The following is a 57,671-nucleotide window of genomic DNA, read 5'->3' as shown; positions in this document are numbered from 1 at the left end:
TCCTGTCATTAGGTTGAATACGGATCTCGTCTATTTCAAATTTCAGAGTTTTAGCAAGTCCTCCAAGTAAACTTCCTTTCGGCTTTGAGAATATAAATTCATCAGTTTCTCTTCTTTGGATAATTAAAGATAAGTGCCCTGCATTTGAGTGGATCATTGACTTTGCATCCGGTCGGATATAAAAATACGATATTGTTATAAAATTCCCACCAAGTTTATCTTTTAAAGAATAAAATATTCTATTTAGCATTTCCACCGGGTCTTTGATATGGTCTCTTGCAGAACTGAACGCAACTTTTAGCATTGCACTAATCAGTGCAGCGGGAACTCCATGACCTGAAACATCAGCCACAATTACACCAAGTCCACCTTCTTCGCTTAAAGAAAAATCAAAAAAATCCCCCCCGACAGACTGCATGGGTTGGTATTTAGACACAACAGCCCATCTCTCATTTTTTGGCATTTTTGTCGGCAGAATGGACTTCTGAATATTTTTTGCAATCTTTAACTCTTGTCCTATCATTACAGCAAAACTCTGAGAAGCTACTGCATTTTTCATAGTGAGTAGAGTGTCAACCCTAGCTAATAGCTCCTTTTTATCGAAGGGTTTCATTAGATAGTCATTTGCACCTGAATTAAACCCTTCTATAATATCGCTCACTTGATTTTTGGCTGTAAGCATAAGCACTGGAAGTTCATATAATGAGTATCTTTTTCTAATCACCTTACACACTTCATAACCGGAGGCTTTTGGCATCATTACGTCGAGAAGCATAATGTCTGGAATATATCCATCCTTAATCATTTTTACAGCTTCAATTCCGTTTAACGCCTTTGTAATCTCAAAGTCTTTTGAGTGAAAATGGTTTTGAATTACTTGTAAATTAATCGGCTCATCGTCAACTGCAAGAATTTTATACGCTACATTCTTTTTACTCGTATTCTTTTTATCGATAGGTAGTAAGTCTTTAGCTTCTTCTTTCTCGAATTCTGAAAAAATATCATAGGAAGCATTCACTACTTCGATTCCCTCATTAAATACAATTTCATCCCTATCCATTGGGTTTTGGACTTTTAAAAGCGAATCAAGGGTTACCTTATCAAGTGAGTCTTGTAGTGGGAGCGTGAAATGAAAACGAGACCCCCTCCCCGATTCAGACTCAACCCACAATTGTCCACCATGTAGCTCTACCAATTGCTTAGTAATGGATAGTCCAAGTCCGGTTCCACCATAATTCCGAGAGTTAGATGAATCCACCTGCTCAAAGCTCTTAAAAATATCTTCGAGTTTATCTTTTGGGATACCGATTCCTGTGTCAGAAACTATGACCTCAGCCATGTTTTTAGCTCTATCCGAGTGAATTATCGCAGAAATTTTTATAAATCCTTTCTCCGTAAACTTGAAAGAATTTCCAATCAAGTTGAAAAAAATTTGCTGAATACGATTTTCATCCCCCAATACCAAGGGAAACCCTTCCGGGATTTCACTTAGTATCTCAAGTGATTTTCCAGATTTCTGGTGTTGGAAAGTTTTCATTACAATTTTAGAAACAATATCTAAATCCACTGGTTTTTTCTGAATTTCAAGCTGATGATTTTTCAATTTTGAGAAATCGAGAATATCATTTACAAGACTCCCCAGCCTTTTCGCCGAAAATACGATAAACATAAGATTGGACATTGCCTTTACAGGAATATCCCCCGCAGAACCGTCTGCCATAGATTCAGCAAGACCGATGATTCCATTCAGTGGAGTCCGAAGCTCATGCGAAGTGTTTGCTAAAAATTCGTCTTTCATTTTGTCGAGAGACTCAAGGTCTTTATTTTTTTTCTCTAACTCAAGATTCAGATGATCTGTCTCTTTGTAAACATTTGCAAATCGAAGAGACATCGCAGACGCCATGCTGACGATTAATAAGAAAAAGCCAACTTCAGTTAATTGGTTGTCAGGTATAAGCCCCAAAAATGAAAGAGTAAAAAATATATTTATTGCAGTCCATCCGAGATTGCCAAAAAATAAAATTCTATATCCGAATAATTTTTCTTTTCTCGCCCTAAGCGTAATCAGAGTAGATTGAATATTTGTGGAGATGATGCAAAGTAAAATAATAGGAATACCATTTATCCAAAAAAATGAATATGCCGATTTCCATAATTCGGGATTTATCAATAACCCGGCAAAAACTATTGTCATCCAGACAAATAAAATTGAAGTAACCGCATAGAGAGTGAAACTAAATTTTCCCTCCTTAAAAGAAAAAAATTCATGGTTGAATCTTGAAATCAGAAACGGAAGAAAGAGCAGACCTGTGCCATTAAAATACAAATTGATCCAGGTATTATCAAAAAACCACAATCCAAGCGATTTTACCCCAACCATGTGGATAAAGGTAGCAATCGAAAGTAATCCGAAATAGAAATAACTCTTTTCTTTTTTTCTGGAAAGATAAAGTGTTATATGGTAAAGTCCTACAAAGAAAAAGATTGATATAAAAAACAGAATCCTCATCAGGAATGTTTCGTAATTGTTCCTTACAATTTTTTCATCTCCGATATAAAATTCGGGAAACGCAAAACCGCCTAATTTTCCAAAGCTCGCAATTCTAAAAGATAAAAGATTTTCAGAGTTTAAAATTTCCTTCGGTATGACAAAATAATCATATCTGTTGCTTAGCTTTAATAGCTTTCCATCTGGAGCAATTTCTCCGGTTGAATGAACTTTTACTCCATTAACATAAGCCTCATAAGCATGGTCAACATAGGGAGTCATCACTCCAAGATTTCCCTGAATTGCTTCTTTGTTATAAGAAAAATGAATTCGATTCCAAGCGATTCCGTCATGATTTATGCCACGCATGTGCCATGCCCCCGGAACGCGAACTCTTTTCCAATTTCTGTCATCATAATCTGGATTAGAAAATTCTTTTGAATCTTCAATGGAAAACGGAAAGTTGCCGAATATTTTAACAATTTTTTTATCTGATGGAATCTGGATTTTTTTCTCGGACTCGACTCCCCCGACCACATGAAAATCAGGGACAGAGCAAGCAGAAAAGAATCCAATACAAATCAGCCAGACAAAAAGTCGCATATCTACCCACAATCCAACTTTAAAGAATAAAATGATTTCTGGAATTCGGATTGAACATCTCTCCATGTGTCAATCTTTTTCCCTTCCTTATTTATAAACTCGCTACCATTGTAATATACAATAGCCCAGAATGAATTTTTCTTACAGGAAAAATATCTGGTAACGACTTCGCCTTTTAAAACAAACGGATACCATGGCTCAACATATTTATAAACAGATTCGTCCGGCAGTCCGATATATGCTCGGATTGAAGTTGTATAGTGCATATCGGTCTTTTTTGTATCTGTCAAAGCTGAATTTGTTTCAAATTCTCCATAAATCTTTTTCCACTTTCTTAGCTTCAAATCCGAAATATCAGCCTCCTGAAATTCTCCTTTTTGTTTAAAAATAAAATCTTTCTGAAAAACCTCCCAAGGGTAATCTTTCTGATTTTCATGACTCGACCAGGTGATCAGTTTTTGATCCAGCATCGGAACTGTCTGAATTGATTCAATCTTCAAATTGTCCAAAGCATCCTTTTGACCTTTTGGATTTTTCAATATAAAATTCGCGCCTTTCCCTGCCGGATCGTCATAAATCAGATAAATTCCCCACCATGAATTTACAAACTTGCAGTTTGGGCTTATCATGTGTGAATATTTAATCGTCAATGGGCAACCCTTGACGTTTTCATAGTTCCCAACGGTGTAAGTATTTACTGCATCAATGTCAATTTTACCGTCGGACATTTCCATCAGGTAATCATGAAATGGAATAATGAATGGTTTCGCATACATCCCCTTTGGAATATTTTTATATTCAAGAATGGTTCCTCTTTCTTCTTTCAAATCGATGTTCTTTTCGACCCGCATTAATCTTGGCATGACCAGAGTACACCCTACTTGAGTCAAGATAGCTGAAAAAAATACCAACAATATGAAATTTGTAAATTTTTGAGTCATAATAAGTCCTTTATCTATTTTTTTTTATTTCAAGCATTCGACACTTTCACTATTCATCAAATTTTGATTATTTTATAATGATTCGAATTTTGGAACGTTTTGGCAAGAAGGATTTTCCCATGAAATTAAATATTATTATCAATCAGAAAAGGTGAAATATTCCATATGATCAGTGCCGGAGTATAGAATGACCATGTTAGATTTTTTCTGTCCACATCATACAGAATATCATAACCGACAAGCATATCTGTAATAAAAAAGCAAACTGAGCCAAACGCTATTAGAGCATTTTTTAATGAAAGCGATGAAATTAACCTCGTAAATGAAACTCCAAGTGAAAAAGAGATAACCATACTATATATCAAAAATATTGCTTTCATTGCAAATGGCAAATCAGGTTTATATCCCAAAACCAGAAAAATTCCATAAGAAACAATAAAAGCCAAAGCGCTAAACAATAAAAGGAAACGAAAATCAAAACTTGTGTCCCATATTCCAAAAGAATACAAGAAGTGAGCCAAAAAAAAACAGACTACTGCCGGAACAAGTAATTCGAAATAATTTGAAATAAAAATATCACCAAGAAGAATTAACATAAAAGCCAAAGATATCCAAAGATTCACTGGTATGTAAAAAATTGAGTTTACAGATAATAATAAAACAAAAATTAGAAGATAAGGATGCCTGAATCTTTTCTTGCGAATGCCCATCACGATCAGAACAAAAACTGATAAAGACAAAAAAATTAAATTTTCAACAGTCATTAAGAACGTAAAAAAATCCTGTTTAACTTTTTAGCAAGAATGCTCATTTCATCATTTTTTCTAAGATGTAATTTAGTGTATTCCCTACCCTGAATAACTTCATCCAGCACTTTATAAATCTTGACTAAGGGACCTGCAAATGAATGGGAATGTAAAATTCCAAAAACAATAAATAGCAAAATATTGAATATCGTCACAAGAATAGAAAAAATACTTACTAGGACAATACCATTTTCTCGTGTGTTAAGTGGCAAAGAATCCCATCTCAAAGAAACCCAAGAAATACATAAAACACAAATTCCGATTTGAAATAAAATCGGAATGAACAATTTCCATAAATATCTGATCTGAAAATCTGGAAGAATTAAATACTTCCATCGCAATTTTTGATTTTCCTTTTTCAAAAACATTCTCCATTTAACAAATATTTGATACGAAAATAAAGAAATCGCAATAAATTCTGGTTTTTCTGAGACCTCCAATCTCGGATTCTAATTAAATCTGATTGCATTTTTCCAGAATTCATATATCTCTTGGATAATTTTTATATACACGCAATGATTTGGCAAGGATTTTCCCTTAAAATGACAAATAATATCATTTTTTTGGCTATAATTTGATTGCGACATTTTTGTAGATTTTAGTATTTTTCCAATGGCTTAGAAATTTTTTTTATTACTTTTCCGCCAAGGAAATAGTTCAGCGTGGTTTTTTTTGTATTGGTATCAATAGCAACAAACATTTTCCGGGTAAGACAATCGCCTGAATTGATGTACTTTCCATTTCCGAAAGAAACAATTTTTTCAACATGAGTGTGCCCCATCACTACGAGATTGAATTTTTCTTCTACAATATATTTTTTCGCCGCGAGGGTATACTGGATTCCTCCATTTTCCACATTGTTTTTGTGATCGACTTTATAGCCGTAATCATACAAAAACGGAAAGCCCATTTTTTTCAGCCTGTAGCCTGCCCACATGAAAAGCTCCACAAATTTGACAGTAAAATAATTCCTATAAACTGTATCCAATTCATGCCCGTGGGTAAATAAAATTTTCATTCCATCAATTTCTTTGGAATATCGATAAGGAATTTTCCATTTGCGATAGGCGATATTGTCATGATTTCCGGAAAGAAATATATAGGGATTTTCCGAAAACCGTTTCGTAATCCGATTATATTTTTCTAAATTTCTTTTGTAAATCTTTGCGGTCTGCCAGGGAAAAACGCACCAGTAGGTTTCGATGATGTCTCCGAGTAAAACTATCTCATCGAAATTACGCTCGAGATAGTCTAAAAATTCTTCAAAGCCCGAAAGATTCTTCTCGAATTTTTCATCCCCGATGTGTATGTCTGAAATCACTGCGATCTTCATTCTATACCAATATTATTTTATAAAATAAAACCTAGTGACGTTTTGGTTGACACAATTTATACAATTTTCTCAAATTCATAAGAAATTTTAAACCCCAAAAACGAATGGGCTCTTTATCTATTATAAAAAATTTCGATATGCTCAAAAAGCATTTACTTTTCTTCCTCATACACACTTCTTGCTTTTATTCGAAAATAAAGGTATCAATTTTTACGCAACTATAATAAAAATTTCTAAATTCGTCCATGTTTTTCTTTATTGATTTTGCTTTTTGCCCAATCTTATTCAAATCTTATGGTATATTATTTATACCTTTATTATATAAATCCATCAAACATTTTTTTCTTGTTTTGATCTTATCTATCAATTTCAGGCACTAAATCCATTCTTCAGCTGAATTTTTGTACAGAGTTGGAAATCTTTTTTCAATAGATTTTTCTTTTCGTTATAGGTTTTGATTTTTCGAATTATTTTTAGTATTTCGCTTTTAGTGCAAAATCTGCACTTTTTGTGCAAAAATGTGGGAACTCCAACTATTTCTGTGAATTATGCTTTTAGTGCAAAATCTGCACTTTTGTGCAAAATGTAGGAACTCCAACTACTCCGGCAAAACGCTTTTAGTGCAAAATCTGCACTTTTTGTGCAAAATGTGGGAACTCCAACTATTTCGGCGAATTACGCTTTTAGTGCAAAATCTGCACTTTTTGTGTAAAAATGTGGGAACTCCAACTATTTCGGCGAATTTCGCTATTAGTGCAAAATCTGTAAACTTAGGTACTGTCTAAGGATCTGCCACGCAACGAACGTAATAGGGATTTGTTTTCATAAAGTTTTGACTATTTCCATTAGAATACGTTAAATGCATTGCAGTATTGGTAGTAGTTTGTAAAGTAATAGAGCTCCAATATGGCATTGGTAGTGAATTTGAAAATGTAGAGGAGTGGGCTTGCACTGTTCTCAATGGAGGATAGCTGAAAACCCCTCTTAATATTTCGCTATCTTTTGAACCTGATTTAATTGCGATGGCTTGAATTGACTTTCCGGCGATACTCCATATAGGGATTGGAGAAGTGTACAAATTTGACTCTTTTGTTGGAGTTCTACCATCAGTTGTAAAATAGATTGAAGCGCCCTGCGTAGTTGTAGTTATTGTGATATTTTTTGGAGAAGAGTAATGCCCTGCACTTGGACTAAATACCGGCTTGGCTACAGTATGTACTGAATTTAGAATTGAAGACATTAATGCGAGTATTTCTGCTTCTCGACTAATTTTCGGGAGTTTGAAGATTTGACAATCCTGAAAGAAAAACAGTAAAATAATAAAAAATATTTTTTTACGGAACGATACATGCAGTTTTGAATTTTTTCTAAATTTCTTCAAGACTCTATTTCACTTTTCCGAGGGACTATATATTTCTCAGACACCATCTTTTTTAAAAAAGTTCATTATTTGACATCATGGTTCAAATATTTACAATTGAATTTTCTGGCTCATGTATGAAATTTTTCTTCAATAGTTGGAATTTTCTTATAAAAATAAGATTTCCACATTCCCATTCGTAATCAAAATATTCTCATTCGAGGAAAACTTCTTGAATTATTCGCTACAAAAATTATTAGTTACATTTCCATAAACACTATACCTATACATAGTAGATTCTTGTGTATAGCTTTAGCTCTTAGACAGTAAGCTTTAAGCTCACAATCTAAGAGCGGAGAGAGTGGGATTATTTGTTCAAATTTTGTAATTCTTGGATTCTTTTAGTTTTCTCTTCACTTTGCCATTCTGCTTTGGAGAAACTCGAAATAGTGTAGGCTTTGGTTTTGTATTCTTCTGTATAAGGGACTACAAGCTCTCTGTCTGGCTCTGTAGTTTTTGCGGCTTGGATTTTCCGTAAACCCTCTTCTCCTTGGGTAAACCACGCAGGATCTATTGGCAAATTGACTCTATGTCCTCTGCCCGCAGTAAAAATATAAGGACCGTCGTAACCCTTGTCTCTTAACACTTTACCGAAAAATAAAAAATCAACCTCGTTTGTGCCTCCTTTCAACTGTCCGTCATAAGTGGCGTAAGCTACATAGTTTCCGCCTTCGGCTTCTTTTAGGTTAGCTTCTAAGTGGTAATTACCGGGCTTTACCACTTTAATCTCTGCCTTAATCACTAAACTACCGTCAATGACCATATCTCTAAAAAAGTTAGAAAACTGTGCAGGTTTATTTGGTGATGAATAAAAGCTCGCAGATACTTTTGCCTTTTTGCTTTCTCTACCGTAAAGGATATTTGTTTCCAAAGACATCTGCCCCCAGTCTGCCTGCATGGGTCTCCATCTAAAGGTAAAAATGTTGTCCTTGGCTACATCATCTCCATCTCTACCGTCGTCGTTTACGTCAGGGCTGTGGGTGGGGTACTGCTTTCCTTCCCATTCTTTGAACACATTATAGCTTTCTACTTGAATTTTCACGGGGGTGCTTGTAGAGTCCCTACATTCAAGAGTAATAAACATTTCTTGTCCACCGATTGCTGCCCAAGTTCTAGGTTGCATTAAACACCTGTATCCGTTTGGCTCTTTGGCAGAAGGAGAATCAAACATTATAGTCGGGGAATTATCTACTTTAAAAGGATACACTAAATCATAGTTTTCAATCGCAAGAGGTCTGGAATTTGGAGGGTATTTTGCCCATTCTTTATAATGATCCAATAAAATTTCAGGAGTGGCCCCATCGTCTTCCATTACTTCACTGTATTCAGTTCCACCTAAATTATCACTACCGGTACCTTTTTTAGTCGGATCGGAGGTTTTAGACATCATATTTTTCTTAGATTTTACCTTGCTTCCAGTAAAATCTGAATCTGAAAAAGTAAAATAAATAAGAATAAGCAGTAAAACCGCTCCAATCCCTGCAAAAATTTTCCAATTGGCTCCAAATACTGACTTTTTCGACTTCATAGCAAAATCCTCTTTTTAATATAATCAAAATAAGAAAAAAAGTCCTTTCTTATGTCAATAGGTTTACAAAAAATTATCATAGAAATTCCGGATTGATAAAAAAAATCAAATTTAAAGTATAAGAAACTTCTTTACGCATTCAGGAATTTAGAAAATATAGCATGTAAGACTTTTCTTAAACGGTAAATATGGCAAAAAGCTTCACAGACTTAAATTCAGAAATCACTGAGCATATAAATTCGAGTGATAAAATTACCGTAAAATCCTCCAAGATCAATTCCCAACTCGAAAAATATGTACTTAAAATAATTACAGACATTCTAGCCAAGTTCAACCAACAAAGATTTATCGATATGTTGTACACTATCACCAAGGAAATGGCGATAAACGGCGTAAAAGCGAACCAAAAAAGGATTTTTTTTGAGGATCAGGGCTTGGATATAACTAATGAAATAGAATACAGCAAGGGTCTCGAGCTATATAAGCAAAAATTTTCAGACGCTATGGCAAATGAGTATGGAAAAAGGTGTCTTTCTCGCGGGGTCTATGTTATGCTGAACTTTAGTTACCACAGCGAAGGGTTGTATGTAGAAGTAATAAATAACACTCCTGTATTGAAACAAGAAGAATCGAGAATGCGTGAAAAAATGCGAAAAGCAATGGGATACAACGATATTGCAGAGTTTTATATGGACAATATGGACAATACGGAAGGTGCAGGACTCGGAATCGCACTCATAATGATCTTACTAAAAAATGAAAATATTGACCCTAACCTATTTAGGATAATTACAGGTAAAGACAAAACTATCGCTAGGGTAGAAATCCCATTCTCGGAAAATTATATTTCAATAAGAAGTAAAGAGGTACAGGCACTCAATGGAAATTCAAAATAAAGTAGTAGTAGTTACAGGATCTGCCGGGGGACTTGGAAAATCTATGGCGATAAATTTTGCAAAAAAAGGCGCAAAAGTAATCATCACAGATATTCGAGAAGAAGCGGTTACTCAAACTGTCAAGGAAATTGAGGCGTTAGGCGGGACAGCTTTTGGAGTAGTTTCAAACGTTTCCAAAGAAACCGATGTAGAAAATTTAATGAAAGGTAGTGTTGACAAATTTGGCTCGCTGGATGTAGCCGTATTGAATGCAGGCATCCTAAGAGACGGCTTACTCGTCCGTGTGGACAAAGAAACAGGCAATGTAAAAGGAAAAATGTCACTCGAACAATGGCAATCTGTAATTGATGTGAATCTTACCGGGGTATTTTTAACAGGAAGAGAAGCAGCAATTCAGATGATTAACTCTAAAAAAGGTGGGGTAATTATCCCTATTTCATCTGTTGCCATGCACGGAAACCCTGGTCAAACCAATTATTCCGCAGCAAAGGCAGGTGTCGCAGTCTTAGCAAAACTTTGGGCACAAGAATTATCAAAGTACAAGATCAGAGTAGCTGCAATTGCACCCGGTTTTATTGCTACAGACATGGTTATGAAAGACATGAAACCGGAAGCCTTGGAAAAATGGAAGTCTCTAATCCCAATAGGAAGGCTGGGAGAGCCGGATGAAATTTCTAAAACTGCAGAATTTATAGTCGAAAATGATTTAATTACGGGTGTAGTAATAGAAGCCTCAGGTGGAATCAAAATTTAACTTTTAGAAAAATTTAGAGAAGTTTTTTTAAAATTTTAGTTTTTTTCTTGACTGTAAATCGCAGATTCCTTTGAATATTCTGCATATTTGTACAATTCGCGGGATGAAAATAAAAAGCTAAAATTTTTTCATTAAAATTCAGGTATTTGCGAGAATTTTTCAGGGTTTCTAAAAATTTTTCAAGAGTATTTAGTAGTTTTTCCAATTTGTCCCCAAAATTTAAGAGGTTAACTAAATGCAATCTGCATATATAATCATAGGGATGTCTGTTTTATCCCTAATCGTTGCCGTTTATTTTGCGATAAAAGTCGTAAAAATAAAAATCGAAGGCGGCTCCAAAGAGCAAAACGACAGACTCGTGGAAATTTCTTCTGCCATAGCTGACGGAGCAATGGCATTTTTAATCCGTGAATACAAGGTAATTAGTATTTTTATCGCATTTATGGCTATTCTAATCGTTTTACTTTTAGATAATCCAGCAACTCCATTCAACGAAGGTATCCACACCTCGTTAGCATTTGTTACAGGTGCTATCATATCCTGCATCTCTGGATTTATCGGAATGAAAATTGCTACCAAGGGAAATGTAAGAACGGCACAAGCAGCCAAAACCAATATCACAGGCGCATTCAGAGTTGCGTTTGACTCTGGTGCAGTTATGGGATTTGGGCTTGTAGGTCTTGCCATACTCGGATTGATTGCAGTCTTTTTGTTATTTACTGGACTACACTCTGAAGTAGAAAAACATATTTTAATGGAAGCGCTTGCAGGATTTGGACTCGGTGGTTCTTCAGTTGCTCTTTTTGGTAGAGTGGGAGGGGGAATTTACACCAAGGCAGCCGATGTTGGTGCTGACCTTGTAGGCAAGGTTGAAAAAGGAATCCCTGAAGACGATCCGAGAAACCCTGCAACGATTGCAGATAATGTAGGAGATAACGTAGGAGACATTGCGGGAATGGGTGCAGACCTTTTCGGCTCTTGTGCAGAGGCGACCTGTGCAGCACTTGTAATTGGAGCAACAGCTACTGCACTTAGCGGAAACATGAACGCATTACTCTACCCTGTTCTTATTTCTGCATTCGGAATCCCAGTTTCCTTAATCACTACATTTTTTGCCAAAGTAAAAGAAGGTGGGAATGTAGAATCTGTTCTAAAAAAACAACTTTGGATTTCTACAATTTTAATGGCAGTCGTAATGTATTTTATTACAGATATGTTCATGGTTGACTCTTTTGAAATTCTTGGAAAAAATATTACTAAGTGGAGTGTTTATATTTCTCTTGTGATTGGACTTTTTGCAGGGATGTTTATAGGAATCATAACAGAATACTACACTTCTCACTCCTACAAACCAGTTAGAGATGTAGCAGAATCTTGCGAAACAGGAGCTGCAACCAATATTATTTACGGGCTTGCACTCGGATACGAAAGCTCCGTATTCCCTGTTATACTACTTGTAATCACAATCGTAATTTCAAGTGTACTTGCAGGAATGTATGGAATTGCAATCGCAGCACTCGGCATGATTTCAACAATTGCAATCGGACTGACTATCGACGCTTATGGACCTGTTTCGGATAACGCAGGAGGTATAGCTGAAATGGCTGAGCTTGGAAAAGAAGTAAGACAAAGAACAGATACGTTAGACGCTGCCGGAAACACTACAGCAGCAATCGGTAAAGGTTTTGCAATCGGATCGGCAGCCTTGACCTCGCTTGCATTATTTGCAGCGTTTATAACAAGAGCCAAGGTAAGTAACCCTGCACAGAGTAATATTGACTTACTTGACCCTTGGGTTTATGGAGGGCTTTTACTTGGGGCCATGCTTCCTTTTATTTTCTCTGCAATGACTATGAAATCAGTCGGGAAAGCCGCACTCGATATGGTAAAGGAAGTGAGACGACAATTCAAAGAAATTCCCGGACTCATGGAAAGAAAATCCAAGCCGGACTACAAAAGGTGTGTTGATATTTCTACCGCAGCGGCTCTAAGAGAAATGATTCCTCCCGGGCTACTGATTTTACTCACTCCTATCTTAGTTGGATTTTTGTTTGGAGTTCCAACTCTTGCAGGACTACTCGCAGGCTCTCTTGTGAGTGGAGTGGTGATGGCAATTTCCAGCGCAAACTCCGGTGGAGGCTGGGACAACGCCAAGAAATACATTGAGTCTCAAGCCGGTGGGAAAGGTTCCGAAAAACATAAGGCTGCCGTTGTAGGAGATACTGTAGGTGACCCGTTGAAAGATACTTCCGGTCCTTCCATAAATATTCTGATAAAACTAATGGCGATCACAAGCCTAGTATTTGCAGAATTCTTTGTGCACCAAGGCGGTTTTTTATTGAAGTTCTTTAAGTAGTTTTAGTAAAAAACTCATTAGAAAAAATAAACCTCTGTTCTGAAAAGTTCAGAGGGTTTTCTTTTTTTTATTCCAAGAGTGAGTATGATATTTATCATATCGACTAAACTCACTGCAAATTTTATCTAATTCTATATGGTAAAATGATTGAATTTTTTTTTATAATAACTCCAAACTATATCTTTCATCTTCTAAATCCTAATGAATTTAAGGTTTTTTCGCTTAGCCGATCGAAAAGTATCCAATACAAATTCTAGAATCTACACTCAAATATTTTTACAGAAAAAAGAAATAATTTCTTGCAGCCAATTCACAAATTGATACAAAAACTAAATTTTTCTTTTATAAAAATACCTGAATTCTGGAGATGGATAGTATATATAGATTTATGGAAAAATTCCATAAAAATAAGGAGAATTTGTTATGAAGCAAAAATTATTTATTCTAGGGAGATTGGGAATTCTATTCACTTTTGGAATTTCTTTAACTATCCTTACGAATTGTAGTGGAAAGATGGCGGAAGAAAAAGCAGTGCTTACAACTGCACCCAATGTTCCTCCTCCAATTAAAAGAAGAGTACCTGCAAAAGTTACTATAGAACTAGAGACAAAAGAACTGGTAGGTAAACTTTCTGATGGTGTTGAATATACTTTCTGGACTTTCGGTGGAACTGTACCCGGACCATTTATGAGAGTAAGAGAAGGCGATTTAGTTGACTTTGTATTGAAAAATGCAAGCGATAGCAAAGTACCTCACAATATTGACCTACACGCTGTGACAGGACCCGGTGGAGGAGCTGCAGCTACTTTGACCCTTCCTGGACAAAATTCTCGTTTTTCTTTCAAGGCGATAAACCCTGGACTTTATATCTACCACTGTGCTACAGCTCCTGTAGGACTGCACATTGCAAATGGCATGTACGGACTAATCTTAGTAGAGCCTGCGGCCGGACTACCTCATGTTGATAAAGAATACTATGTTCTCCAAAGTGAATTCTATACAAAAGGCAAATACGGAGATAAAGGACTTCAACCATTCAGCCTTGATAAGGCACTGACTGAGACTCCTGACTATGTGGTGTTTAATGGCTCTGTTGGCTCTCTTGTGGGAGACAAGGCAATTACTGCAAAAGTAGGAGAAAAAGTTCGTTTGTTTCTTGGGAATGGTGGACCGAACTTAGTGTCTTCATTTCACGTAATCGGTGAAATTTTTGACCATGTTTATACAGAGGGTGGAACAGAAAAAAATCAGAAAAATGTTCAAACTACTCTAATTCCTGCCGGTGGATCTGCAATAGTTGATTTCAAAGTTGACGTTCCTGGTAACTATGTATTAGTTGACCATTCTATTTTCCGTGCATTCAACAAAGGCTCGCTCGGAATTTTAAAAGTCGAAGGCCCTGAAAATAAAACTATTTTTTCAGGCAAAATGAAAGAATAGATACAAATTTTTAACCCCGGCTATTTGTCGGGGTTACTCTCATAACTCCCACAATAAATCAAAACTATTTTTAGAGATTTTTTTTTGTTTACATTCCGCTAATGCACAAAATGATTTAAAATAAATTTTTTCTAATTATGACGCTACTGCCCAGCCCTTGCAAATAATCTAAGAAAGAGCTGGGTTCTATAGTAAATAGCGACTTATCTTAAGTATTTTAGCGTACATATTTTCAAGAAAGACTTTTTGCAGGTGCACCAATTATAAAAATGTCAAAAAATATTTTTGCTGAGAGTTAGTCATGAAATACTTCTATATCGCAATCGGAGGGGCTTTAGGCTCGATTTCCAGATACTTTTTGAATTTTATTATAGTAGCAAAATTTCCTTCTTTTCCTTATGGCACTCTATTTGTAAATACACTCGGCTCGTTTACAATGCTTTTCCTATTTACAATACTTTCTAAAACAAGCTCCACAGATCCATTTCGATTGTTTTTCGCTGTAGGCTTTTTGGGAGCATTTACTACTTTTTCTACATTTTCTTTTGAAACTATCCAATTTCTAAAAAATCAAGAAATTGGACTTGCAGTTTTAAATATTTTTATGAATAATTTTTTCAGCCTTGTATTCGGCGGATTAGGTTACTACCTCGCCAACAAATTCCATTTTGTAAATTAAACCAAAAAAATAGAGCCTCCATTATACAATTGTTACCCGATTTAGCTTAAAATCACTAAAAATACGAAAAAAAAAGACTTGCAGTCATTTTGGATTTATGTAACATTAGGCTAATTGTAAATAAATTTCAGGAGTAATACATTGAAAAAACTATTTAGCATTTCTATAATCTCTGCACTTGCAATTTTGCCGGGATTTTCCCCAAAATTTGAACTCAAAAAGGAAAAAACTGTATTTCAAAATTCAAATCTTGAAGCACAAGTAATCGGAGGCGAATATCTGACTGAAATCGAAAAACAGATCGTAGAGCAAATCAACCTCGCAAGGATGAATCCTAACGCTTTTATCTCTGTATTGGAGGAAATGCGACCACATTTTAAAGGAAAAATGTTAGAGCTGCCGGGTGAATACAAATACCTGACAAGAGAAGGCGTGTCTGCTTTAGACGATGCTATTCGCTATTTGAAGTCTTCCAGACCCACGATTGCAATGACTGTAGCCAAAGGGCTTTCAAAAGGTGCAAAAGAGCACGTTGAAGACCAAGGCAGTAACCCGGCGATTAGTTTCACTGGATCAGACGGAAGCACTCCTGACCAAAGAATGTCCAGATACGGAACTTGGAAAGAACCCCTCGGTGAAAACATTGCTTATGGGGCACTCACTGCAAAAGGAGTAGTAGCGCTTTTTATTCTTTCTGATGGTTTTCCTAAAAGAGACTTACGAGTAAACCTATTCAACCCTAAATACCGAAAAATGGGAGTTGCTTGCGGAAAACACACTCATTATGAAAATTATTGCGTAGTTGACTTTTCGGGTAACTATACAGAAAAAATTCCCAAATAAAATTTCCTATAGTTTTCAAATCGAAAAAGCCACAGACCAATTCTGTGGCTTTTTTATTTTGAATCGTAAAACGCTTTTCATTTGATTTTCATGAAATCTGAGTTGTCTCCAAATGAAAATATAAAAAATTTGACTTGAGGTTGAAAATTAGACCAAAATAACATCGAGGAGAAAATCAGTGATTGAAGAAAATAATCCAACAGAGCATGTAAGAATTTTTGACACTACCCTCCGAGATGGCGAACAGTGCCCCGGTGCGGCAATGAGCGAAGACGAAAAATTAGAAATCGCTCATCTTCTTGCCAAGATGAAAGTTGATTGTATTGAAGCTGGTTTTCCTGTTTCTTCACCTGTTCAATTTAAAGCAGTTGAAAGAATTGCCCGCGAGGTAGAGGGTCCTATTATCGTAGGACTTGCAAGAGCCACTAGAGGAGATATAGAAAGCGCATTTCATGCTTTAAAGAATGCGAAGAAAAAAAGAATCCATACTTTTTTAGCCTCCTCTCCAATTCACATGAAACATAAATTAGGGAAATCTCCGTCAGAAGTTTTAGAAATGGCAAAAGAAGCCGTAAAAATTGCAAGAGATTTTGTAGAAGATGTAGAGTTTTCTCCAGAGGATGGAACACGCTCTGAATCCGAATTCCTGAGAGAAATCTGTGAAGCAGTTATCGAAGCTGGAGCAACCACAATAAACGTACCTGATACTGTAGGTTACGCCACTCCTGAAAAATATGGAGAGTTGTTCGCCTTTCTTATCAAAAATGTAAAAGGTGCTGAAAAAGTTATTTTCTCGGCACACTGCCACAATGACTTGGGGCTTGCTACCGCAAATTCACTTTCTGCGGTAAAAAATGGTGTCAGACAAGTAGAATGTACAATCAATGGGATTGGAGAAAGAGCAGGAAACACTGCAATGGAAGAAGTAGTGATGGCTCTAAGAACAAGAAAAGATTTTTATTCTATCACGACAAATATTGATACAACTCTAATTTCTCGCGCATCTCACCTTGTGAAAACAATTACAGGAATGGTGGTACAGCCAAACAAGGCAATAGTGGGAGGGAATGCTTTTGCCCACGAGTCAGGAATCCACCAAGATGGTGTGATTAAACACAGAGAGACTTATGAGATCATGACTCCACAGTCCATAGGACTTGAATCCAACAGAATGGTACTTGGAAGGCACTCCGGTAGAGCCGGATTTAAAGACAGAATTATTCGATTAGGATTTTCTCCTACTCAAGAAGAGTTAGACGCAGCATATACAAGATTTTTAGAAATAGCAGACAAGAAAAAAGAAATTTTTGACGAAGATGTGCTCGCTCTATTTACGGATGAATCCAGAAAGTCAAAATCAGACAGATACCAACTAACGTATTTTCATATCACTACCGGAAGTAAAACAGTGCCTACCGCTACCATTCAGATGAAGATAGACAGTATGGTTGTAGAAGAGTCTTCAACAGGAAACGGGCCTGTAGATGCAATTTACAAAGCTATAGAGAAGGCAACCGGAAGACAATCCAATTTGCACAAACTTTTAATTTCACCGGTTACAGAGGGACACGATGCTTTGGCTGAAGCGTCCGTAACTCTCAAGCACGATGGTAAATTTGTTGTAGGAAAAGGAAGCTCTACAGATATCATTGAAGCATCTGCAGTTGCAATGATAAACGCTCTAAACAGACTTTGAGAAAATATTTTAGAAAAGAACTTTATAAATTAAAAGCCTACACCCCGGGAATTCAGCCTAACCCGGAAGATAAGATTATTAAACTCAATACAAATGAAAATCCCTATCCACCTTCACCGACAATTAGAAAAGAAATAGACAGAATAATAAAAAATCAACTTCTAAAAAGATACCCAAATCCAAATTCAAAAGACTTACGAAAAGAAATAGCACGCCATTACAAATTACAAGAATCCCAAATCTTAGTTACCAATGGCTCCGACGAAGGCTTGGCTTTACTTTTTAAGGGAGTCCTCGGAAAAAACTCTACTGTAGTGATGCCCTACCCGACCTATTCTTTATACCCCGTCTTAGCTGATATTCAGATGAATAGTGTAAATATAAAAAAAATTCCACTCTTACAAAACCTGCACTTTGATTTTCTAAACCTCCAAAAATCCAAGGGAGAGCTTTTGACTTTTGCTCACCCGAATGCACCTACAGGAATTCTGGAAGAAAAAGAAAAGCTAATCAACCTTATAAAAAATTTTTCAGGGGTTGTGCTTTCAGACGAAGCCTACATTGATTTTTCTCCATTCGGTTCTAGCTTAATTTCAGAAATTAACAATCACGAAAATCTAATCGTATCTAGAACGTACTCAAAGTCCTATTCTCTTACTGGAATTCGAGTCGGCTACCTTGCGGGGAACGAAAACTCAATACGTTTATTAGAAAAACTCAAAGACTCTTATAATGTAGGGATGCTCGAGCAGTACATTGCCCTCGCTGCCCAAATTGATCAAAAATACTTTTTACAAAACAGAAAAAAAGTTATTATAGAAAGAGAAAAAGTGAGAGCCAAACTCATCGAGCTTGGTTTTGAAATTCCAAAAAGTGATACAAACTTTCTATTCGCAAAACCTCCAAAAGGTCTCTCCGCAAAAGAAATCTTTGACAGTTTGACAAAAAGTGGTATCTTAATCAGATACTTTTCTGATGGAATTTCAAAAGACTATATCCGTATCACGATAGGAACAGAACGCGAAAATAAAATGGTTACGAATACAATAAGTAGCCTTATCACAAACTCTTTTACCAAAAATTAAAAACTGACGATACTTATTATAATGAAAAAGTATCTAAACCAAATTCTAAAATTCTATTACAAATCTTTTAAAAAAGTAAAAGACCTAATTCAACCAGATTATAGACAAACCGATATAGAAGTCAATGAAATTAATATCCACCTTGGAGAATGGCCTGGATCGAAAGACACCGTATTTTGCATCCATGGAATTACAGCCAACCACAAATCGTTTCAATTGATTGCAGATTTTCTTCACAAAAATAAAATGCACATCTATGCTCCTGATCTAAGAGGAAGAGGGAGATCCGACAGACCTTACGGGCCCTATGGGATTGATACTCATGTAAAAGATATAATTGCAATTATAGATAAACTAAATTTAAGAAATATCGTACTCATAGGTCACAGCCTCGGTTGTTTCATCTCCATTCACACAGTAGCAAAACACCCGGAATATTTTAAAGGGCTGATACTTTTAGATGGAGGTGGAATTCTGAATGTATGGCAAAAAATTAAAGCTCTCTCTGCAATTCGTCCGTCTCTTTCGAGACTCGGGCAAAAATTTTCTTCTACGAAAGATTATATAGAACAAATTAAATCTATTGGGTTACTCAAAAAATGGAACCCTACAATGGACGATGTATTTAGCTATGAATTAGATGCAAGAAAAGGTGGGGGGGTAAGAAATAACCTCAGACCGGAAAATATAGAATCAGAATTAAATTCAATGGCAGGATCTTTAAAACCTTCTATGATAATTAAAAATTTCTTACACGACCCTCGTCGATTTATACAAAAGCTAAAAGAAATGAATCAAATTCCTTATGAAAAAATCAAATGCCCCGTTCTAATTTTAAGAGCAGGGAAATTCAACCTAAAAAAAGGAGATGATGTTTTGCCTTTAGCCTCTATGGAATCAATGGTAAAAAAAATCAGAAAATGCAAAGCCTATACCCTCGAAGATTGCAACCACTCTGAAATTGTACTTTCAGAAAATTCATCCAGAGATAGAAAAATTCTGAATTTTATCCATTCCCTTTAATTTCTTCTTTTTTCCATTTGGAAAATCGTGAATCTATAAAATTCAAGATTTGATTCTGCACTTCCTTTTCATTTTTATCAATCTTTAAAGATTCACCTATCTCGATATGAATAGGCAATTTTCTATTCAACGGTCCAAAACCTTTTAGGAATCTGCCGTTACTCCAAAAATCAGTTTTCAATGCAATAGGAATAATTCCAACTCCTGCCCTTTTTGCTAACTTAACACCCAGAGTATTAAAATTTTCAGGAAGAAATTCTTTTTGTCTTGTCCCTTCAGGAAATAAAATAATAGATTTGCCTTCAGTTAAAATTCTTGTTCCTTCTCGCATTACTACTTCCATGTCCTCTCTAGCGTTTTTTCTACCCACTACTACCGGATCTCTAGACTTCATAACTTTCCCAAAAAAAATTCCTCGCATCAATTTTTCTTTTACCACAAAAGTTACCGGCTTAATTGGAGTTACAATACTAGGAAGGATAAAAGTTTCAAGTGCACTAATATGATTAGCTACAATCACCAAAGGTCCCTCGGCTTTTCTCAGATTGTCAATTCCTGTTACATTTAGCCTACCCCCTACGGCTTCTACAGCACTAAGAATATCACGAGAAGTCTTTGCCCAGTTTTCATTATTGAATTGATCTTGATCGATTAATTTTCTACATGCAAACACAACTTTTACAAAACGAGAATACAACCACCATCTGGAGCGTAAAAATAAATAGTCTTGCCAATCAGTGGGTGTATCTACCGGAGTGCTATAGGAATCTTCTAAAAACATATTATAAGGTATGAGAATAAAACTAATATAAAGTTGCAATTAAAAACAATTTTAGAGTAAAAATTTTCATACTTTAAAATTCTATTCTATGGCTTTTGCAGGAAGTGTTGTACATAAAAAAACCCGGCTTCTTTAAAAAAAACCGGGTATTCAAAAAAGGTTACAGATTACAATTTTGTTTTGTTTTGTAAGTCGTAAATAACTTCTTTCACATCGTTTTGATTTACCTGCTTGATACCATTTTCTGTGTGAACATACATTACGTTCCCTTCTTGGTTGATAATCGCACCGATGATTTCGGTCTTTCCATCTTCCAATACAATTTTCTCAATTCTTTCATAGTATCTCACTATGTCTTTCTTTGTTTCAAATTTTTTAGGAGTTTGAATGATTGAATCGGTAAATTTCTTTTTCTCGCTCTCTTGACGACGACTAAGTTCCTCTTCAATTTTTCTCCTTTCTTGCTCATTTTGAGCAGCTTTCGTTTCATCCAATTTACTTCCGGACTCTTCGTTCAATTTAACCATTTGATTGGCAAGTTTAGGATCAACTGTTACTACAGTCTTTAATTCCATCTCCTCACTTTTTGTAGCATCTGATTTTACAACTTTCAGATTTGTTTTTTCAACTGTGCTTATAGTTGTAGAAATAGAGTTATCGTCTAACTTCTTCCCAAGAGACTTATTGTCAGATTGGATAGAAGAAGATTGGTCTTTTTCTATTACCACTTCTTTTTCAGAAAGTTGATCTCTCAATTTTTTCAATTCTGCATTTTTGTCTATTTCATAAGAAGGTAAGTTGTCTAAAGCAGGCACTCTTGGAGCAAGAGCCACAGAGCCGTCTATCACTTTTACAGTTGCTTTATTGTCTTTACCATTTTCCATAATAAAAGAAGTTCCTCTCACACCAGCGATTGCGGTTGGAGTAACTACACTAAAATTATCATTCTTTTGAGCTTTCTGCACCTTTGCAAAGACTTTTCCTGACACTAAAGCCATCTGAGTGTCCGCAGTTCCATTATCATTTAACATCAATTTGTTAAAATCCATCGTAGTCTTTGCCGCAAGTCTAACAACCGATCCGTCTCCGATCTGGATATCTACTTTTGCCTTATCTCCGGTCAAAACTTTATCACCGGGTCTTAAGGTTGAACCCAAATTTGCCTTTTCTTCGGTTGAATCTGCGTGCAGAATTTTAGATTCCCCAATACTAAACACTACTACTGCAGAAAGAACATTGTCCTTTTTATCCGTAGAAGTATTCATCCCGTCATTTGGCTTTTTGCAAACTGAAAATAAAAATACTGTTGCAAGTAAACCTAATAAAAAACCAATCCTTAACTCTTTCATTTTTTTCCTCTCATTTTGATTCCAATTTTTTTTCATTTCCTATTTCTATAACAATATATGCAAAATTTTTTTTCAACCGGAATCAATTTTTTTTGAAAACTCATAAAAAATTTCTAACTTTCTTGCAATTTCATTAAATGCAGGGTTATTTTTAAGCAAAATTCCAGAAAAATTCGATTTCCCAATATTCAAATCTTATATCTTAAAAAAAATCAGTCCATTCTATATTTTTTCATTGCCTATGATAATGAGTCTCAAAATCCTGAATTATGCTATTACTTTTCCGTAAAATCACTATCTATTCGGTATTTTTTTTGTCCTTATGGTTTCTATCTGTAAATGAAATATTTTCTTTCAATGGCTTATTCCAAACTAGTTTTGGAGCCAAACAAGCAGGAATGGGTGGTGCAAATCTTGCAGTCGGTGGAAGTGTAATGGATTTAGAATCCAATCCATCTCACCTTGGCGATTTAAAATCTAAAAAATTTGAAGCAGGCTCTGCATTTCATTTTGCCAATCTAAGATATGAAGATAAATTAAATTCACCTAATCCAGATTTTTCTTTTTCCAATCGAATCGAGTCCCACCCGATCGCCCCTCTTCCCTACATAGGATACATCTCTCCCATAACAGGAAATATAGGACTTGGAATTGCATTTTACACTCAAGCCGGAGGTGGAGGAGTGTTCAGAGATATTCTCAAAAATAGTTTAAATGGTCAAACTCTAAACGAAACTCTTGGAACAAATGACCCTATCTTAGGAAGACAAAAACAAATTCACCAAAGTCTTACATTCAAATTCATTACAAATAAAATCACTCCAGCGATAGGCGTGAATTTCGGAAAATTATCCATCGGAGGTGGGATTGACTTTATTGTGTCTAGAATGATGTTTCAGAGAATTTTTACTGATACTACGGATACAATAGAACTTCCCGGGACATTTAGATACCAAAGCAATATCTCTTACTCGCTTGGAGGAAAATTCGGCACAACTTACAAACTCACCCCTGATACGAAGATAGCTTACGCCTATATTTCAGGTCATGTTTCTCACCTCGATGGAAGAATGGAAGTCTATACTTCTGATAGAAATTTCCCTGTTCAATATACAGATATATCAAAACTAATGTCTCTTCCGCCAAGACATATAATCGGGATTTCACACAAAACCGGAGATTTTTTATTTGCATTTGATATCAGATATATTCAATGGTCGCAAGGGTTTGGTGCAAATAAATTTATTCTGGAAAGACCTTTGATTCCAACTCCCCTAGGTGTAGATACCAATATTATTCAATTCAATATCAACTGGAAAGACCAAACAGTATTTGCACTTGGAATGGAATACGAATTCAAGAAATCTTACTTTTTCAGATTGGGCTACAATTATGGAAAAACTCCTCTAAGTCCTTACGGAATCAACCCTATGATTGGAACCACAACCGAGCACCATTTATCAACAGGGCTTGGACTTGGATCAGAGACATTTAGATTTAATTTTGCATTAGAATACGCTTTCCCCAAAAAAATGACCGGAGCCAAAAGTTCAGATTGGGCAATTGCAAACTCTGTATATTCCAAAGACAATGTACAAGCTCCAGGTTATTCTCACTCAAAAACTGTCAGTGTTTTTTCTCTTTTCTTAGGTGTTGAAGTTTTTCTTTAAGAAGATATTCACGTTTTATACCAATAGAGAACTTTTCGTGCTAAAATGTGGGATCACCACTCTTTTCAGTAAAGTGCATGTTTTATACCAATTTGGAACCTTTTATGCAAAAATGTGGGAGCTCCAAATCGGAGGACTGAAGACTGAAATCCGAGGACTGAAATAGAGGAGCTAGGATTTTTTTTAATTACATTTATCTTGTAGATAGAGGTTTTGAGCTTTTGTAGAGTTTTTGAAATTTCGCTTTTAGTGCAGTTTTTGCACTTTTCGTGTGAAAATGTGGGAACTCCACTTTTTTGGGGATTAAAAAAAAATACGCATTCAATACAGATTTAGGACTTTTTACGTAAAACTGAAGAAAAAATTCTAAAAAAACGATAAAATTTTTTTTCTAAAGCAAACTTTTTTACCTTATAAATGAGAGCAGAAAAATTTGCTAAAAAGAAGAATATGAACCCACAAAAATATGCAGAAACGTTAATCGAGCTTGCTTTTGTTCCAGCAAAATATATGGTTGAGTTCAATAGAAGAACAACTGGTTTTCGAGATGAAAATATTTGCACTCATTGCTGAACAGATACAGAAACGTGATTCTTTGGGGACTTTGAGAAGATGGAGAGGGTTGAAAAGGCTACCAAGAAGTTCGGACAAAATTTGCAGAAGAAGAATTTTACCAAATAACGAGGATTGGATTGAGCTTGGGATTCTTGCGGATTGGCTTGGTACTACGAAGACCAGATTCTTTTACTCTTTTATTGGTGCTTGACCTTGCCGAATGGACATAAATCCTCAGCAGATTCTTCGAGAATGGAGTTCCCACCTGGTGATACGATTGCGGGGAGCTTACCTCAAGAGAAAACGACCCGCTACAATAGACTAAAACGACACAAGCCCGACGAAAAGAAAAGAACCCCTATAAAGAAAAACACAAAAAATCATTGAAAGAAAAAATCTGCAAGTATCCGTTGTTCGAATTGAAATTGCATCAATTTTTTACTTAGGGGGAATTCTTTTGGGAGTTGGACCACTTTCTCCATTAGAATCTACTTTGACTATAAGTGCATCAATATACAAAGCTCCAAAATCTTTAGTATATGAAAGTAAAATTGCCCCACCATCGCTTGTCGGCGCAGTATCAACCAGATTGGATCTTTTACTGCCATAGTTTTTTTTCCAAACCGAGTTCCCTTTAGAATCCAATTTTTCTATATAGAAAAAATTTTCACCAATTTCAGAACTCGATGTGATTATAAATCCGGAATCTTTTGTTTCAAAAATCTTAGTTATAAAGCATTTTAAAGTAAATTTTTTTTCAAAGTATTGTTCACCTTTTGAATTCAAAAGAATTAAACTCGAATTATTTTTTTCATCTAAGTCCCTGGAAGTTAAAAATAAAATAATGTCGCCATTTTTTTTCTCAGCCAAAGCTCCAACAAGATTCCCGCCAATCGCAACTTCTTTCCTTAGAGTTTCTTTAGCTTTTGAATCAAAACGTATTACTAATTCAACCCCTCATTCTTTTTGATGCTGAAAAAAATAAAATCCTCCATTAGCAGAAGTAGCAAATTGATTTACACCTGGATTTTCTGGTAAATCGAGAAATTTTGTAGAAACGTATTTCCCATTTCTATCAAAGGATATTAGAGCTGGTTTTCGAACTAAATTAAAATAGGTCGTATCACCTTTTTGTTCTTTCACTTCAACTGAAAGTAAGGTTACTACCTGAATATGTTTATTTTCACCTTCAAACATAAATAAAGGTATATCATTATATCTTGCGCATAATCCTCGATCACAAAATTTACCTTTGGATGCACTTGATATTTGAAAAATTTTATTTCCGTTTTTATCATATTTGAATAGCTCAATCCCGTCAGTATCTAACCCTAAACTGCCATACGCAGATTTGCCTGCCGAAACAATAGAAGCATCTGAGGTTAAAGCTACCACAGATGGAGAAAATACTTGAAAATTTTCGTGAGGACTTCTCCACCATAAAAACTTCCCTGTTTTGTTAAATTTTGCAATCCACGTTCCTAATGTATTCGGCTTTGGGTCGCCATTATTTAAGCTGTTGGTTGAGGTAATATAAATATCACCGTCTTTATTTACTAAAACTTTTTCGGGGAGGTCTTCTGGAAGATTCTTTTTCACAAGTCCTGTAAATTCTTCAGAACCAAAAATTACCTGCCATTTTTCTTGAGAGCTTATCGGGTTTATGGAAAAAAATGAAATGAAAAGGATTATCAAAAAACTGCATATACTCTTACTTTTCATAAAAAGCCTCGGATTTTTCTTTTTTTCATCTATTCTAGCTATCTTTAAAAATTTTGTCTTCTTTTTTTTTTGATCATTAAATATTTTTTTAATTAAAGGCTCATGTAAATAATTTTATGGAAATATATACGCTCATTTACTTAAGTGAAATCGCCATTTGTAAGCGATGCCAGCTCTTGCAACTCAATGAATGGGCAAAAATACCATAAAATGGGGAAATACATTAAAATACTAAAAATCGAAAAAATCCTTGACAAAAACACTATAATCCACAAACCATGTTACATTAAAAAATTCTAAGCGAAAACTACTTAAAATTACGATGAAAATTATTAAATTAACTGCCATACTTTTGCCATTATTAATATTGGCGAATCTACTTGCATTTTCTGGAAAAAATAGTTCTAAACAGGAAATCATGATAGACAATGAGTTCATCCAAACCTATAGAGACAAGCATGGGAGATGGGCTTCCATCAATGAAATAAAACAAAGCACCGAAAAATTTTTAAAAGAGATCGGAACAGAAGAAATTGAGGTAAAATTCATCAATGATATAAAAATAACCGATTCTCTTCCCAAGTTTCAGCAGCTATTTTTTCCTTATAGTGAAGACTATTTAAAGTCACTTTTATCTAGTGGAAAAGGCAGGGAAATAGTAGTGTCTGACTTTAGAGAGTTTATCTGGCCTGTCAGTTCATCAAAAATTTACGGAATTACGTCGAAACTCGGAAAGAGATGGAATATATTTCACAGTGGGTTAGATATTGCCTGCTCAAAAGGATCTGTAGTTGTAGCTGCTGCCGACGGAACAGTTATTTATTCCAGAGTCAATGCAGGAAACTACGGAAATTTAGTCACCATTCAACACGAGATAAATAATTTACAAAGTATGTACGCTCATAACTCTACTTTACTTGTAAAGGAAGGAGAAAAGGTTAAGAAAGGACAAATTATTGCTTTTTCTGGAAACACTGGTCACTCTACAGGCCCTCATCTTCACTTTGAAGTGAAATATTTAAATGTAGTTTTAAATCCAGAGCATTACCTACCAATGCTCATAAAAAATACTGACCCTATAGTTGCGAGTAAAGAAGAATAGTATTTGCTTCCAAAAAAAAATTGGACAGACGAAGTTTATAATTTTCTGACCTCTATTCGTGAAGGCAAAGAAGTAGTCGCATTTGACTTTGATAATACACTAATAAAAAACGATTTCGGCGAAGCTGTCATGGAATATATTTTGTATTCTGGTATGCCAAAATTTAAAGGAGATTTTTCTAAATATTTTCTACCAAATGAAATCGAAGCCAAAGAGATATGGAAAAGTAAATTTCACTCTCCTAAGATACTTAGAGATTTTACAATTAGTGAATATGAGAAAATTATTGAAGTTCAAGGATTGGAGAAAGGTTATAGATGGACTTCATTTATTTTTTCCGGGTATTCGCCACAAGAATTAAGAAACCTTGCAAGAGAAGTGTGGAATAAAGACAAAACTATTAGCCCATATAAAGAAATGAAAGACCTAATTGTATATTTTAAAAAATTACAAAAAGATATATTTATAGTTACTGCCTCACCTACCGTAGTGATTCAAGAGATTGCTGGTGAATTTGGTATTGAAGAAGAAAATGTTATTGGAATGAATTCTAAAATACTGAATGGAATTTTCACCGATGAAATAATTGAGCCTTATACTTATGGAAAGGGCAAAGTGAAGGCACTTCAAAAATTTTTAAAAGATACACCTGCACTTGCATTTGGAGATTCTGAAAATGATTTTGAATTATTAAAATATTCTAAAAAAGGTATATTTATTGATAAAGGAATTCAAAAATATAAAGAGAAATTTTTAGAAATTGGTTCTCTAATTCAACCTCGATTTCAATGACAAAAAAAAAATTAGTTTTGGTTTCAATTCCGATTGGAAATCCTTTGGATATATCTGCAAGAACAGTTCAAGAATTAAACGAATGCGAATTTGTAATTGGTGAAGAATACAAAGAGACCTCTAAATTTTTAAAGCAAATCGGGATTGAAAAAAAATTTGAATTATTTAATGAGCACTCAACCGATGATGAATTGTTTAGCTTGTTAGAAAAAGTTCAAAACTCTAAAAGTGTTTGCCTGATTTCTGATTCAGGAAATCCTACTTTGGAAGACCCGGGCGAAAGATTTGTCAAATACGCTATTCAGAAAAATATTTCTATTTCTGCTATTCCCGGGGCATCGGCTTTAATGGTTGCACTTTCTATTTGCGGGTTTTCATCATCTCCATTTACTTTTGTCGGATTTCTAAATAGAGAAAACGAAAAAAGATCACAGGAAATAAAAAAGCTTCTCAACATAAAACACACTATTATATTCTACGAAACACCGTATAGATATAAAAAAGTAATTCAAGAAATCTCCAAACATTTACCTCCAAAAAGAGAAATCTTTCTTGGGTTGAATTTAACTTGTGAGGATGAATTTATTTTTCGAGGCAAAATCAAAGATATTTTACCAAAATTAGAAAAACTTCCAAAATCTCTGCCCGTAATCGTCATCAGCCTTGAAAAATAAATTGACTCATTTCTCATATATTGGAAAAGTATATTATACATGAAAAAATAAATCCGAAATAACAGAGGAGAATTCTATTCCTGAAAACCCGGAACACATTATTCAAATAGTAAAAGACAACCTTCGAATCCTCCGACATACTAGAGGGCTTTCTTTGGATAAACTCGCATCCAAGTGTGGCGTAAGTAGAGCCATGCTATCCCAAATCGAGCAAGGAAAAAGCACACCAACTATTTCTGTTTTATGGAAAATAGCCAATGGTCTGAATGTACCTTTTTCTGAATTGTTGAAAGAAAAAAGTAACGAAGGAATCCACCTGCTGAAATACGAAAATACCAAGATCTTATTTTCTAATTCAAAGGTTTTTTCCAGCAGAGCGTTATTTCCTTTTACAGGAAATCGAAATACAGAATTTTATGAGCTCACTTTGAAACCCGGAGGGATAGAAGTAGCTGATCCTCACAAAACAGGAACTACGGAAAATATTGTAGTTGTTTCTGGAAAACTGAGACTTAGATTGGGTGAAGAAGTGGTCGAATTAGAAGAAAAAGATTCTGTTTTTTTTCGAGGAGATATTCCTCACGAATATTCTAATCCGACAGATAAAGAGACTCTAATGTATCTTGTAATGAATTATACAGAAAATGTGGCTTAAGAAATTACAAAAATATACTTTTCAAATTATACTCATTATATTTTTTTTATCACTGAATCTTTTTATTTTTTCACAAGACGAAAATAGAAACTTAAATATAGAAGAAACAAGCGAAGAGAATTTGCAAGAGGTAAAAACACCTGCAATCAATGAACAAATTTCCTGTGCAGAAGATTCTTGTACAAAAATTATTTTTGAAAATGAAAAACAAAGCACGAAAGAATTGGAAGACTTGTTAGATAAAAATGCAGGTAAAATCTTAATCGATCTTAGGAAAAAAAATTTAAAACTAAACGACAAAGAATTAAAAAGTATTTTAGGGTATTTAAAGGGAATCTTAAAAAATGAGGGGAAGGTTTCTATAGAGCCGTTCTACATGGGCACTAGATCAATGGAAATAGATATTCCCGGATTTAAAGATATTGTGAGTCTTGGAATAGACATATTTTTTAGAATTAGAAATTTCTTTAAGTATATGGTAATGAAAAATTATCATGCAAAGGTTTTGTATCACCCGACTAAACAGAAAGTAATGATGGTTTTTTTTGTGAATCGAAACTATGGTGATGTGTGTAGCACTATTTTCTCAAAATGCAACGAGATTGAATACATAGATGATGAGTCTTTTGACTTGAGTCTTTCCAACGCATTAAAAGAAAGTCAAGCTACAAATACAAATGTGAAAATTAATTTTAGAGGAACAAATGTATCCTTTCCTGACACTAAAATAGAATTAGAAACTCTTAAAAATCTTAATACGTCTTTAAGAATGTTTAAATGGCTTGTAGTTTGCAAAGAAACAAAGACAAGACCTTTAGTAAGGGAAAGATTTATTCCAATTACTGCCGCAGTAACCGCAATTGACTATTCTTTGAAAATTTATGATGCAGTAAAGGCATACATTCTTTACAAGCCTGCATTCCCCATGAAAGCAGAAATTTATGTTTCCGGTAAAATGAAAGGGGGAAAAGTAAATAGCATTATTTTTATTCCACCTCAATCTCCGGATATAGTGGAGAGTAAATGAAAATTATCGTTACAGGTGGAGCTGGATTAATCGGAAGTAATGTAGTTGAAGAATTGAACAACTCTGGAGAAGATCGTATCTGGATTGTAGATCACCTTGGGGCAAGTGAAAAATGGAAAAACCTTTCCAGATTAAAATATCGAGACTATTACGAAAAAGACAATTTTTTAAAGAAATTAGAGAATGGGAATGCGTTAGGCGAAATCACACACGTAATTCACCTTGGAGCCTGCTCTTCTACAACTGAAACCGACGCAAGCTATCTTATTCAAAATAATTTTGAATATACTAAAATATTAGCCGAAGTATGCGTAAAAAATAACATTCGCTTTATCTATGCATCCAGTGCTGCGACATATGGTGCCGGAGAGAAAGGATATGATGATTGTACCAGCATTGATAGTCTTAGACCATTAAATATGTATGGTTATTCAAAGCACCTTTTTGATCTTTATGCGAAAAACTCCGGTCTAGAAAAAAAAATAGCTGGCTTGAAATACTTTAATGTTTTTGGATTTGGTGAATCTCATAAGGGGAATATGCAAAGCCTTGTATTAAAAGGATATAATCAAATCAAAGAAAAAAAAGAGCTTTCCCTATTCCGATCGTATAAAAAAGAATTTCATGATGGAGAGCAAAAGAGAGATTTTTTGTATGTTAGGGATGCTGCAAAAATTACTCTACACATTCTTTTAAACAATTATAACGGTTTATTTAATGTAGGTAGAGGAATTGCAGAAACTTGGAATGATTTGGCAAAGGCATTATTTCAAGCCATGGATATAACTATTAACATAAAATATATAGACATGCCTGATTCTTTAAAAGCAAAATATCAGTACTACACCAAAGCTGAAACTAAAAAATTGCAAGAGACCGGCTATAATGAAAAATTTTTTAGTTTAAATGATAGCATCAAAGAGTACGTAGGTTTACTAAATCAAACTGGTACATAATATAAGCCAAACACAAATGACAGAGATAGACCTAATCACAACAAAAGTGCTCCACTGGATTTCAGAACAAAACTCAATTCTTATCTGGATGTTTTTTTTTATTTCCAACCTCACAGAAAATATTTTTCCACCATGGCCGGGAGATACTGTAACAGTAATTGGAGGATTTCTTGTTGCTCAAAAAAGAAATATTGGCTGGGGATTAATTTTATCTAGTACCTTTTTTGGAAACTTATTTGGTGGATTTCTAATGTATAAATTTGGAAAAACAGCAATACACTGGATGCATTCGAATAATTTTCCTTTTAAAAAGTCTATCTATAATGAAACAAATTTACAGAAAACTTTTGATTGGTTTTCTAATAACAATGTTTGGGTAATCGTTTTATCTAGATTTTCCGCAGGAATTCGTTTTTTTGTTTCTATAGTTGCAGGTATGTCTAAAATGCCTATTTCGCATTTTTTATTTTATTTTTCAATTGCTATTGCTATCTGGTGTGGGCTTCTAATTGGTGGGGGATTCTATCTTGGAAAAAATTGGGAACTTATTTTAAAAATTTTAACTATTTATAATAGAGTTGTGATGGTTGCAATTGGTTTAATTTTTTTTATTATAGTGTTTGTAAAATTTCAAAAGAAGTTTTAAGCCTTTTGGTATAGTTTTCCTATTTCTATTTTTTTACGATTAGTTAGTTTTTTGTAGCGTGTTTTTCTTTATAGGGGCTCTTTTCTTTTCGTCGGGTTTGTGTCGTTTTAGCCTATTGTAGCGGGTAGTTTTTCTTTGAAAGGTAAGCTCCCCATGCAATCGTGGTCACCGGGTGGGAACTCCATTCTCGAAGAATCTGGTGAGGAGAATTATGTCCCATTCGGCAAGGTCAAACACTAACAGAAGAAAAGAGCGGTCTTTGTGTGGTGCCAAGCCAGTCTGCAAGAATGCTAAGCTCAACTCCAGTCATCGTTATTCGGGGTAAAATTCTTCTTCTACCAAATTTTGCTGAAACTTTGATACGCTTTCTTTATCTATCCATTTTCTAAAAAGTCCCCAAAGAATCATATTTCTGTATCTGTTCAGCAATGCGCAAATATTTTCGTCTCGAAAAACCGTCGTTCTTCTATTGAACTTTCGTCCATATATTTTGCTGGAACAAGCAAGCTCGATTGTGTTTCTGTAAATTTTGTGGGTTCATAAATTTCTCCTTAAAGTAAAATTTTCTGCTCTCTTTAATATAAGGTAAAAAGTTTGATTTAGAAAAAATTTTGCAATTTTAGAAAAATTTTTAGCTTTACAGAAAAAGTCCCAAATCCAAACTAAATGCGAAATCTTTTTTATCCCCGAAAACGATGGAGTTCCCACATTTTTGCGTGAAAGGTGAACAATTGGTATAAAACATGCACTTTACTGAAAAGAGTGGAGATCCCACATTTTAGCACGAAAAGTCCCAAATCTGCACTAAACGCGAAATACACTATAAAGTTGAACCAAATAAGAGAAAATTTCATTGAAATACATATAATCTAAAAGTGAAAAATTTATATATAAAAACCTAAATAACAAAAAACTAAACAATTTCAAAATCTTGAAACACCAATCTACAATCTTCGATTTCTTTTTTAGTCATCCAAGAATTATTTTTATAATCTAAGCTAATTCCTAATTTTCCAGATTTATTACTCCAAAGAGGATTGTATGGTAAAAGTGAAATATTTTTTACTTTATTTTTACGATAGAAATTAGCAATAGCTTCTAAATTTTCTTTTGTTGCAGTTATATTTGGAACCAAAGGAGTCCTTGGAGTAAGATGAATTTTTTTATCAATGTGAAATCTGTGCAATTTTTCAAAATTATCCAGAATTTTTTTATTAGAAATTCCACAAAATTTTTTATGATGATCTTCGTCATAGATTTTTATATCATAATAAATCTGGTCTATGTATGGAAGAATACTTTTTTCAAACGTAGAAAAATTGAACTGTCCTGAAGTCTCTATTAGAACATGAATATTTTTCTTTTTAATCTCTTTTAGAAGGTTTTCACAAAAGTTAGGATACATACTAAACTCACCACCAGATAAAGTAACTCCACCTCCCGACGATTCATAAAACGGAATATAGTTCTCGATTACAGAAATAATTTTTTCAACAGAAATATTTTCTCCTACAATAGATAAAGCTCCTGAGTCACAAGTTTCTACACACTTAAAACAAGAAGTGCACCTATCTCTATCTATAAAATTTGGGTTATTTTTGTCTAAGGCATTTTCCGGACAAACTTTCAAGCAATTCCCTAAGGAGGAGCACTTTTCTAAGTAAAAAGAAAGCTCAAATTTTGCTTTTTTAGACTCTGGGTTGTGACACCACACGCAAGATAGAGGGCACCCTTTGAAAAAAATTACAGTTCTAATTCCTGGGCCATCATCCAAAGAATGACCTTTAATTTCAAAGATTGCCGCTTCGTTCATCTGAAATTTCTAATTCAAGCCAAAGGAAGACCTTTCTATTAGCTCAAGCTGCATATCTTTATTTAAAGTAACAAAGTACGCATTATAACCCGAAATACGCACAAGAAGGTTACGATAGTTTTCAGGGTGAATCATTGCATCTTTTAGCGTATCTACAGTAACTACATTCAACTGCATTTGCATTCCTCCCATTTTAAAATACCCTTCTGTATAGGCTTTCATTGTATTTACAGTTTTTTCTCGTGAGTCTTCGTAGCTTGGTACTACTTTTACGTTAAACGCAATATTATTACTTAAATTTTTTGGATCTAAACTTGCCACATCTCTCAAATTATCTAGGATATTATTGGATGCCTCTCCTTTTGGAGTAAGACCCGGAGTCAAAGATTTACCAGCTCTTTTTCCTGAAGGCAAGGCACCACTCAAAGTCCCGAATATAACGTGGTTAGACATAGACCAAAATCCTGCTGTGTATTTCCCTCCACGGTAGTTTGTAAATTTATTATAATAGTCATGGGTAAACTTTGTAACACGGTTAGCCATAGCTACAGAGTCTGAATTTCCTGATCCAAAAAAGTGAGACTTACTTTTAATTAAAGAAAGCACCCTTGAGTCAATTTGAAAATCACTGTCAATAGCCCTCTTCAATTCTTGGAAGGTTATTAGTTTATCGTCAAACACCAACTTTTTAATAACCATAAGTGAGTCTGTAACATCAGAAAGACCAATGCAAGCCGCACCTGAGCTATTGTATTTTGCTCCACCCCATACAACGTCCTTACCTGACTCGATAGTACCTTCAATTAAAGAAGATAGTAATGGGGTAGGACGTATTGCCTGATGAGCTTTTGCGAGAAGCTCATTGTATTCAATAGATGAGTCTATTAGAAATGAAAACTGCTTAGTGAATGCTTCAAAAAAAGACTCAAAATCCGAAAAGTCTCCATTTTCAATACTACCTGTCTTTGGACCGAGACTCCATTTCATAACCGGGTGATATCCATTATTTAGAGCCATTTCTAAGGCTCCAACCATATTCATCATCTGAAAATTTGTGTGTCCAATATGCATACCGCATAACGTAGGCTCGACACAACCGGTAGCCGCCCAGTTCCGCATATCTTCCTTTGCGTAACCATACTGTTCCAAAGAGCTAATGACTGCACCATCGTTATGGATCGAAGGAGTTCCTGCTGTTATTAAATTTACTTCGCAAAGTCTTTTTAGGTATGTATTAGAATTTACTCCAATAGAAAAACGTGCATTTACATTTGGGTCTCTAATTGTTAAGAACTCAGTAGCCTTTAGGAAAATATAGGTCATATCGTTTACAGCATCTTTTCCGTCAGGAGTAAGCCCCCCAAGAGTAATTGCCTGATCGGATGAGCTACCACCAAAATACCAGTTAGCAATATCTGGAGTAAGCGGAAGGTGATCTGTAGCTCGCATATAAAAATCACAAATAAGCTCTATTGCGTGCTTAGTGTATTCTTCTCTTTCTTCTACAGTTTTTAATTTAGCCATATCAGATTCAAAGTATGGCTGTAGCCACTGATCCAAACGACCTAAAGAAAGACCCGCATTTGTATTTTCGTTATGAAGTCCAACCCAAGTAATCCACATTGCATTTACTGCCTCATCCAAAGTGCTTGCTGGATTTTCTACAACTGTATTGCAAATTTGAGCTATTTTCTCTAACTCTTTTTTCCTTTTTGGGTTTGACTCAAGATTCGCCTCTTTCTCTGCTTCTTTAGATAAATTTTTAGAATACGCTGCTATGCCCTCAAGAGTAAGCTTCATACCTTTTAGAGTAGCGATTTGTTTTTCATTCAGAGAAGAATCTTTTAGTTTTTCATCAACTTCTTTTATAATTCCTTTAGTTCCCATTTTTAAAATCTTAGGAAAGTCGGGTATAGTATGAGAAATGGCTACTGTCTTCCATAAAAAATACACTGCAAACCTTTCGTCGATTTTTTGCCCTATTGGGTTATTGTAATTATCCCTAACCCATTCTCTAAAATTTCTTTTTGACCAATAAGGAAAAACTTCATGGTGTAAGATACTGAGAGTCTCCTCTGAAATATCGTAAGAATTCAAAGGGCGATGAGGAACAGTGAGAAGCTCACTCCAAATCATCATCCCATGGCTATCTGGATAAACTACCACTCCGATTTCTTTTGAGGTGGTGGTCCCTGCGATGAGGTCATTTTTACGGATAACCGGTTTACGATTTTCCATAAGGTATTTAAAAATTTCACCTTGTCTAAGTTCGGGGATCCAATCTTTTCCGGTACTATCTTTTTCAAAACCATTCTTCTTACACCAATCGGTTACAAGTTTTGGTCTTTCGGGGCACACTTCCGGCTTCACTTCAAAATGGATGTCTAAAAATTCTTGAATTCGAGGAAAATCACTCAATTTGTATTTAGAAAGATAAGGGTCACTTAAATATTTCACTCCCGGATCAATTGAATCCCCTACTAACCTCTCAGCCATTTTCTGGATAGCTTCTTTACTTAAACCACCTTTACCGTCGGATGCGATTTTCTCTGCCTTAATCTTAGAATTTTTTTTCTCAAGTTCCATCATCTTCTTTTGCTTTTTTAAAATCAAAAGAGAGAGTAAAAAGAAAAATAAATTCAGGTAGTTTGTATTTCCTTGCGTAATTAATTCGCTACGCATAATCATAAATATTTGCTCTGTGGGCGTTGCACTCAAAAGTTTTTTAATCCCAGAGTCAGTTTGAAAAATTAGAGAAGCGTCGCTATCTTTTGGAATATGATTTAAAATAGAAATTTTACCATTAAGAAAACGAATCGCGGTCTCTACACTTTTATTTTGAGTAGCAATTCCAATTGTAAAATTAATCCAACCCTCGTCGCTTTTCAGATACTTTTTTAGAGAAGGTCTAAGTCTATAATTGAAGGCCATGATTTGAAGTAAAAACTTTACAAGAAAGTTTGTAAACGACTTAGGGGTGGTTTTGGCAGTAGGGGCTTTGTTAAAATGGAACATATTATCTCCTCTTAGATCTTATCTCTATTTTATTTATGTAACAGCGTTACATAAAGAGTTATTTAACTACTCTTCTAAAACTTGTCAAGTATTTTTTCAAATTCTTTCAAAAAAAGAAAATTTATGTCAAAATTGACAATTTATTTAAAAAAAAGGGCAATCTTATGCTAATTTTTACAAATTGACAGGTAAGATTCAATAAATTAGTAAAAATTATTTTAATAGGAAAAAGTTGGGTATTATAGTATTTTAATATAGTTTTAACCTACCATAATATATATTATAATCAGAAAAGATCCGAAAGGCTAATTTTTCCGTCTAAAAGCTTTTTCATTTGCTGTTTTGATATTTTAAAAAAATAAGATAAATCAAGAAAATGTCCCATTTTTCGTTAGGGTTTACAGAGGAATTTTCATACAGCATGTTGCATAATTTCTTTTTCGTCAATATATTTTTCAGTCCTTACAAATACCTTTAAAAAATCATCGATTGTCGCATAACCTTTCACTCTCCGGAACTTTTGTTCCTGATGTAGAAATGCAGCACCAGCCCAACGCTTAATCATGTCTCCCTGCTTAATCCAACGTTTTACTCTGAACATTCTAAAGCGTGGATTAGAGAATGCCGATTCAATTAGATTTGTCGTATAGAAGGAAATCCGTAAAGATGGGGGCATTTTTATTTTATGTAAAGTCAACAACTCATCAATGCATTCATGGAAACTTTCGGCAGCGTTATGACTAATCTTTCCCAGCTAATTATGAAGATTTTCGAATTCTCGTTTTGCTTCATCATAGTCATTGAGTCCATACGCCTGGCGAAGTTTTTCCTTGAATTCGAAGTGATATTTTTTTGCCAATTTTGATTCAACGTTCCATGATTTATGATTCAAACATCTTTGGATGACAACCTGATTATCAAAATGATTTTCCAGAGCTTTCTTAAGTGCCTTTGATCCATCGATTACCGCAACAACCTTTTCAGTAAAGAGGATTCCTCTTTCTCGTAACTGATCAAGACAAGAAAGAACTACTTCTGTATTTTCGGTAGAACCTTGAGAAATCGATAGAAAATGCTTCTCGCCTAACGTATCAACACCAAGAATAACAACGACTACATCACCTCCAATGTGGATGCCATCAACCATTATGGCCCAAAAATTTCGGTCTGCTATTTTTCTCGAATTCAGTTTAACGGCGCTTTCACGCACGAAACGTTCTATTTCAGTCACAGCATATGTACGAAAATAATTTAGACTCATTTTTTGTGATTGATCAGAGGATTGAGATTTGTTTTGTTTGTTCATTGGGAACCTTCCATTATTTATTTTTTTGCCAAAAACCATAGTTTTGGCTGGTTCCTCTTTTTTCAAACCCTAACGATTTTTGGGACTATCTCTTGGATCGGATTCTTTCTCTTTTCTCAAGATTTAACATATTTTTATTTTTAGTTATTACAATATATGTCAAGATTTAATTTTGATTCTAAGTGCGTATTGAATTCAGAATATAGATTTAACATGAATACATCGTTTTTATTTTATATAAAAATTTTCTAAATCCAATACGCTTATATTTTAGGATTCAAAGGATCTAAAATAGATAGAATTAATGGCTCAATTATAGAATCTGGATTTTCATGTACATACCCAAGAATTGTATTATTTCTTAGAGCCACAATCCCGTGCACAGAAACAAGAAGTTGAAGCGAAAATAAATTCACCCTCTCTTCTGTTAATAAATTATTTTTCACTTGCCGAATACTTTCTACCAATATCTGAAAACATTTTAAAGCAGACTGCAATTCGTTATAAGCCAAGGACTCTAATGCAGTACCAACAAAATCATTGTATTTAGGTACATACCAAGTAAACATAACATCGTAATAATTCGATTTTTCAAATCCGAATTTAATGTAGGTTTTTATAATTTCAAAAACTTTTTGAAATGGATGCACTTCCAATTTTGAACACTGAACAAGCTCTTCATACAGCAAATCAAAACCCTTGGTTAAGACGTGTAGATAGATTTCTTCTTTGCTTTGAAAATAATTATAAATTGTTTTCGGTGCAACTCCGAGCATCGGACCCAACTTTCTCATACTAAATCCCTTGTATCCTTCTTTGGAAATAAGCTCTAAAGTTGCATCGAGTATTTTATTTCGGATTTCTTCTTTCTCGGTTTCAGTTTGTGCCCTTCTTCCCATAATCCCCTATTCTAACAAGTTTTTATTTCTCTCTTATAGGTCAATTAGCTTAGCATGTCTTTCAGAATCCATGCCAGTGGTCTTTAGCCCGATGGCATTACAATAGTAGAAATTTTTTTCCTCTTTTAGAGCAAACGAAGTTGAAAAGTTAGCAACATCTACAATAGTAGAAATTTTTTTCCTCTTTTAGAGTTACAAATAACAAATTTGCTTTTTGAATCTACAATAGTAGAAATTTTTTTCCTCTTTTAGAGTGTTTGGTTTTGAGGACGCAGCCGAAATCTACAATAGTAGAAATTTTTTTCCTCTTTTAGAGAAATTTTTCATGGTGTTTGAAATTCGATTGAAGTGCCCCCCTAAAACTGTAAAGAAAAAAATCATATTTTTTGTTTATTTTTAAATTGCAGAGGAGATAGTCCTCCTAAAGCTGAATGAGGTCTGATTGAATTGTACCGATCAATAAATTGAAAAATACTTTTGGCTGCTTCAATTTTATCAGCATAACAGGAGATATTTATCTCTTGATACTTGATAGTTTTATTAAAAGATTCTGCGTGTGCATTTTCATATGCATTACCAAGACACATTGAAATTTGTATTTGGAATTGTTCAAAGTTCTATATATTCAACGAACAATATCTTCTATCAGAATCAGTATGATGAATGTAACCTTCGAGACTTCCTCTGTTCATGAGAGCCGACTCAAATGCAGACACTGACAAGTTCACTATTAAGTTTATCAGAAACAGCTCGTCCGATGACCTCTCTGTTTCCATATCCATTAGTGATGCCAGATAATGATTTTTCCCCTGAACATCAAAAAAGTAACATCACCAACTATTACTGTGCATTGATTAATTGACTTGTCCTTAAGAAGATTTGGATATTTTTCAGGTTATGTTTTGAATCCGTGGTCGCATGATGATAAGCCTTCTTCGGACTGCATTTTAAAAGGTTTTCATGCATGATCCTGTAAACTCGCTTATGATTGATTTTCATATCATTTCTCAGAAAATAAGTGACAGACCTGTAACCTGATTGAGGCATTAAATCCAGATATGCTTTAATCTTTTCTATTAGTTGCTTATCCTCCTGTTTTCTTTTAATCTTTGCATCCGATTGGTAATAAAAGGAAGAGATACTGATCTCCAAAGCTTTTACAGCTTTTACAATTCAAATTCTGGTGCGAGATACTTCCTGATAATTTCTCTTTTTGCTTCAGTCTTGCAGATATTTTTGGCTTTTTTAAATGTGATTATCTAACGCAAGGTTGGCAAGTGCACCTTCCAATTCTACGACTCGTTTCTTTTAAAGCAAATTCGGTTTGATTATTTTGTTCAAACTTTCCTGTATCTATCTCATTTCTCCAATTTCGGATTGTTTGAGGATTTACCTTTTCCCTTTGAGCTATTTGCGAAACGGAACTCTGCCCGGACAAAATTTCCATTACTATTTTTTCCTTAAATTCTTTGCCATAGTTATTTCTTCTTATCATATTATCAAGTCTCCTTTATCCCCTTTTTTTGTATTCCAGTTTTAGGGGGCAAGACCATTTCTTGTCTTTCTCTTGCAGCAATAATATCCCCCATTCCAAAATAATCATTTAGCTGCACAAAATCATATATTACAAAAAACGCAGTTATCACAGTAAAAATACCTAAAAATATTTTTATATGTGATTTTTTTGCATTGAGACTGAGGTTTGCAATTTAGAAAATGAGTACATCATCGGTCTGAGGTGTACCCGTTTTATTGGAGAGATTTTTAAGCCACAAATTTTTCTTCAAACTTTGAAGGGCTTTGATAGCCAATGAAAGAATGAAGTCTTTTCCTATTGTAAAATACTTCAATATATTTGAGAAACATCTTTTCTCAATTCTTCATAATTTTCAAATTTATTTCTATAAATCAATTCTGTTTTTGATTGTCTTGAAAAGATTCTGCAACTGCATTATCCAACAATAACTCCTTTGCGGCTCATACTGGATTCAAAACCATTTCAGAATAAAATTTTTCGGAACAGATTGCTTTGATATTGAGAACCTCTGTCCGAATGAAATATTAATCTGAAGCAGGCTTCCTTTTTCTGATGGCACTTCTGAGAGCATCAATCACAAGTTTTTTTCATATGGTTTTTCAACGACCAGCCAACTACTTTTCTGGAATATAAATCGACGATTACACACAAATAATAAAATCCATTTTTATTTTGATATATGTATATTATCAAATTTAAACTTTATTTGGTGCATATGTAAAAAATTTCGATCCAGGAGATTTGGAGAGACTGGGAGATTTTGATTCGTTGCAGTTGTTGTGAGTCGAAATCTTGCAGGTTAATACCCTGTATTTTCAGCTCTTTCATGAGTCCCTTTTTACTCTTCTTTTCCCTATAAAATTTTTCCTGTTGATGTAGCTCTTTTACAATTCTCCTCGCTCCATAAACTTTTTCGTTCTTTTCGTAAATATTCAATATCTCTTTCGTTTCAGAATTCCATCTTGAAATTTTCTTTCAGAAGAATTGGCTCTCCGCTTCTTGTAATAGTTACTGGGTGATATTCTAAAACCCTGCACATTCTCTCTACCGTATATTCCTTACGGTTTTCATTTATCACACATACTATTATTTCTGTAGTTTTGAGAGAACGGCCATAGCCTTTTTAAGATATCACGTTCCATCTTTGCTTCGGACAATTCATACTGAAGCTGTTGGATTTCAATATCTTTGGGATCGATTTTCTTTTCCATTATATCACCTTTCTTGAATTGTAAATTCTTTCTCCAATGATACAAAAGATCTTTTCGTATTCCTAAATTGGAAGCAATTTCTTTTGCTGATTTGCCGGATGAAATAAAATGATTTACTGCATCCTTTTTGAATTCCTCTGTATATGTTTCCTTGTTTTTGGTCCCTTGGTCATTTTTATCCTCTTTTAAAGGCTAAAATTTCTACACTTTTTCGGGTACAGTTCATTCTTGGTTTTTGGCGTATCCATAGCGGGTAATCTTGCAATGCGTGCTCATTTTAAATATCATAATACTGTCGTCTTGAGAGAACTTTTTTTCAAAATAGTGTTTGATTTGAGTTTCTATATTTTCGAGTATTCTCTCGCTATTTTTGATCTCGAACACAGAATACTGTAATCTTTCGCCGTATTTTTGCAAGTACTTTGAAAATTTTGTTCTAAGTTTTGTATCGCTTATGTCGTAAGAGATGAGTAGCATATATTATACTAGATGCTTTGGAAAGTTTATCTTGAATTCGATTTACAAGATTTATAGCCATTTAATGATAATGCTTTCAGCGCAAGTGCAAAAAGCGAGTAGATTAGATAATGCTATCAAAGAGAGTTTAAAAAAGACAATTTATGAGTTATAATCCTAAAATTCATAAACGAAGACCAATACGCCTGAAAGGATATGATTATTCGCAGGCAGGATTGTATTTTATTACAATCTGTTGTAAAAATAAAGAATATTTGTTTGGGAATATTGCTAATGGAGAAATGGTATTGAATGATGCAGGTAAAATTGCAAACCAATTTTGGATGGATATTCCTAATCATTTTCCCAATGCCAAATTACACGAATATGTTGTAATGCCAAATCATGTTCACGGAATAATTGAATTGATTGAAAACCATCACCCTCCACGACCGTATTCGCAAAATCAATTCCAAAAAATGATACCCCGTTCTATTAGTTCCATTGTGAAAGGGTATAAAATTGGGGTTACAAAATGGTTCAGAAATGCCTCGATGGATGATTTTCCTATAGAGCGTGCTATATGGCAGCGCAATTATTACGAACACATTATCCGTAATGAACAATTGTACTGGACTATTTCAAAATATATCAAAAATAATCCCGCTAATTGGCATGATGATGAATATTATTAATTATAAATTCGTAGGGGTTGAAAATTTTCAACCCCTACATCATCACCTACATCTATCCTCTAAAACCTATCTACAATCTAAAATCTATTCAACCCCTACAACTGCACAAACCTATATAACCGTATATTTTATTCGTGGAATTCCCAAATAAAATCCAACCAGTCTTTGTTTTTATTTTTCCAACTGGGTCTTTCTAATTCCTCATCTTTTGTTTCACTCAAAACTTTTAGGTTCATTAAACCTTTTAGAGCAATGTGGTAGGCTCCATTTGCATCTGCGTCTTTTGGCTCATCATGTTTTCCGTTCAACGAATTAAAAAATTTTCCAGACTTATCTTTTACTGGCGACAAAATAAAATCTTTTTCATCTTCTCCTGTCTTACCATTATTTTGTCTTAAATTCGTTAAGACCCTCAAATAAAAAATTAGAGAGCTAAAAAATTCCTTAGTATCCTTTTCTAAAATTTTTTCTTTTAATTCTATCCCGGTTTCATAACCAGATTCTTTAAATAGCTCTTTTAGTTTTTCGTTCACGTTTATTTCTTGGGTAGAAATTGAGCTGTTTTGAGTCTTTTTAGTAAAATACCTTATTTCATCGGTAGAGAAAATCGTCCAAACTCTTTCCCTCGGTGCCTTCTCTTTTGAGAAAAAAGAATTTGAATTTACTTTAAACTCAAACTGCTTATTTTTAGTATTAAACCGAATACTTTCAAATTTTTTAATAAGCTCCTTTGCTTGTTTTACATTTTCGTAAGTCAAATTCAAAAAATTCACAAAACCTGTTTTTGGATCAATCTTACTTGTGTTCCAAGCTGGGACGTAAAATAAAAATCCAGTTTGTTTTCCTATTTTTTCAAAGCTCGTAAATTTATCCGTTAGTTGATACGCCTTCAAAACTCCACCTGCCTCGTTATCTTTTTTGTCTTTAAATACCAAAAAGTTGAGTTTCTCTATAAGCATTTTTTCAAACTTCTGATAGACCTGTCTTTCTACTTTTTGTCTCCCTCTTTTAAACCCAAAATTCAAATCTTCCAATACTACAATTGCTTTATGCTCTACCATCATCTCAGAAATCTTAAGAACTACTTGGGATAAATATCCTTCTTTTAGCTCTTTAATATTTTCTATAGTCCCCCAAGATTTTCTTGCCTTATCTCTTTCGTTTTCCTTAGTTTGAAGTTTTTCTTTATAGTTCACACTTGAAAACCTCCGATCGTTTTGAATTAGGTTTAAAGACTCTTGCTTTAAAATTTTTCCGGTTTGGTCAATTATAGAGATATAGAGTAAGTGCCTTTCTCCTCGATCTATGCCGATAATTTTCACATCCTTATTCGTTTTTAAAAACTCGTTGACCTTTGCATTAAATTGTTTCATTTCACCCGATTTAAAATTCAAAGTAATCGGAAAATGAAAATGGAATTTATTTTCTGTAAATCTCTTATCTTTTATAATAGGATAAGAAAATTTACCACGAATTTTATCTATATGAAATCCTTCGTGGATTTTCTTTTCATCGTATTCAATGGATTTTTTTCTATAGAATACTTCTGCCTTTCCATTTAGCTTCAATACGACATCTTTCAAATTTTCTTTATCAAACAAAGTTTTAAAATAAATGGTATGTAGATTTGGTTTTCCTTCCTTTTTCTTTTTGTTCTGTGAAAAATCTTTACTATAAATTTGAAAAAGATAGAGTTTCCCTTCTTCTACCAATTTATCTATATAAGATTTTGAGATTGGTGTAAAACTCATCTTATAACCTTGACTCTCTACTTCTCTATAGAATTGAGAAATATCTTTATAGTTGGAAGTGTTCTGAAATTGAAAGTTGAAAACTTGCCAATCCTCGTGTATTGCTAAAGAAGATTTATAAAAATCAATTAGAGAATGTAAGCTCTTTTCCTCAAAACTATCTCCCTGTTTAAATTCTCCTTTTTTATATATGTCTCAAATTTTTGTTGAAGGATTGTATATCGAAAGCCCTTTCTCGGAAAAAAATACTTTGGGAAGCATTTTATTTGGACCAGGCAGGAGTTTATATACCATCTTTTGAATCGTTTTTTCATCTGATTTTTCTTTAGGAATCTCTTCAAAAATTTTATTATTTTCTTTATCCATGATTCCAAGATAATAGGAATCATTTTCTTTCAATAGAATACTTAAATTTGTAGTTTCCTTGTTTTCATCCCAACCATCAAGAAGAGTTGAGTTTTTAAAATTCAATTTGAACTTTTCTTCTGAATATTCTTTTGAAGTTAAAAATTTTCTGACTTTATTATATAACTCATTAAAAGATATAAGAGACTCCGGTAAAATATCAAATTCATTGTAAAAGCTAAGGTCTTTTTCATCATGAATTTTTTTTGGACTAAGTGGCTTTAGAAAATTTTGTAAAACCTTGATCGAATCCATAAAATTTTTAATTTTCTCTACGCTGGACTTATCCGATTTTAGATTTTTTTCTTCTGGATACTCTTGGCTCAATAGATTTCCTAATTCTTTATAAGTAGATTCAATTTTTTCGATTACATGAATTTCGGATCTATTTTCATCTCTTGTTGTTAGGCTCGAAAAATATGAATCAATTGTAACCGGTTGAAATTCTTCTTCCATATACTTTGAATATAGTTCAATCGCTTCATTCAATTCTTGAATCGAAAAATATTCTCTACCAATCCATTTTTCTTTTTCTTTTTCGTACTTTTTACTTTGCTTGAGTCGATCATCTGGATCGGCTATTTTTTCATCGTAGTAATGAAGCATTGCAGATTGAATCTTAGACCAATCTCCAAATAAATAATTGGAAACATTCGTAAGACCCAAATCATTAGAAATATATATTTTATTTAAGTCGTGCCCTTTCCAATTATTCAGAGTATTTTCCAATCCCTTTAGAAAAGAAACTTTTTTCCCCTCTATCTCTATTTTAGAAAAAATTACATCTTCACAATATTCTCGTATAGACTCCAAAACAGAACTGCCAGAATTGAATTTTTCTGGAACAAAAGAAAATTTTTCTCTATCACTTAGTATCTGCTTAAAAAGCGCTTTTAAATTAGGAATTTGTCTTCTGTCTAAATTCTTTTTTTGTCTGTATAAATTTATGAACTCGTTTAATCCCTGTACTTTTTCTCCAGAGTCCAAAGACTTTCCGCCTAATACAAGATTATATCGATCTATTCCTTTTTGAGAAAATGTTAAAATAAATCCTTCTTCAGCCAAAAAGTCTTTTATTCTTAAATTACTGTCAATACTCTTTAAACTAGAGTCTAAGTTTTTCCATTCAAAATCTTTGTATTTTTCTTTGATTGTTTTTATAATTTGTAGATTATCTAAGTACTTCGGTAAATTCTCATGAACGATCCTATAAGAAATCGCTGTACTTTTTTCTTCATCGGAATACATATTTTTTCTATTTTCATGGAATCCCTTAAAGTAAGTGGTGAAATCTGAAAACTTATCCACCACCTCTTTTTCTTCGTCATCGCAAAATGAAAGTAAATCTTCTTTAATTAATTCCTTATTAAACAAATTGGTAAATTTTTTCTTTATTTCTTCGCTGCATTTTCCTTTAAATACGGAAACTATTTCTTTTCTCATTTCCGAGGATATTTTTTCTAAGTTCTTTTTATCGGTGTCTGCCTTTTCTTTTTTATAGTAAATTTCAGAGTATGAATTTACAATAGCCTCCATTGTTTCTTTAAAAGTGTCTTTATTTTTTTTGTGTCTTTCTTTAAATGCTGATTCGAACGCCTCTTCTATAAAACTTTTATGGTATCTATCAATAATTTTTTTAACGATTTTATAGTCTTCGGCACGGATTTCGTCTTGTTTGATTAATCCTTTTTTTTCGATCCATTCGTTTGTGGAACCCATCGGCTTCAACTCAAATCGTAGTGTTTTTGATAGTGAGTATAGATTTGTGAAATTTTCCAATTTTTTCATTTAGATTTCCTTTGAACTTGCAATTTTTCAATCCAGTATAACGGTTGGATAGGACAAATTTTAGATTTTTTATATAAAAAATTTTCTATTCGCACTCTAAAAAATAAAAAAACAAACTTTATTTTAATCGAATAAATTTTCTTCTTTTCAATATTTCCATAGAATTTAACTTATCAATAGTCAACGGGTAGCCAGAACCCAAGATTTTCTGACTCTCTTGCAAAAATAACCCTAATATTAAAGGAGATTCCAATGAAATCCAATATCGGATTTTTTCAATCCTCTATAGGAAAGAAATTCCTAATGGCGGGAACAGGAGTTTTACTTCTCGGCTTTGTAATTGTTCACATGCTCGGACATTTACAGATGTTTCTCGGTCAAAACGCATACAACCACTATGCACACACACTAAAAAGTCTCGGACTCATTTTATGGATTTTGAGAATCGGTCTCTTTCTCATTTTTATTGTCCACGTTACAACCGGAGTAATTTTAGCAAGAGAAAATAGCTTAGCTCGTCCTATCTGCTACACCTATTTTCAAACAGTTCAGGCAAGTCTTGCTTCCAGAACCATGTTTTTCTCGGGTATGCTTATTTCACTTTTTATAGTGTACCACTTGCTTCACTTTACGATTGGTGTGACTAACCCCGAAATTTTTAAGCTAACCGACTCTGAGGGGAGACCGGATGTGTATTCTATGATGATTTTTAGTTTCAAAAACTATTTTATCACTACAATATATTTTCTTGCAATGCTTGCACTGTCTTTTCACCTAAGCCACGGGTTTTTTAGCGCATTCCAAACCCTTGGAATAAACAAACCAGAGTACGACGGCAAAATCAAACTTGTAAGCATAGCTTTATCGCTTATTATTTTTCTCGGATTTATTTCCGTTCCTGTAGGAATTCTTGCAGGTATCATTCAACCTATATAAGGAGTCACTAATGAAATTAGATTCAAAAACACCATCCGGTCCAATCGAAGGAAAGTGGGACAAGCACAAATTTGAAATGAAGCTCATCAACCCAGCCAATAAAAGAAAATTTGACGTGATCGTAGTAGGCTCAGGTCTTGCCGGAGCTTCTGCATCAGCCACTCTTGCAGAACTCGGCTACAAAGTAAAATGTTTCTGTTATCAAGACAGCCCGAGAAGAGCACACAGTATCGCAGCCCAAGGCGGGATTAACGCAGCCAAGAATTACCAAAACGACGGTGATAGTGTTTACAGGTTGTTTTATGATACTGTAAAAGGTGGAGATTTCAGAGCAAGAGAAGCGAATGTTTACAGACTTGCCCAAGTCTCAGCTCAAATCATAGACCAGTGTGTAGCCCAAGGAGTGCCCTTTGCAAGAGAATACGGCGGGCACTTAGCAAACCGATCTTTCGGTGGTGCACAAGTTTCCAGAACATTTTATGCAAAAGGCCAAACAGGTCAACAGCTTCTACTCGGTGCTTATTCTGCACTATCTCGTCAAATCGGTCTTGGTGCGGTAAAAATGTACAATAGAACTGAAATGCTTGATCTTGTAGTGATTGATGGACATGCAAAAGGAATTGTAGTGAGAGACATGGTGACAGGAGAAATTTCTTCTCATGCGGCTGATGCAGTTGTGCTTGCTACCGGTGGATATGGGCCTGTATTCTACTTATCTACCAATGCAAAAGGGTGCAACGTAACCGCAACCTACCGCGCATACAAAAAAGGTGCCTTATTTGCAAACCCATGCTACACTCAAATCCACCCTACTTGTATCCCTGTAAGTGGAGACTACCAGTCCAAGCTAACCTTGATGAGTGAGTCTCTTCGTAACGACGGTAGAGTTTGGGTTCCAAAGAAAAAAGGAGACACACGCCCTTCCTACGAAATCCCTGAAGAAGAAAGAGACTACTATCTTGAAAGAAAGTACCCTAGCTTTGGAAACTTAGCTCCAAGGGATATTTCTTCCAGAAGCGCAAAAGAAGCTTGTGATGCAGGTCTTGGGATCGGGCCTTCGGGACTCGGAGTGTATCTTGACTTTGAAGATGCGATTAAGAGACTCGGAGAGGACGTTATTCGCGACCGTTACGGAAATCTTTTTGATATGTATTCCAAAATTACAAATGAAAACCCGTACAAAACTCCTATGAGAATCTATCCGGCAGTCCACTACACTATGGGAGGACTCTGGGTTGACTACAATCTTATGAGTAATATTCCGGGACTACACGTTATCGGTGAAGCTAATTTCAGTGACCACGGTGCAAATAGACTCGGTGCGAGCGCTCTGATGCAAGGTCTTGCAGACGGATACTTTGTACTTCCTTATACAATAGGAAACTACCTTGCAAGCAGTGGAACGAAAAAACCAAACACAGACCACCCTGAATTCAAAAAAGCAGAAACTGATGTAAAAGAAAAGACGAACAAACTTCTATCTGTCAAAGGAAAAAGAAGTGTTGACTCATTTCACAGAGAGCTTGGACATATCATGTGGGGCAAGTGTGGGATGGCACGTAACGCATCTGGACTCAAAGAAGCGATAAAAAGAATTCCTGAACTAAGGGAAGAATTCTGGAAAAATGTAAACGTTCCGGGTGAAGCCGGAGAGCTAAACCAATCCTTAGAAAGGGCCGGTAGAGTGGCAGACTTTTTAGAATTCGGAGAATTACTCTGTACAGATGCACTCACAAGAGAAGAATCTTGCGGCGGGCATTTCAGAGAAGAATACCAAACACCGGACGGAGAAGCACAAAGAGACGACGATAAATTCTGTCACGTCACTGCTTGGGAATTTCAAGGAACAGACAAAAAACCAACAGAGCACAGAGAAGCACTAACTTACGACAATGTTCATTTAGCTACAAGGAGTTACAAATGAGTTTTCTAAACCTAAAACTAAAAGTATGGCGACAAAAAAACAAAAACGATAAAGGGAAAGTTGTAGAGTACGAGGCAAAAAATATCAGTGAGCATGCTTCTTTTTTAGAGATGCTCGATATTGTAAACGAAGACCTTACTAACAAGGGAGAAGAGCCGATTGCGTTTGACCACGATTGCAGAGAAGGAATCTGCGGTATGTGCTCAATGATGATTAACGGAGTTCCCCACGGTGAAAAAAAAGGTACAACAGCCTGCCAGCTCCACATGTACAACTTTAAAGATGGAGAAACAGTCCACATCGAGCCTTGGAGGGCAAAAGCATTTCCTGTAATCAAAGACCTTGTTGTGGATAGAGGTGCTTATGATAGAATTATGCAAGCCGGTGGGTTTGTATCGGTGAATACCGGTGGAGCACCCGATGCAAATGCACTGCCGATTTCAAAAGTAGATGCAGACCTTGCAATGGATGCGGCTACTTGCATAGGTTGTGGTGCATGCGCTGCGGCTTGTAAAAATGCGTCTCCGATGCTATTTGTGGCAGCCAAAGTTTCTCATCTTGCATTACTCCCACAAGGGCAGGTAGAAAAAAAAGAAAGAGTAAGAAAAATGCTAAAAGCGATGGAAGACGAAGGATTTGGGAATTGTTCCAATCAGTATGAATGCGAAGCCGTATGTCCAAAAGAGATCAGCGTATCATTCATTGCGAGAATGAACAGAGAATACTTATCTTCATAGTTCAAGTTTTTTAAATACCGGCGATCATCCTCGTCGGTGTGTTATATAATTTACCGTAAATATTTCATACAAAGAGGTTTTGTAACATGCAACATGAAGAATACGATTGGGTAATCATTGGTTCCGGTTTTGGTGGGTCTGTATCTGCAATGAGACTTTCTCAAAAAGGTTATAAGGTAGCAGTTTTAGAATCAGGAAAACGATTCAAACCGGATGACTTTCCAAAGACCAACTGGAGTATCAGAAAATTTCTATGGATGCCAAGAGCCTTTTGTTACGGAATTCAAAGAATCAATCTGTTGAACGACGTAATGATATTGAGTGGTGCAGGGGTTGGAGGTGGAAGTCTTGTGTATGCAAATACTCTATACATTCCAAATAAAGACGTGCTCGAAAAACCTATTATGAAAAAACTTGGTGGAGAAAAAAAACTACTCCCATTCTACAAAACAGCACAAAAAATGCTCGGCGTAAACGACAACCCGCTTTTAACAGAGGCAGACAAGCTGATGAAAGAAACCGCAGAAGAATTCGGAAAAGGGAATACTTTCACTACTACCCCTGTGGCAGTGTATTTCGGGAAATCTGGAGTCACGGCAAAAGATCCATTTTTTCAAGGAGAGGGACCGGACAGAACAGGTTGTAATTTTTGCGGCGGGTGTATGGTTGGTTGCAGGTACGATGCAAAAAACACCTTAGATAAAAACTATCTATACCTTGCAGAAAAACTCGGAGCAAAAGTATTTCCAGAGACCAGAGTCATAGATCTTATCCCTCTTTCTGAAGACGGCTCACTCGGCTACGAACTAAAGACCGATTCTCCTACCGGATTTTTTGGAGGAGAGAAAAAAGTATTTCGCGCTAAAAGGGTTATTTTTTCAGCAGGTGTAATCGGCACAATGAAGCTACTCTTTAAACTAAAAGAGAAAAACCGTCTTCCGAATATGTCAAATCAAATCGGAGAATTCGTAAGGACAAACAGTGAGGCTATCCTCGGAGTCACATCTACCGACAAAGAAAATGATTTTTCAAGAGGAATAGCAATTACTTCGAGTGTTCACCCCGACTCCCATACCCATATAGAGCCTGTTCGATATTCCAGAGGCTCTGATGTAATGGGATTACTTGCTACAGTCTTAACGGATGGTGGGGGCAAGATTCCAAGACAGTTGAGATTTTTCATAAACATTATCACGAAACCTCTCCAATTTTTAAAAACTCTAAACCCTTTCGGCTTCGCAAGAAAAAGTATTATCCTACTTGTAATGCAAACCTTAGACAACCATATTAAGATCGCCCACAAAAGAAGATGGATTTGGCCGTTTGAAAAATCTCTTACCTCTATTCAGGCAGAATCAGAAAAAATTCCGACCTATATCCCTGTAGCCAATGAGTTTGCTAGAAAACTTGCCAAAAAAGCTAACGGCTATCCAAGGAGTTCTTACAGTGAAGTACTGTTCGATATACCTACAACTGCGCATATTCTGGGGGGTGCCTGCATAGCAGAAAACTCTAACGAAGGAGTCATTGATATGCAAAATAGAGTATTCGGTTACAAAAATTTAATGATTTGTGACGGATCAATGATTCCAGTAAATTTGGGAGTAAACCCAAGCCTTACAATTACAGCGCTTACAGAAAGGGCAATGAGTTTTATTCCTGCAAAAGACAAAAAGGTTCACCAATTTTCTTTTGAAAAATCGAAAACTTCAAACTCAACTACAAAACCAAAACCAAAAACGAAAACGAAAACAAAAACAAAATCTAAACCAAAAAGAAAATGATTCAGCACTACTCTATTGAAGAATCCGGGATTTTAGAATCAAAGGATGGACAAAAACAATTCATCGTATTTCTATCTCCCGGTGAAAAAGAAATCAGAAAAATTCAGGAAGATTTTTTCTTAGATGAATACGATTTGTCTTCTACCTTGGATGCAGATGAAGTTCCAAGGCTCGAAGTGTCTTCTTCTAGAACACTCATTATATGGAAGATTCCTAAAACTACAAAAGTAACTGAAGTAGTAGAGCTTGGAGTATTGTCTGTAGGACTTGTTTTAACAGATGATAAATTGTGCTTTATATTTGAAGAGGGAGATATTTCTTTTTCTGCGAGAGAGTTTCGCCAATTGAATGATGTTCGTGATGTTATACTTGGATTTTTACTCCACACGATCCGTCACTACGTCGGTCACTTAAGGGTCATTAAACAACTAAGTAGAGAGCTTGAAAGAAAAATCACAGTCTCCATGGAAAATAGACACCTGCTCCAAATGTTTGCTCTGAGTGAGAGTTTGGTTTATTACTTAGATGCAATCGAAGGGAATGGTGCAGTTTTAAGAAAATTTAGAAGTGTAATTAATGGACTTGGATTCGATTCCAAACAAATTCAATTCTTAGACGATATAATTCAAGAAAACGCACAAGCCACTAGACAAGCCAATATATACAGCTCTGTTATAAGCGGGCTAATGGACGCAAGAGGTACTATAGTCAACAACAACATGAACGTACTATTGAAAAATCTTACTCTAATCAATACTGTATTTTTGCCATTGAATCTGATCGCAAGTATCTGGGGAATGTCGGAATGGAGTATCATTACAAAAGACTTAGATTGGAAAATCTCCTACACACTTTTTTTTTCAGGAATGGGAGTTTTTGGTTGGCTTACATGGTGGGTGATGAAAAGAATTATTGACAAGGGTAGAGAAGAATAACTAAAAAATGCTTTCTAATTCAGATATATAAAAAATTCTACAATTATCTAAATAGAATTTTAAAGTAAGTGCCGATTGATATACATAAAAAATAAAGCAGAAATTGAAAAAATGAGGGCAGCCGGAAAGTTAGCTGCCAGGCTGCTAATTTACATTGAGCCGTTTGTAAAAGCCGGTGTCAGCACTTTAGAGTTGAACAATCTATGCAACGAATACACTCTCAAACACGGCGGGGTCTCTGCCCCACTAAATTACAAGGGTTTTCCGAGAGCGATTTGTACTTCTATAAATAATGTAGTCTGCCACGGAATTCCAAAAGCCTCCGAAATACTAAAAAATGGAGATATTATAAATATTGATGTCACACCTATTCTAAACGGATACCACGGTGACTCTTCTAAAACATTTATTGTAGGCGGCAAAACAAATCCAGAAGCTGAAAAGCTAATCCAAGACACTGAAAAAGCAATGTGGATAGGGATCGAGCAAGTGAAGCCTAAAAATCGAGTGAGTGATATTGCAAATGCGATAGACGAATTTTTAACTACAAGAAAATATGGGATAGTTAGAGAGCTGATGGGTCACGGAATCGGCAGAAATTTTCACGAAGAGCCGCAGATTCCCCATTTTCGTCAGAATAGACCTCTTTCAAAATTGGAACCCGGAATGACATTTACAATAGAGCCGATGGTCAACTTAGGTACACACGAAGTTATATTCTCCAAAGAAGACAAATGGACTGTAACTACAAAAGATGGAAAATGGTCTGCACAGTTTGAACATACGATACTTGTTACTTCAAGCGGGTATGAAATTTTAACTTTACCGGAGTAAGATATGAATGAAGTGTTTTCAAATTTCTTTAGCCAAACTGCACACGGAGCTGTATTCATTGCTATTGGGCTTATTGTTTTTACACTCGCAAAAATTGTAAAGGATCTTATTGAACCGGAAAGTATAGACGACCACCTAACTTCTAAAGATAATTTTGCAGTCGCTGTATCAATGGTAGGTTACTATTTCGGAATTATAATTATTTTTATAGCGATCATCTCTTCACCGGGAAGGGGATTTTTCACGGATATATGGATGGTGGTGTATTTTTCCATCATAGGGATTTTACTTTTAAATATATCTCACTTCATAAACGACAAACTCATTTTTCCTAAATTTGAAATGCTAAAAGAAATTTACGATAACAGGAATATTGCTGCAGGCGTAGCCGTGTTTGGAAACTATATCGCTAGTTCTCTATTTCTTGCAGTCGCTCTTACAGGAGAGCCCGGCAAAGAAAACTTAATCGGGTTTAAGTCCTTAAATTTACACTCTGATGTAGCAATCATATTAGAAGGCACGATCCTCTCTCTCGTATTTTTTGTAATTGGTCAAATTGCCCAAGTAACCTTTGTTATTTACTATTCTAAAATTATTTCTTACAACTACCAATTAGAAATCCGGAATAACAAAAATATTGCAGTGGGAATTTCTTTTGCAGGAGCCATTATTGCAATTGGGATCATTGTTACAAGAACACTGCGACAAGATTTTGTATCGTTTGCCGAAACAGGGGTCTTAGTCGGAATGGGATTTTTACTTTCTCTTTTATTTTTACCGATCTTACGATTTTTCACGGACAAAATTATTTTAAAAGGTACACTGACCAAAGAAGTTGTAGAAGATCGCAATATTGGCGCTGCCGTTATTGAAGCGTGTGTTCTAATTAGTTTTGCAGGTGTAATTTTCTATTCTATATAGTTCAGATCTAAATTAAATCTTCTAAATGACTAAGAATCTCACTATTGGAAGGAAGGTAGTACAACGCTTTTTTCAATGCTTGAATTGCAGCTTCTTTATTGCCTCTTTTTTTCAAAAGCACTCCAAAAGAATCTAAGTAGGCCGGGTTTTCGGGTGAGCTTTTTAGTACCTTCTTTAAAACTTCTGTTGCTTCTTGAATTTCTTTTTCTGTTGCCTTAGGTTTTGAAACCAAAAGAAACCCTAAAGAATTCAAACTATTTGCATAGTCCGGGTTCATCCTTAGGATTTGCCTGTGTACATCTATCGCTTCTGAAATTTTACCAGTTTTTTCTAAAATATGAGCTTTAAATGAGTGTAGCTTAGGGTCACCCACATTTAGTTTAAGTCTTTCGTTGATAACTTTTAATGCTTTCTCAAACTCTTTTAAATGAATGTAGGAATAAATTAATATTCTATAAATATTGTCTTTCTCGATAAACTTTGGAAATTTTTCGAGTAGAGACTCCATCACAGAAATACATTTTTTGTGGTTTCCGGTTCTAGAACAGCATACCCCAAAGTTGTACAATAGCTCTGGATCGTCCGGGTTATTTTCTAATTCATAATCTATCAGAGTGAGTGCAAGCGGATAGTTATTGTTTTTTATTTCTTTAATGATCTTTTCTTTTTTAGAATGAGCCATCGAATACCGATTTTAATTTTGAATTTTCTTCTTCATCAGTTGAGTTTAAACCAATTGCAGTAATAGGAATTAATTTTTTGGAATAGACATCAAAGTCAGAGTCCTTCTCATTTAGAAATCCAAGCTCTGAGCCTCCAAGAAAAAACTCAGATACCCCACCGAGTATAGTAGATTTTGTGTAGGTATCAAAGTATGTCCTTTTCCCAAGCCTTGAGGGAACAAAATTGGACAAATCTTTTTGAAACCCAATTGGGAAATTCATAGAATAGACTACGTTGTTTTTTAATTTAGAAAAATATGTATCTACAAATTGAAGAGTCATTTCGGCTTCGTCCGTAAAATCTGCATACAGATCTACTTTTCCAGAGCTGATTGCAATTCCATAATAGCCGTGCACTACAGCGTGTCTGGCAGCCCCAACCGTCCCGGAATACAATACATCGTATCCCATGTTTACGCCTTTATTTACACCGGACAAAACTAAATCAATCTTTGGAAAAATATCTCCATGCAATCCGATATTTACACAATCTACCGGGTAACCATCCACGATATAGTGATCGTCAAAAATTTTCTCAACTCTCATTTTATCGAACACTGTCAGAGCCATAGAAGTAGCCGATCTCTCCTTCATGGGTGCAATTAAAAATGTATTGTGCTTTTTTTTAAAAACTTGTTCTAAGGCTAAAATTCCGTTACAAGAAATTCCATCGTCGTTTGTAATCAGTATATTCAAAATTTTATCCGAGTATACTCAATACGAATGATGAAAAAAATATTCCAAATACAAAAGGGATCACAGATACAATTGCAAAAGAAAAAAAGACTATTCTCATGGAATCTCTCTCTTTCAATTCATAGATATATTTTACACCTCTGCTTAGATTTACTAGATAGAGAATAGTCAAAATTATTAGTAAAAGAATGTAAGCCCCTACTCCCAATAGTTCAAACTCTGCAAAAATTACAGAAATTGGAAAAAACAAAAAATAAATCAAAACAGAAAAATCAGAAAATAAAACCATTAGCCTGACCCTGCCCGGTCTGTCTTTATTTTGAACAAAATAATCGATCAAACTCCCCAAAATAAACGGCAAAATCAGTAGCAATAAAAAATCAGCAAACACTCCAAATACAATAGCACCTAAAAATCCTTTCGTATAAGGTGGATTCAAAAAAACAGCACCCGTACTAATACTAAAAGCTGCTATTAATTTAAGAATTCCCGACACGATCTGAGGTTTTAAAAATAGTCTGTCGATTTCTTCGATAAATTTAATTTGATTGATTAAAGTATATTCAATAGAAGAAAAAAAGTTTAATAGGGTTTTATTCATTTTTAAAACCTTATTGACGACGGTAATATATAAAAAATTGGAGAATGAGATTTTTCCAAAAGAAGAATTTTTTCAAAACCTGCCCTACTCGATGAATCTAACTTAGCTCCAAGAATTTGAAAAAATTTATCAAATGGAGATTCTTCTTCTTCTAAAATAGGAATATCACCATCATACAAACAAAGCTCGGATAATTTTTTTGCGGCTTCCCTTCTTCCGCCTAAATCATCCACTAACTTATTTCTAAAAGCATCCTCGCCTGAATAGATTTTACCTTGGGCCAACTCTTCGATTGAAGAAACAGTTTTATTTCTGCCTTTCGCCACATCTTCTACAAATTGACGATAGGTGTCTGCCAATGTCTTTTGAATAATCGAATCTTCTTCAGGCGTGGAGTCTCTAAACATGGAAAGTATATCTTTGTATTTTCCCTCTTTGTATGTTTTCATCTTGACTCCATATTTTTCCAACAAGCCTTTTATGTTTGGACTCATTGCAATCACTCCGATTGATCCTGTCAGAGTACCATGCTCTGCAAATATATAATCTCCTGCTGCTGCAATATAGTATCCACCCGATGCAGCAACGTCCTTCATTGAAATTACAATTTTTTTAGTTTTTCGTAAGTGCATTAGCTCCTGAAAAATCTCTTGAGATGCACCTACAGTTCCTCCTGGAGAATTGATTTCTATTAATATTCCTTTTATTTCCGGTCTCCCCCCAATATCTCTGAGTTTAGCTAACACTGTATCCGAGCCTACAGAATCATAACTCGATCTACCGGAATGGATTGCACCTTCTATTTTAATTAAGGCTGCACCAACCCCTGCATCTTTTAAAAAAGCCTTACCACTCGACTTGGAATATTTTGCCTTAGTCGAATTC

The 57,671-nt window shown here is 34.8% G+C and carries 53 protein-coding genes, 1 pseudogene and 1 CRISPR repeat array (2 of these 55 cut by a window edge); of the genes and pseudogenes, 26 read left to right on the top strand and 28 right to left on the bottom strand.

What is annotated here, in order from left to right; all coding sequences use genetic code 11:
• From HS129_03330 to HS129_03300, 7 genes are all read right to left on the bottom strand, one after another.
• A protein-coding gene (locus HS129_03330; GenBank protein MBE7411088.1) for a SpoIIE family protein phosphatase crosses the window boundary here: on the bottom strand, window positions 1-3,157 show its 5' portion. 206 nt of this gene lie to the left of the window's left edge; only the first 3,157 of its 3,363 coding nucleotides appear in the window; the start codon lies at window positions 3,155-3,157; the stop codon falls past the left edge of the window.
• Entirely contained in the window at window positions 3,094-3,918 is an 825-nt protein-coding gene (locus tag HS129_03325) for a hypothetical protein (GenBank protein MBE7411087.1), read from the bottom strand. Before HS129_03325 ends, HS129_03330 begins: the two co-directional genes overlap by 64 nt.
• A gap of 239 nt (window positions 3,919-4,157) precedes the next feature.
• The gene (locus HS129_03320; GenBank protein ID MBE7411086.1) at window positions 4,158-4,796 is read right to left on the bottom strand and encodes a hypothetical protein; all 639 of its coding nucleotides are present in this window, start codon (window positions 4,794-4,796) and stop codon (window positions 4,158-4,160) included.
• Window positions 4,796-5,200 (bottom strand): hypothetical protein, encoded by a 405-nt coding sequence (locus tag HS129_03315; protein ID MBE7411085.1) that lies wholly within the window; start codon window positions 5,198-5,200, stop codon window positions 4,796-4,798. Before HS129_03315 ends, HS129_03320 begins: the two co-directional genes overlap by 1 nt.
• A 236-nt stretch (window positions 5,201-5,436) precedes the next feature.
• Window positions 5,437-6,159 carry a UDP-2,3-diacylglucosamine diphosphatase gene (locus HS129_03310; GenBank protein ID MBE7411084.1) on the bottom strand — a complete coding sequence of 241 codons (723 nt, stop codon included), beginning with the start codon at window positions 6,157-6,159 and terminating at the stop codon, window positions 5,437-5,439.
• A 793-nt stretch (window positions 6,160-6,952) separates the two neighbouring features.
• Complete coding sequence (locus HS129_03305) at window positions 6,953-7,552, bottom strand: chitobiase/beta-hexosaminidase C-terminal domain-containing protein (protein ID MBE7411083.1); 600 nt, start codon at window positions 7,550-7,552, stop codon at window positions 6,953-6,955.
• Window positions 7,553-7,898: 346 nt separating this feature from the next.
• Window positions 7,899-9,119, bottom strand: coding sequence for a hypothetical protein (locus HS129_03300; GenBank protein MBE7411082.1), 1,221 nt, complete (start codon window positions 9,117-9,119; stop codon window positions 7,899-7,901).
• 188 nt (window positions 9,120-9,307) lie between these two features.
• On the opposite strand from HS129_03300, the gene HS129_03295 reads away from it, so the two are divergent.
• The 9 genes from HS129_03295 (at window position 9,308) to HS129_03255 (ending at window position 19,891) form a co-directional block, all read left to right on the top strand.
• A complete protein-coding gene (locus HS129_03295) occupies window positions 9,308-10,015 on the top strand; it encodes a histidine kinase (GenBank protein ID MBE7411081.1) in 708 nt (235 codons plus the stop codon).
• Window positions 9,999-10,769 (top strand): SDR family oxidoreductase, encoded by a 771-nt coding sequence (locus HS129_03290; GenBank protein ID MBE7411080.1) that lies wholly within the window; start codon window positions 9,999-10,001, stop codon window positions 10,767-10,769. The genes HS129_03295 and HS129_03290 overlap by 17 nt, the downstream gene beginning before the upstream one ends.
• Before the next feature lie 235 nt (window positions 10,770-11,004).
• Complete coding sequence (locus HS129_03285) at window positions 11,005-13,125, top strand: sodium-translocating pyrophosphatase (GenBank protein MBE7411079.1); 2,121 nt, start codon at window positions 11,005-11,007, stop codon at window positions 13,123-13,125.
• A gap of 423 nt (window positions 13,126-13,548) precedes the next feature.
• Window positions 13,549-14,565 carry a nitrite reductase, copper-containing gene (nirK, locus tag HS129_03280; protein MBE7411078.1) on the top strand — a complete coding sequence of 339 codons (1,017 nt, stop codon included), beginning with the start codon at window positions 13,549-13,551 and terminating at the stop codon, window positions 14,563-14,565.
• A gap of 301 nt (window positions 14,566-14,866) precedes the next feature.
• Window positions 14,867-15,244, top strand: a complete 378-nt coding sequence (gene crcB / locus HS129_03275; GenBank protein MBE7411077.1) for a fluoride efflux transporter CrcB — start codon at window positions 14,867-14,869, stop codon at window positions 15,242-15,244.
• A gap of 141 nt (window positions 15,245-15,385) precedes the next feature.
• The gene (locus tag HS129_03270; GenBank protein ID MBE7411076.1) at window positions 15,386-16,087 is read left to right on the top strand and encodes a CAP domain-containing protein; all 702 of its coding nucleotides are present in this window, start codon (window positions 15,386-15,388) and stop codon (window positions 16,085-16,087) included.
• Between the two features lie 178 nt (window positions 16,088-16,265).
• The gene (locus HS129_03265) at window positions 16,266-17,783 is read left to right on the top strand and encodes a 2-isopropylmalate synthase (GenBank protein ID MBE7411075.1); all 1,518 of its coding nucleotides are present in this window, start codon (window positions 16,266-16,268) and stop codon (window positions 17,781-17,783) included.
• A complete protein-coding gene (gene hisC / locus HS129_03260; protein ID MBE7411074.1) occupies window positions 17,744-18,868 on the top strand; it encodes a histidinol-phosphate transaminase in 1,125 nt (374 codons plus the stop codon). Before HS129_03265 ends, hisC begins: the two co-directional genes overlap by 40 nt.
• A gap of 21 nt (window positions 18,869-18,889) precedes the next feature.
• On the top strand, window positions 18,890-19,891 hold the full coding sequence (locus tag HS129_03255; protein MBE7411073.1) for an alpha/beta hydrolase: 1,002 nt from the start codon (window positions 18,890-18,892) through the stop codon (window positions 19,889-19,891).
• On the opposite strand, the gene HS129_03250 is transcribed toward HS129_03255, so the two are convergent.
• Both HS129_03250 and HS129_03245 read right to left on the bottom strand, forming a co-directional pair.
• Complete coding sequence (locus HS129_03250) at window positions 19,875-20,672, bottom strand: 1-acyl-sn-glycerol-3-phosphate acyltransferase (GenBank protein ID MBE7411072.1); 798 nt, start codon at window positions 20,670-20,672, stop codon at window positions 19,875-19,877. The genes HS129_03255 and HS129_03250 overlap by 17 nt on opposite strands.
• A gap of 167 nt (window positions 20,673-20,839) precedes the next feature.
• Entirely contained in the window at window positions 20,840-22,021 is a 1,182-nt protein-coding gene (locus tag HS129_03245; GenBank protein ID MBE7411071.1) for a lipoprotein LipL45, read from the bottom strand.
• A gap of 269 nt (window positions 22,022-22,290) precedes the next feature.
• On the opposite strand from HS129_03245, the gene HS129_03240 reads away from it, so the two are divergent.
• Together HS129_03240 and HS129_03235 are read left to right on the top strand one after the other, a co-directional pair.
• Window positions 22,291-23,691 (top strand): outer membrane protein transport protein, encoded by a 1,401-nt coding sequence (locus HS129_03240; protein ID MBE7411070.1) that lies wholly within the window; start codon window positions 22,291-22,293, stop codon window positions 23,689-23,691.
• Between the two features lie 547 nt (window positions 23,692-24,238).
• Window positions 24,239-24,457, top strand: a complete 219-nt coding sequence (locus HS129_03235) for a hypothetical protein (GenBank protein MBE7411069.1) — start codon at window positions 24,239-24,241, stop codon at window positions 24,455-24,457.
• A gap of 227 nt (window positions 24,458-24,684) precedes the next feature.
• Here the strand turns inward: HS129_03235 and HS129_03230 are convergent, their stop codons facing one another.
• Both HS129_03230 and HS129_03225 read right to left on the bottom strand, forming a co-directional pair.
• Window positions 24,685-25,116 (bottom strand): hypothetical protein, encoded by a 432-nt coding sequence (locus tag HS129_03230; protein MBE7411068.1) that lies wholly within the window; start codon window positions 25,114-25,116, stop codon window positions 24,685-24,687.
• Window positions 25,117-25,203: 87 nt separating this feature from the next.
• Window positions 25,204-25,941 (bottom strand): hypothetical protein, encoded by a 738-nt coding sequence (locus HS129_03225; GenBank protein ID MBE7411067.1) that lies wholly within the window; start codon window positions 25,939-25,941, stop codon window positions 25,204-25,206.
• Window positions 25,942-26,290: 349 nt separating this feature from the next.
• Between HS129_03225 and HS129_03220 the strand changes: the two genes are divergently transcribed.
• From HS129_03220 to HS129_03190, 7 genes are read left to right on the top strand one after another with little or no spacing between them, the layout of a single operon-like run.
• On the top strand, window positions 26,291-27,070 hold the full coding sequence (locus HS129_03220; protein MBE7411066.1) for a M23 family metallopeptidase: 780 nt from the start codon (window positions 26,291-26,293) through the stop codon (window positions 27,068-27,070).
• Between the two features lie 3 nt (window positions 27,071-27,073).
• The gene (locus HS129_03215; GenBank protein ID MBE7411065.1) at window positions 27,074-27,862 is read left to right on the top strand and encodes an HAD-IB family phosphatase; all 789 of its coding nucleotides are present in this window, start codon (window positions 27,074-27,076) and stop codon (window positions 27,860-27,862) included.
• Entirely contained in the window at window positions 27,859-28,536 is a 678-nt protein-coding gene (locus tag HS129_03210; GenBank protein ID MBE7411064.1) for a 16S rRNA methyltransferase, read from the top strand. Before HS129_03215 ends, HS129_03210 begins: the two co-directional genes overlap by 4 nt.
• Window positions 28,537-28,594: 58 nt before the next feature.
• Complete coding sequence (locus tag HS129_03205) at window positions 28,595-29,191, top strand: helix-turn-helix transcriptional regulator (protein ID MBE7411063.1); 597 nt, start codon at window positions 28,595-28,597, stop codon at window positions 29,189-29,191.
• Complete coding sequence (locus tag HS129_03200) at window positions 29,181-30,218, top strand: hypothetical protein (GenBank protein ID MBE7411062.1); 1,038 nt, start codon at window positions 29,181-29,183, stop codon at window positions 30,216-30,218. Before HS129_03205 ends, HS129_03200 begins: the two co-directional genes overlap by 11 nt.
• Complete coding sequence (gene rfaD, locus HS129_03195) at window positions 30,215-31,174, top strand: ADP-glyceromanno-heptose 6-epimerase (protein MBE7411061.1); 960 nt, start codon at window positions 30,215-30,217, stop codon at window positions 31,172-31,174. The genes HS129_03200 and rfaD overlap by 4 nt, the downstream gene beginning before the upstream one ends.
• A 16-nt stretch (window positions 31,175-31,190) precedes the next feature.
• The gene (locus HS129_03190) at window positions 31,191-31,820 is read left to right on the top strand and encodes a DedA family protein (protein ID MBE7411060.1); all 630 of its coding nucleotides are present in this window, start codon (window positions 31,191-31,193) and stop codon (window positions 31,818-31,820) included.
• 913 nt (window positions 31,821-32,733) lie between these two features.
• On the opposite strand, the gene HS129_03185 is transcribed toward HS129_03190, so the two are convergent.
• From HS129_03185 to cas2, 11 genes and pseudogenes are all read right to left on the bottom strand, one after another.
• Window positions 32,734-33,633: a glycyl-radical enzyme activating protein gene (locus tag HS129_03185; GenBank protein ID MBE7411059.1), complete on the bottom strand. Its 900-nt coding sequence runs from the start codon at window positions 33,631-33,633 to the stop codon at window positions 32,734-32,736.
• 9 nt (window positions 33,634-33,642) lie between these two features.
• Window positions 33,643-36,648 carry a formate acetyltransferase gene (locus tag HS129_03180; GenBank protein ID MBE7411058.1) on the bottom strand — a complete coding sequence of 1,002 codons (3,006 nt, stop codon included), beginning with the start codon at window positions 36,646-36,648 and terminating at the stop codon, window positions 33,643-33,645.
• 412 nt (window positions 36,649-37,060) lie between these two features.
• Window positions 37,061-37,213 (bottom strand): hypothetical protein, encoded by a 153-nt coding sequence (locus tag HS129_03175; protein ID MBE7411057.1) that lies wholly within the window; start codon window positions 37,211-37,213, stop codon window positions 37,061-37,063.
• Between the two features lie 189 nt (window positions 37,214-37,402).
• Complete coding sequence (locus tag HS129_03170; GenBank protein ID MBE7411056.1) at window positions 37,403-38,020, bottom strand: transposase; 618 nt, start codon at window positions 38,018-38,020, stop codon at window positions 37,403-37,405.
• A 197-nt stretch (window positions 38,021-38,217) separates the two neighbouring features.
• Complete coding sequence (locus HS129_03165; GenBank protein ID MBE7411055.1) at window positions 38,218-38,853, bottom strand: TetR/AcrR family transcriptional regulator; 636 nt, start codon at window positions 38,851-38,853, stop codon at window positions 38,218-38,220.
• A 95-nt stretch (window positions 38,854-38,948) separates the two neighbouring features.
• Window positions 38,949-39,169: direct repeats of the CRISPR family, unit length 36 nt; unit sequence ATCTACAATAGTAGAAATTTTTTTCCTCTTTTAGAG.
• A gap of 61 nt (window positions 39,170-39,230) precedes the next feature.
• Window positions 39,231-39,440, bottom strand: coding sequence for a transposase (locus HS129_03160; protein ID MBE7411054.1), 210 nt, complete (start codon window positions 39,438-39,440; stop codon window positions 39,231-39,233).
• Window positions 39,441-39,470: 30 nt separating this feature from the next.
• Window positions 39,471-39,635 carry a hypothetical protein gene (locus tag HS129_03155; GenBank protein MBE7411053.1) on the bottom strand — a complete coding sequence of 55 codons (165 nt, stop codon included), beginning with the start codon at window positions 39,633-39,635 and terminating at the stop codon, window positions 39,471-39,473.
• Window positions 39,636-39,693: 58 nt separating this feature from the next.
• Window positions 39,694-40,005 carry a transposase gene (locus HS129_03150; protein MBE7411052.1) on the bottom strand — a complete coding sequence of 104 codons (312 nt, stop codon included), beginning with the start codon at window positions 40,003-40,005 and terminating at the stop codon, window positions 39,694-39,696.
• 103 nt (window positions 40,006-40,108) lie between these two features.
• Window positions 40,109-40,348 carry a transposase gene (locus tag HS129_03145; protein MBE7411051.1) on the bottom strand — a complete coding sequence of 80 codons (240 nt, stop codon included), beginning with the start codon at window positions 40,346-40,348 and terminating at the stop codon, window positions 40,109-40,111.
• A gap of 1,109 nt (window positions 40,349-41,457) precedes the next feature.
• Window positions 41,458-41,757 (bottom strand): annotated as a pseudogene (locus tag HS129_03140) (transposase).
• 66 nt (window positions 41,758-41,823) lie between these two features.
• A complete protein-coding gene (gene cas2 / locus HS129_03135) occupies window positions 41,824-42,078 on the bottom strand; it encodes a CRISPR-associated endonuclease Cas2 (protein ID MBE7411050.1) in 255 nt (84 codons plus the stop codon).
• Between the two features lie 143 nt (window positions 42,079-42,221).
• Here cas2 and HS129_03130 point away from each other — a divergent pair, with 143 nt between their 5' ends.
• Window positions 42,222-42,752, top strand: coding sequence for a hypothetical protein (locus HS129_03130; protein ID MBE7411049.1), 531 nt, complete (start codon window positions 42,222-42,224; stop codon window positions 42,750-42,752).
• Window positions 42,753-42,880: 128 nt separating this feature from the next.
• On the opposite strand, the gene cas12a (HS129_03125) is transcribed toward HS129_03130, so the two are convergent.
• Both cas12a (HS129_03125) and cas12a (HS129_03120) read right to left on the bottom strand, forming a co-directional pair.
• Window positions 42,881-44,503, bottom strand: a complete 1,623-nt coding sequence (cas12a, locus tag HS129_03125) for a type V CRISPR-associated protein Cas12a/Cpf1 (protein MBE7411048.1) — start codon at window positions 44,501-44,503, stop codon at window positions 42,881-42,883.
• Window positions 44,504-44,698: 195 nt separating this feature from the next.
• Entirely contained in the window at window positions 44,699-46,696 is a 1,998-nt protein-coding gene (gene cas12a / locus HS129_03120) for a type V CRISPR-associated protein Cas12a/Cpf1 (protein ID MBE7411047.1), read from the bottom strand.
• A 252-nt stretch (window positions 46,697-46,948) separates the two neighbouring features.
• On the opposite strand from cas12a (HS129_03120), the gene HS129_03115 reads away from it, so the two are divergent.
• The 7 genes from HS129_03115 (at window position 46,949) to HS129_03085 (ending at window position 54,767) form a co-directional block, all read left to right on the top strand.
• On the top strand, window positions 46,949-47,632 hold the full coding sequence (locus HS129_03115) for a succinate dehydrogenase cytochrome b subunit (protein ID MBE7411046.1): 684 nt from the start codon (window positions 46,949-46,951) through the stop codon (window positions 47,630-47,632).
• Between the two features lie 10 nt (window positions 47,633-47,642).
• Window positions 47,643-49,556 carry a fumarate reductase/succinate dehydrogenase flavoprotein subunit gene (locus HS129_03110; protein ID MBE7411045.1) on the top strand — a complete coding sequence of 638 codons (1,914 nt, stop codon included), beginning with the start codon at window positions 47,643-47,645 and terminating at the stop codon, window positions 49,554-49,556.
• Window positions 49,553-50,293, top strand: a complete 741-nt coding sequence (locus HS129_03105) for a succinate dehydrogenase/fumarate reductase iron-sulfur subunit (protein ID MBE7411044.1) — start codon at window positions 49,553-49,555, stop codon at window positions 50,291-50,293. The genes HS129_03110 and HS129_03105 overlap by 4 nt, the downstream gene beginning before the upstream one ends.
• A gap of 86 nt (window positions 50,294-50,379) precedes the next feature.
• Window positions 50,380-52,077: a GMC family oxidoreductase gene (locus HS129_03100; GenBank protein MBE7411043.1), complete on the top strand. Its 1,698-nt coding sequence runs from the start codon at window positions 50,380-50,382 to the stop codon at window positions 52,075-52,077.
• Window positions 52,074-53,012 (top strand): magnesium transporter CorA family protein, encoded by a 939-nt coding sequence (locus HS129_03095; protein MBE7411042.1) that lies wholly within the window; start codon window positions 52,074-52,076, stop codon window positions 53,010-53,012. Before HS129_03100 ends, HS129_03095 begins: the two co-directional genes overlap by 4 nt.
• Before the next feature lie 75 nt (window positions 53,013-53,087).
• Window positions 53,088-53,846 (top strand): type I methionyl aminopeptidase, encoded by a 759-nt coding sequence (gene map, locus HS129_03090; GenBank protein ID MBE7411041.1) that lies wholly within the window; start codon window positions 53,088-53,090, stop codon window positions 53,844-53,846.
• Window positions 53,847-53,849: 3 nt separating this feature from the next.
• A complete protein-coding gene (locus tag HS129_03085; protein ID MBE7411040.1) occupies window positions 53,850-54,767 on the top strand; it encodes a DUF350 domain-containing protein in 918 nt (305 codons plus the stop codon).
• Between the two features lie 7 nt (window positions 54,768-54,774).
• Here the strand turns inward: HS129_03085 and HS129_03080 are convergent, their stop codons facing one another.
• The 4 genes in view from HS129_03080 to sppA are tightly spaced (at most 4 nt apart) and all read right to left on the bottom strand, a layout consistent with a single transcriptional unit that may run on beyond the window.
• The gene (locus tag HS129_03080; GenBank protein ID MBE7411039.1) at window positions 54,775-55,449 is read right to left on the bottom strand and encodes a tetratricopeptide repeat protein; all 675 of its coding nucleotides are present in this window, start codon (window positions 55,447-55,449) and stop codon (window positions 54,775-54,777) included.
• Complete coding sequence (surE, locus tag HS129_03075; GenBank protein ID MBE7411038.1) at window positions 55,436-56,185, bottom strand: 5'/3'-nucleotidase SurE; 750 nt, start codon at window positions 56,183-56,185, stop codon at window positions 55,436-55,438. The genes HS129_03080 and surE overlap by 14 nt, the downstream gene beginning before the upstream one ends.
• A 4-nt stretch (window positions 56,186-56,189) precedes the next feature.
• Window positions 56,190-56,786: a hypothetical protein gene (locus tag HS129_03070; protein ID MBE7411037.1), complete on the bottom strand. Its 597-nt coding sequence runs from the start codon at window positions 56,784-56,786 to the stop codon at window positions 56,190-56,192.
• 2 nt (window positions 56,787-56,788) lie between these two features.
• Window positions 56,789-57,671: the 3' portion of a signal peptide peptidase SppA gene (gene sppA, locus HS129_03065; protein MBE7411036.1), read on the bottom strand. 83 nt of this gene lie beyond the right edge of the window; the window shows 883 of its 966 coding nt (coding positions 84-966); its start codon lies beyond the right edge, outside the window — the gene reads right to left on this strand; the stop codon is at window positions 56,789-56,791.

This window comes from Leptospiraceae bacterium, assembly GCA_015075105.1.
In the GTDB taxonomy this organism is placed as follows: domain Bacteria; phylum Spirochaetota; class Leptospiria; order Leptospirales; family Leptospiraceae; genus JABWCC01.
This window is presented reverse-complemented; position numbering and strand designations above follow the sequence as displayed.

Bases quoted from the DNA above. Each gene is read 5' to 3' on its own strand.
- HS129_03320 (MBE7411086.1), bottom strand. From the start codon at position 4,796: ATGACTGTTGAAAATTTAATTTTTTTGTCTTTATCAGTTTTTGTTCTG.
- HS129_03300 (MBE7411082.1), bottom strand. From the start codon at position 9,119: ATGAAGTCGAAAAAGTCAGTATTTGGAGCCAATTGGAAAATTTTTGCA.
- HS129_03295 (MBE7411081.1), top strand. From the start codon at position 9,308: ATGGCAAAAAGCTTCACAGACTTAAATTCAGAAATCACTGAGCATATA.
- HS129_03290 (MBE7411080.1), top strand. From the start codon at position 9,999: ATGGAAATTCAAAATAAAGTAGTAGTAGTTACAGGATCTGCCGGGGGA.
- HS129_03285 (MBE7411079.1), top strand. From the start codon at position 11,005: ATGCAATCTGCATATATAATCATAGGGATGTCTGTTTTATCCCTAATC.
- nirK (MBE7411078.1), top strand. From the start codon at position 13,549: ATGAAGCAAAAATTATTTATTCTAGGGAGATTGGGAATTCTATTCACT.
- crcB (MBE7411077.1), top strand. From the start codon at position 14,867: ATGAAATACTTCTATATCGCAATCGGAGGGGCTTTAGGCTCGATTTCC.
- HS129_03255 (MBE7411073.1), top strand. From the start codon at position 18,890: ATGAAAAAGTATCTAAACCAAATTCTAAAATTCTATTACAAATCTTTT.
- HS129_03250 (MBE7411072.1), bottom strand. From the start codon at position 20,672: ATGTTTTTAGAAGATTCCTATAGCACTCCGGTAGATACACCCACTGAT.
- HS129_03245 (MBE7411071.1), bottom strand. From the start codon at position 22,021: ATGAAAGAGTTAAGGATTGGTTTTTTATTAGGTTTACTTGCAACAGTA.
- HS129_03240 (MBE7411070.1), top strand. From the start codon at position 22,291: ATGCTATTACTTTTCCGTAAAATCACTATCTATTCGGTATTTTTTTTG.
- HS129_03235 (MBE7411069.1), top strand. From the start codon at position 24,239: ATGAAAATATTTGCACTCATTGCTGAACAGATACAGAAACGTGATTCT.
- HS129_03220 (MBE7411066.1), top strand. From the start codon at position 26,291: ATGAAAATTATTAAATTAACTGCCATACTTTTGCCATTATTAATATTG.
- HS129_03210 (MBE7411064.1), top strand. From the start codon at position 27,859: ATGACAAAAAAAAAATTAGTTTTGGTTTCAATTCCGATTGGAAATCCT.
- HS129_03200 (MBE7411062.1), top strand. From the start codon at position 29,181: ATGTGGCTTAAGAAATTACAAAAATATACTTTTCAAATTATACTCATT.
- rfaD (MBE7411061.1), top strand. From the start codon at position 30,215: ATGAAAATTATCGTTACAGGTGGAGCTGGATTAATCGGAAGTAATGTA.
- HS129_03190 (MBE7411060.1), top strand. From the start codon at position 31,191: ATGACAGAGATAGACCTAATCACAACAAAAGTGCTCCACTGGATTTCA.
- HS129_03185 (MBE7411059.1), bottom strand. From the start codon at position 33,633: ATGAACGAAGCGGCAATCTTTGAAATTAAAGGTCATTCTTTGGATGAT.
- HS129_03180 (MBE7411058.1), bottom strand. From the start codon at position 36,648: ATGTTCCATTTTAACAAAGCCCCTACTGCCAAAACCACCCCTAAGTCG.
- HS129_03175 (MBE7411057.1), bottom strand. From the start codon at position 37,213: ATGATTAAGCGTTGGGCTGGTGCTGCATTTCTACATCAGGAACAAAAG.
- HS129_03165 (MBE7411055.1), bottom strand. From the start codon at position 38,853: ATGGGAAGAAGGGCACAAACTGAAACCGAGAAAGAAGAAATCCGAAAT.
- HS129_03160 (MBE7411054.1), bottom strand. From the start codon at position 39,440: ATGTGTCTTGGTAATGCATATGAAAATGCACACGCAGAATCTTTTAAT.
- HS129_03155 (MBE7411053.1), bottom strand. From the start codon at position 39,635: ATGGATATGGAAACAGAGAGGTCATCGGACGAGCTGTTTCTGATAAAC.
- HS129_03145 (MBE7411051.1), bottom strand. From the start codon at position 40,348: ATGATAAGAAGAAATAACTATGGCAAAGAATTTAAGGAAAAAATAGTA.
- cas2 (MBE7411050.1), bottom strand. From the start codon at position 42,078: ATGCTACTCATCTCTTACGACATAAGCGATACAAAACTTAGAACAAAA.
- HS129_03130 (MBE7411049.1), top strand. From the start codon at position 42,222: ATGAGTTATAATCCTAAAATTCATAAACGAAGACCAATACGCCTGAAA.
- cas12a (MBE7411048.1), bottom strand. From the start codon at position 44,503: ATGAGTTTTACACCAATCTCAAAATCTTATATAGATAAATTGGTAGAA.
- cas12a (MBE7411047.1), bottom strand. From the start codon at position 46,696: ATGAAAAAATTGGAAAATTTCACAAATCTATACTCACTATCAAAAACA.
- HS129_03115 (MBE7411046.1), top strand. From the start codon at position 46,949: ATGAAATCCAATATCGGATTTTTTCAATCCTCTATAGGAAAGAAATTC.
- HS129_03110 (MBE7411045.1), top strand. From the start codon at position 47,643: ATGAAATTAGATTCAAAAACACCATCCGGTCCAATCGAAGGAAAGTGG.
- HS129_03105 (MBE7411044.1), top strand. From the start codon at position 49,553: ATGAGTTTTCTAAACCTAAAACTAAAAGTATGGCGACAAAAAAACAAA.
- HS129_03100 (MBE7411043.1), top strand. From the start codon at position 50,380: ATGCAACATGAAGAATACGATTGGGTAATCATTGGTTCCGGTTTTGGT.
- HS129_03095 (MBE7411042.1), top strand. From the start codon at position 52,074: ATGATTCAGCACTACTCTATTGAAGAATCCGGGATTTTAGAATCAAAG.
- HS129_03085 (MBE7411040.1), top strand. From the start codon at position 53,850: ATGAATGAAGTGTTTTCAAATTTCTTTAGCCAAACTGCACACGGAGCT.
- HS129_03080 (MBE7411039.1), bottom strand. From the start codon at position 55,449: ATGGCTCATTCTAAAAAAGAAAAGATCATTAAAGAAATAAAAAACAAT.
- HS129_03070 (MBE7411037.1), bottom strand. From the start codon at position 56,786: ATGAATAAAACCCTATTAAACTTTTTTTCTTCTATTGAATATACTTTA.